A 57,671-nucleotide genomic window follows, 5' to 3' on the forward strand; every position below is an offset into this window, starting at 1 on the left:
CAGTTTTTGTTGACCACTACAAATATCCTGGCGCTAAAAGAAATCTTCGGCCGTACTTCGCTTCGGATGACGATGCGCTTGTACGCTTTGTCGCGATCGTCTGGATGCGGCCGTAGCCTTGAATCCCTATGACAGATTGGAAAGAGTGTGAAATGGAAAAGCAGCAAAACACAGGCTGGAGTGATGAAGAGTTAACGGCGTCGGTTGAAGCCTATGTCGAAATGAAGCAGCTTCACCAGGCCGGGCGGCCGTTTACTAAAAAAGCCTATTATGAGTCGCTGGCCGCTCGTTTTCCTCGTACCGCTAAATCCTTTGAACTTAGAATGCAAAATATCTCTTTTGCGTATTTGGATATGGGGCGTGATTGGTTGACAGGGCTAAAGCCCGCTAAAAATGTCGGGGCGAATATGTTGCCGCGTCTGAAAGCGTTGATTGAGGCAATTGACCCAATCGGCGAGCTGACTGAAAAACAGTTTGAAGCCCAGGTCAGCAGGCTACGCAAAAAAGGCGTGAAAGATAAGCCGAAGGGCAACAGAAAACCGCCTAAGCAGACGACGCAAACGACCTCATTTGTGCGCGATCCGGAAGTGAAAGCCTACGTCCTCGAGGAAGCGAAGGGCGTATGTGAATGCTGCCGCAATCCAGCGCCTTTTATGCAAGCAGACGGGTTTCCCTTTCTTGAGGTGCATCACCTGAAGTATCTGGCAAATGGCGGTTCCGATACATCTGAGAATGCCGCCGCGCTTTGCCCAAACTGCCACCGAGCGATGCATTACGCCGTGAATAAAGATACGTTGCTTGAAAAGCTATATCTCACAATTCCACGGCTCGTGAGGGAATGAAAACCGCCGCGATTGGCGTGAAAGTTGCTTTTGATTTTCATATCACCGTGTTGGGGGGAGATAGGGATCGCTGTCCGTCATGCGGCGTGCGGCCGTTGCAACCCTGGTTCGTCATACCCTGCAGGGCTGGGCGTTCCAGGGCCGCGGAGTAACGTGGCGGCAGTACCTCAATCTCAAGTTTCGTAAGATATTTTGTAGGCCTTACCCGTGCGCTCGATATGCGCAAAACCGGGTTCGCCGAGGTGCATGCCAGCGATAAGAATTTTGTCCGAGCTGACGATATCCAACAGCCTGGAACGCGTGTCGGCGGCAAGCCGCGGGTTCTGGTCAAATGCAATTGATACGTCGGGACGAGCAATCTGGATGTGGGGGAAATGAACGATGTCCCCCCAAATCAATAGGCTGCCGCCGTCAGATTCGATGCGATAGCCGGAATGCCCTGCGGTATGTCCAGGAAGGGGGAGCGCGCTAATGCCAGGCAGCACTTCGTTATCGGTAAACGTGCGTATCTGCTCCCGATACTTATCGAACACCTTCCGGGCAAACAGAAAGTTTCCGCGAGCGCGTTCACTCGCCCGGCTGAGATTGCCGTCGTCCTCCCAGAAAGAAATCTCATGCCGGTGGACGACCAACTCTGCGTTGGGGAGGGCGGCTTCCCCTGACGAATCCATCAGCCCTCCGATATGGTCGGGGTGCGCATGGGTCAGAAGAATCGCGTCGATGTCGGAGGGGGATACGCCGGCAAGTGCAAGATTCGCTTTTAGCCTGCCGCCCCATTGCTTAATCCCCCCGGCGCCCGCGTCGATCAAGATCGTGCGACCGCGGCCGCGAACCAGGTAGCAATTGATGTGAATAGAGGCGGGATCGCTCACGCCCGCGTTTTGCTGCAGCCTGGAGGCATCCTCCGGATCGATATTGGTGAGCAAATCCAGATTTGTGGAAAGGTATCCATCGCTGATGGCCGCGATCGAAAACTCGCCAATCGGCTGGTTTGGAAATTTCATATCATTCATCGCCATATTCCTATCTGATCATCTGTTGCGCGCACGGCCAAAGCAACGAAAGCATGCGCTAGAGGGGTAAGCGGCGCTCAAGGTTTTGAAACGCGGCGGCGCTGTATTCGACTGTATAAACCATGCGATTGCCGGCGGCCGAACTCCTTTGTTGACGTCCCGTCATGGTATGGCCCCGGCATGTGCATAGAAATCGATTTTTCGGTATGCTGCAGTGACAAAAAATCAAGGTAAGTCGGATTAGAGCCGAATCAGGAGCGCTTATGCGCCGGAAGATCCCCAGCAATACATCACTGATGGCATTCGAGGCCGCCGCGCGTCATGGCAGTTTCGCCCGCGCGGCGAACGAACTGTCTCTAACCGAAAGCGCGATCAGCCGTCAGATAGGCCGCCTGGAAGCGCTTCTCGGCGTCATGCTGTTCGAACGGAGCGGAAATCGCGTTCGGCTGCTGCCTAACGGGGAACGCTACGCGGCTCAGGTCCGTGAACTGCTCGATAGGCTGGAGCGGGACAGCCAATACCTGATGGGGCAGGCGAACGACGGCGCGAGTCTGGACATCGCCGCCATTCCGACTTTCGCGACGCGATGGCTTATTCCTCGCTTGGCGCGATTCCGGCAAAAGCATCCGAACATCACCGTACATCTCGCCGAGCGTATGGAGCCCTTCGTCCTGGCCGGAAGCGGATTCGATGCCGCAATCCATTTCGACCATCCGGCCTGGACGGGAATGCGAACGCATCGCCTGTTGCATGAGGTGCTGGTACCGGTCTGTCATCCGGCGCTTATGCCGGAAGGCGCAAAGACAACGGCGCTGGACACGCTGCCGCGTCTGCACCGAAGACAGAATCCCGACGCCTGGCAACGCTACTCCCATGAGACGGGAATCCCATTGACCAATCCGGCGACCGGCGCGCGCTACGACCTGCATGCCATGTTGATCGAAGCGGCATTGACCGGCCTGGGCGTTGCTCTGGTGCCGCGCCTTTACGTTGAGACCGAACTGGCGTCAGGCAGGCTGATCTCTCCGTGGCCCGCGGGGAAAAGCATCTCCAAAACCTTCTGCCTTATCCTTCCTGAGCCGCTCGGATTAAGCGACGAGCCAATAGATGCGTTTGCTCAATGGCTGATGGATGAAGCAAAAAAGGCGGCCACGGCTGCGTCGTAGGGCGGCGTTTTCCCCATTTTATGGGATATTACCGTGAGTTTTCGCCGCCGGTGCAGCCCACGGCATATCAATATTGATAAGCTCCGCGCCATCGCTAATTAGATGCCGGCTCGATAACCTGATATCGTCTCGCAAAAACCGCGAGTCCAGCACGATGCAGTGGATATGCTCATCGCCGAGCAGATTAAACTGGCATGTGCTGGAAAAGCCGTAGACATTAACCTTGCGGTATTCTCTGGTGAGTTTGAAAATCACTTTCTCGGAAATCTCATTAACCTCTTGCCTGTACTCTTTAAGAAATGCGCTGTCGCGCTCTCTGGGATGCGGCAGATAAATACATTGCCCCAGTTTATCCAAGAGATATTTAATGTCGCATTTGAACTTAAACAGCACCATTTCTTTTAACAGCGATAGCTCATCATCGCCTTTGAGGATTTCATTAAATTTCGAACCGACGAAAACATTGCATACATCTTGTTTATTCGGCGTATAAACGGTCGCTTGGCTCCGCCCGAACAGATTAATATAGGTTAAACCGCATTTGACATTAATATTATCGTTATGCTTTAGGATGGTGTAATGCCTGACGGCATGTTCAACAATATATCTCGGTGTATATCTTCTTTTAAACAGCGCTTTTGCAACAGCGATGCCGATGGCGTCATCGTCTTGATACTCTTTGGCATAGAACGAGGGGGAATTAACGTTTATCACGCCGTCGTCAAAGGTTTTGATATTATCGAAGCGGCAGAAAGATAAAACGTAATTGACCTGCGTGGAGTTGGCGTTGGCGAGATAGATATCCCTGTAGCTTTTTCCGCGCAGGCGAATTTTCAATTTTATGACTTCCCGCAGCTCAGACTTCCGGCTGAACAGATGGCTACGCGCGCCGTTCGCCGCCAGTTCGGCAAACGCATGGCTGATTAACGGCGTTCGGTTAGAGGAAAAAAAGAAAAAGTCGATATTCTCTTCGGCAAGGCCTTCCTCTTCAATAATGCGTCCCAGCGTAAACGCCTGCAGCGGCGTAAAACAGAGCATCAGGTCCTTTTTGATTTTTTTATTCATTGAGATACAAACGCCTTTGATTATTTCCCGAAATATTGATTAATCGGCCATCAGGGTTGATAGGCGGCTTTTATCTGTTGATTGCGGGCTGCCGGCGTGATGTCGGGCGATAGGAGACCCTTCCCGTAAAAGAGAATAAAAAAACAGATAAAACATTGGGTTATATTTATTTCGGGAATATCTTATCCGCGTTCGCGATCAAAATATAATCGTTTTCATAGATCGATGAGATCGTATCGATCGGCGATAACGATCGAAAGCGCGGCGGCATTCTGCACCGCCGTCGACGGTGCGCATATCGCGGATCAGAATACGTCGTTCAGCGTAAAACCAACGCCAACGCGCGTTTGTCTGTGGTTGTAGTCAATCAGCGATTCGCCGTAACCGCTGAATACTTTGGTATAGAAACGCACGTGGTCCGTTAATGGATAACTCCAGCTAACCCCGCCGCTGCCATACCCCGTATTCCAGTTATAACCGCCTTCGGCGCTAAATACGCTGTCGCCCCAGATATAGCCGACGCGCAGGCGATAGTAGCCAACATATTTAGTGATATCCGCGTTGTCATTATCTTTGCCGCCTGAAAGCGCCAGCCAGGGCTTGATTTCCACCAGCCAGCCGCCGTTTTGCGCCATCAGCCGGCTATAGATACGGTTCCAGCTGCGCGATGTCGGATTGGAGCGCCCGTTGGACTGGTGGTTATATCCGATCTCCACATCTCTCAGTTTCCAGTCGCCCAAAGAATAGTTTGTCGCCCAGCCGACAAAAAGCTGTGGTTCATAATTGGTTTCACGGAAGGGCGCGGATTCGCTCTGATTCGTCAGTTGCCACCAGGCTTTTTGCGTGTATGACATTGCCAACAGCGAGTTGTCGCCCGCGATGCCGCGCCAAAGCGGAAACGCCAGGCTAATTTGATAATTAACTTCATCCTTGCGGGCGTTTGAACTCCAGTTATAACTGCTTATGGCTTTTTTATTTATATTGCTGGTGTAGGTATACAGCAGATAGTTGCTTTCATAAGGGTAAAGCACAAAGGGGGTATCGTATCTTTGCAACAAACTGGCGATGATGCTGCCGCGTACCGGGGAGTTCAAAGGGATTTTTTCTCCCGTTGTTTCTTCGGCCTGCGCCTGCGTTATTAGCAGCGCCGCTAATATACCTGTCATCTTACGCATGAAATTTCTCCAAACCGATGTGAACTAATTAGCTGATTTTTAATTTTTTATCTTACGAAGACGGCGACGTGCCGAGTGAGCGAACGCTGATTTATCCGTGTATTATTTAGCGGAGTATGTTCCGTATCGTCAGACGATCTTGTGCTCTGATGCCGCGAGTAAGGGCTAACCCGCTTTTCAAAATCGGGAACGGCCGCTGGGCCGCTGATAAGAAATATTTGTAAAAACGACCTGGCGGTCGGTGGCGACCTAAAAACTCCGGCTAGTGGTTGGTGACTGCATATTATGCATACGATTAGGATTCTTTTTGTGCGTTTCTGGCTGTAGGTTGCGGGGCGCGCCGCGGCGCCGGGCATATGTCTGTCTGAGAAGATCCATCGTCGGGCGAAAGCTATCTTTTACGTGAGAAGGCTTTGTCAGACGGTCCGGCGGCCGGTTAGGGGATGAAATGCGGCTATGCTGAGGTAGGGCGTCACTTGCGCGCACAAGTGACAAAGAGAAATAGCCGGTTAATTTCGGGTTATTTGATCTTCCGGCACAAAAATTTGTCTTTTATTACGCCGTCGAAAAAGCGGCCCTTGGATACCACCGTGTCGGAAATAAATTTCCCGTGAATGCGGGCAGGAACCCCAATGTACTGATAGATATCTTTGTTAAGAAACTCTATTTCAAGAATGCGTTTTTCAGGATCGTATCCAATCGAACGAATCCTTGATGATGACACCAATTGCCGCTGCAATGACGGTCCCTCCTCTGTCTGGACGTTAGGTTGAACTATAAAGGATTTTAAGCGCGTCGTGTTGTCGATGATCATGCTTATTTATTGAATAACCATCAAAGTTTCGTTTCTATCGAGCCTGAATAATTCGGGATGCGTTAAAGCCAACGCGCATTCAGCCGGCAGCATGATGGATTGATGGATATTCCCATAAACGACGAGGGATATGCGGGCGAGGCCGCCCGCATTGGTGTCAGTTAAAACGTTTCCCAATTGGTGTTATCGGTACCCGTTTTCTTTGGCGAGCTAGAGGGCAGCGTCGGCACCGGCTTTATCGCTTTTTTCTCCCCCGACTTTTCCGCCGCGTCGGAAAGTTTGAAGATAGAGACGATTTCCGTCAGGCGGCGCGCCTGCTCTTCAAGCGACGCAGAGGCGGCGGTCGACTCTTCGACCAGCGCGGCGTTCTGCTGGGTCACGCTATCCATTTCGACAACCGCCTGGCCAACCTGGCTGATCCCTTTGCTTTGCTCATTTGACGCCGAGGCGATTTCACCCATGATATCGGTTACGTTGGTCACGGCCTTCACAATGTTTTCCATCGCGTCGCCGGCGAGCGTTACCTGGTTTGAACCGGTTTTGACGTTATTCACCGACTCATCGATTAATCCTTCAATCTCTTTGGCCGCTTGCGCGCTACGCTGGGCCAGATTGCGCACTTCACTGGCGACCACGGCAAAGCCGCGCCCCTGTTCTCCGGCGCGCGCCGCTTCCACCGCCGCGTTCAGCGCGAGAATGTTGGTCTGGAAAGCAATGCTATTGATGACATTGATGATATCGGCAATTTTCTGCGAGCTGTTGGTGATTTCTCCCATTGTCTTGATGACATCGTTGACGATATTCCCACCATTGTTTGCCAGCTTAGAGGCGTTCTGCGCCAAGACGCTGGCCTGACTGGCGTTATCCGCATTCTGTTTTACCACCGCGCTTAATTGTTCCATGCTGGCCGCGGTCTGTTCCAATGCCGATGCCTGTTCTTCCGTGCGGGAGGATAAGTCGGTGTTGCCGGAGGCAATTTCGCCCGAACCACGGTAGATTGCGCCGGCGCTGTCGCGGATTTCGGATACCGTCGTCACCCAGTTATTCTGCATTTGCTGAAGAAAAGGAACCAGTTGCCCTATGCAGTTTCTGCCCACATCGACAACGTGCGTGTGCAGATGGCCGACGGAAAGGATCTGGAGATGTTTTTTTATTATCTCAAGGGGTTTGATCACGTAAATGGCCAGATAGCGATCGGTGAGCAGAACGATGGCCAGCCCGAGAACCAGAGCCAGAATCAGGATTTTCTGGCACCAGTTAACCCAGGAGTCGATCCTTTGCTGCGCACTGCCCTTCAACCCATCAATAACCACATTGTATTTATTGATCGCGTTGGTGAAATTTTGGCGCAGGGGACGATAAGTCTGGGTTGCATAGCGCACAAAGTCATCGATGCGATCGGCTTTGACGGCTTCATACAGCGGCAGTACGCCGTTGCTGTATAGCTGATATGAGCTGTTATAAATATCATCGATGGTGGCGGGCGCGATATTGGCGTGGTCGGTGGTTTTGAACTCGGCGAGACCGTTCTTGATTTTTTCTAGCTCACTGCTGACTAACTGAAGTTCCGTATCAGCGTCCGCCGTGTTGCCGTTCTGTTTCGCTCGCACGGCGCGTTCAAGCGCGCTGATGACACGGTAGTACTGGCCGTTAGCTTCATTAATGATATCGCCATTATTTTGCTGTACGTTGGTTAATTTTAATTCAGAGGTTAACTGACTCAGCGAATACAACGCAAACGCTGATACGCCACCCCACAGTAAAGAAAATAGTATAAGAATCAGAATCATCATGGTTCTGATTTTAATATTGCGTACAAACCCCATAGTTTAAATCCTGGTGGTGAATGGTAGATCGGATAATCCTAAGAAGACAGGATCGCTGTTAGCGTTTCCCTTCGGAAGTCGGACTGTCTGTCAATGCCAGCAGGCCGATCAATTGTCCATGGCGGTATATCTCTTGCGTTTTTGTTATCGGCACGTAAACGACTAATTCCACGGTCATTCGCAATTATTTATTCTAATTAATGTTAATGTTTGTTACGGAGAAGGGGCGAGGGCAAGCGTAAGGCGGCGATGCAAAGAAATCTTATAATCTCTTGATTAAGATGAAAAATAATTGCACCGCTGCGGAAGGGATGGTATCGGGTCTGTCGGAGAGGGGGAGGCGCTGCGCGGAAAATTCATGGTAAATCACCCGTGCTGGCATAATTCGATACGGTTTCTGCCATTCGCTTTCGCCCGATAAAGCGCGGTATCGGCCGCGTTGATCAAAAATTCATAATCAGGATGTCCGTTATACTCCGCAATGCCCGCGCTGATGGTTATCGCGATTTTCTCATTGTTTTGCAAACGAATTTTATGGTTCTGAATTTTTTCTCTAAGCCGTTCGATAAAGGTATAAGCCGCGTCTTTCGGCGTTTCGATAAGAACGAACATAAATTCTTCGCCGCCATAGCGGAAGATGTAATCGCTGCTCCTGGTATTTTCATAAAAAATTTCCGCCGTACTTTTCAATACGGTGTCGCCGATGGTGTGGCCGTAGGTATCGTTAATATTTTTAAAATGGTCGATATCGATCATCGCAATGGTCAGCGGAGTCTTTTTACGCATGGCCAACGCAGTTTCATGCCGCAAGATGGTGGGTAAAAAACGGCGGTTCAGTAGCCGCGTTAATGTATCTTTGCCGCTTTCCAATTTTTGCACTTCATCAAATAACGACCCCATAAGCACATGGATTTTATGGATCCTATTCCTCACCGCTTTGAGTAATGGAGCATATGCATCCTGCGTCAGAGAGATAGCGTTATTCACGTGCCCGATATCTTCATCAATGGCGCTTATCGTATCGCTGATGGCCTGCGCTCCCGAGGTATTCCCGAAAGAGGGTTTGCCTTTATGGTTAAACCATAGGCCGAACTCCGAATCCGTCAGGGGTTGCACGGTTATCAGCGGCGCGCCGGTGGCGACATTGAAAATAAATGTATTTTCCCAGTTTAGCAGCGCGGCGTTTTGACGCTCCCGCTCTATGTCGGCGTTATTAAGAAGGGATAACAGGCGATAGGATTCTTCGTTTTTTGCCGCGGTATCGTGAGAGTGGGAGTAGGCGGTGCCCATTATTTCTATCGCGATGTCTATGGATGTTAAGGCAAAACGCAACGTTTCGACGCAGATGGATTTGTCGTTTTCCATCTGTGAAATATATTCATACAGCTTCCATTTTAAGCGCCGGGAGCCGCGTGCGACCAGGTCGATTGGAATACCGATGCGGGCATGAATCTGGCCGATTTTTTTCTGGTGGGCGATTAATTCATCGATATTTGCGCCAGTGTTGGACAAAATAACATCGATCCATTGGCGCATTGAAGCGAAAAGCCGGCTATGGACCTGATGGCTTGAGAGAAAAAGCGTCGCCTCCGGATCCTTTAGCATATGCGAGTAAAACTCACCCGCCAGAGTAGAAGACTTTTTCCTAGCTAAGGTATGCAGCAGACTGAATGCGGCCGGAGAGGTTATCGATATCAAATTTTCCCATTCGGACTGGATGATTTGATTATCGTCTGTTTCTTCATTTGCTATTTGTCGATTAGAATTCAATAGTTCGTCCAACTTTCAATCTCTTCTTTACGGCTATAAGGAAGGAGTGTATCAGGGCAAAGACATTTAGTTTAGCCTGAGCGATAGTCGAATGAAGAGGAATTTTTTGAAAAAGTATGAAAGGTGTTAATTTTAAGTTAATTTAATACTGATTTATCCATTTCTTGATTGCGAGAGGTGGGAAAAATATCGTTTTCACCGGGTGTTTTGAGAAACTGTTATGAAAGTTAATGATTTAGTCACGGTCAAGACCGACGGAAGGGAGCGCAGGGAAGGGGTTATTCTGGCCGTCGAAGTATTTCAGGAAGGAACGATGTATTTAGTCTCGCTGGAGGATTATCCCGCGGGAGTCTGGTTCTTTAATGAGATTGACAGTAAAGACGGGACGTTTGTAGAACTTAAGCGCTCTTCGAAAGAGTAGCCAGCGACAGCGCCCGAAGCCGGGGGGCAGACGCCCCGACGCCCCCGGGTTTGTGGCCGAAAGGATGCCCCGTTGCGCTCCCTCTACGGGCTAACGCAAGGTTATGCCATCTCGCATGGCGAAACGGCGTCGCCGCCGACGCGCAACCTCCGGCGGCCGCCTCCCTTTTCCCTTTTTCGAACCGCCGGCGGCGGAATACTCTTCTCATCTCTGAGACCTCACCCAACCAGGCCGGCGCAAGCGCCGTTCAAAAACGCGTTGGCGGTTTGTCCCGCGGCGGCAATTATTTAGGGCGTAGTTAGTCAATGTCTGTTTTAAATGTTGTCCGCGCCGGTTAGACGTTTCTCTTGATACCTCTTCATATTAATATTCGGCGGAATAACCGCGCCGAAGAGAGCGACCGGGTTAACCGCTGTCGCCGTTTTCGTTTGGGGCTGCCGATAGGGCAGTCAAATCAAGGGGCCGGTTAATAACGTCGTTCTTCCGTTGAGTTCGATCGACTTTCCCGCCAATACGGTGTTTTAAATAGATCTGCTTTTTCAATATTTCCACTAATAATGAAAAATTATCGCTATTATATTTTTTATTAAACGAAACCATTTTCAGTATTACAGTTTTTTGTTTCTGGTTTTTTAATAAAATCTATCGGTAAGCGTCTATAAATATAGCCTATTGCTAGCCGGGCATGTTTATTAACCAATAAATGATATCGCACCATTGAATTGAATGTCGCAGCCCTTCCAGCATGCAGATTTTGCAGCGGATAACGCATCTGCGTTATTGATTCGTTTAGCGACAGTTGGGTTAGCGGATGTGGTTACGCGGAGAGGTTTACATTTATTGACAATAATCTCGCCAATGATAAGGAACTATCTTGTTAGTGTCAATTTTGTGTAAATAATATAAATATTTATTTTACTATAAACTTTCCATAATTTTTTTCTATAATTTTTATCTATTTATCAAATTGATATAAAAAAGCGAACGTTTTCTGAGCGTTTCTTGTGCTGGTTTGTAACATTTAATATGGTTTTTGTGCGTTAAATATGCATGATTAAAAACGATAGCCAGAGGAAAAATTGTTCAAGATGCTTCCAATTTTGTGATCCATGTCACATAATCATCAAAATGAATCGTCGGTCGCGTTGTATGTGCTACGGATTAGGCGGTACAGTTGCTTTGATTTAGGATTAATCCTATGCTGTGGCTTTACAGATGTAACCTTGAACGGTTTTAACGAGCAAGATGACGAATGGAGTCGGTGCATAACGGAAAATTGGCAGATGCGCATACTGTCTGAATAAATATAAGAATAGATAACCAGCATCTGGCTGGTGAGTTTTATGCCATCAATGGAGAGTGATTTTTGCACTGGGCGATATGCTCTATCACCTAACTTATGTTTTAAACGTAGCCTGTTGGGATGGGAAATATGGGTACCTCTGAATTACTCAAACACATTTATGACATTAATCTGTCTTATTTGTTGCTGGCACAGCGTTTAATTAATGACGAAAAAGCCTCGGCTATGTTTCGTTTAGGCATTGACGAAGAGATGGCCGATATGTTGATGAATCTCACTTTGCCGCAAATGGTTAAATTAGCTGAAACCAATCAACTGATATGTCATTTCCGTTTTAATGATCACAATACAATCAAGCTCTTGACTCAGGAATCGCGTGTGGATGAGTTGCAACAGATACATACGGGGATCCTGCTGTCGAGTCATTTATTACAACAGTTAACTTCGAAAGAAGAGAACCCGCCTAAGAAAAGGGCATTGTAATGACGGAAAAAAGTATTGTTCAGGAAGCGAAAGACATCCAGTTGGCGATGGAGCTCATTTCTCTGGGCGCCCGTTTGCAGATGTTGGAAAGTGAAACACAGTTAAGCCGCGGTCGCTTAATCAAGTTATATAAAGAACTTAGGGGAAATCCTCCGCCCAAAGGAATGCTGCCTTTCTCCACGGATTGGTTTATGACCTGGGAACAGAATATTCACTCGTCGATGTTCTACAACGCCTATAGTTTTTTGCTGAGAAACGGGCAGTGTAGCGGCGTCGAAGCAGTCATCAAGGCCTACCGCCTCTATCTGGAACAATGTCCGCCGCAAAACGACACGCCGCTGCTGGCGTTAACGCGCGCCTGGACGCTAGTGCGTTTTGTCGACAGCGGAATGTTGCAACTCTCCGCGTGCAATTGCTGCAACGGTATGTTTATCACTCACGCTCATCAGCCGAAAAACGGTTTTGTCTGCAGCTTGTGCCAGCCCCCTTCCCGCGCGGTAAAAAGACGTAAACTTTCGCAAAATCTTGCCGATATTATACCTCAACTGCTGGATGAACAGGTAAAACACGCAGTCTGAGCCTGGTAGCGATTTGTGAATCTATCACTGTTTGTTATTGAGGGCAGTGATAGATATCTCCTCTAGTATTTCCTGCTACGCGCACTGCGTTTTATCTCTCTTCCCGCCCACCTTCTTATTCTATAAGGATTTCTTGTGCTGGTAATATTGGGTTATATCGTAATAATGGGGTCGGTGCTCGGCGGTTATCTCATGGTCGGTGGGGCCCTGGGCGCGCTTTACCAACCTTCTGAGCTATTGATCATCGGGGGGGCCGCCGTTGGCGCCTTTATCGTTGGTAACAATGGTAAAGCGATAAAGTCCACGTTGCGCGCCTTGCCGCTTTTGATGAAAAAATCCAAATACAACAAAGGGCTGTATATGGATTTGATGGCGGTGCTTTTTCGGCTGATGGCCAAGTCGCGTCAACAGGGCATGCTTTCGTTGGAGTTTGATATCGATAATCCCGCCGAGAGCGAAATTTTTTCCAGCTATCCCAACATTTTGGCTGATAGCAGCCTTATCGAATTCATCACTGATTACCTCCGCCTGATGGTGAGCGGCAATATGAATGCGTTTGAAATTGAAACGCTGATGGATGAGGAGATCGAAACCGTCGAGCACGAAAGCGAGGTGCCGGCGACCAGTCTGACCATGATGGGCGACGGGCTGCCGGCGTTTGGTATCGTGGCGGCGGTTATGGGGGTCGTGCACTCTCTGGCCTACGTTGACCGTCCGGCGGCGGAGCTCGGGATGATGATCGCGCATGCGATGGTCGGGACCTTCCTCGGTATCCTGCTGGCCTACGGCTTCATTTCTCCTCTTGCCGCGCTGTTGCGTCAGAAAAATGCTGAAAAAATCAAAATATTGCAGTGCATCAAAGTCACGCTGCTCTCTAGCCTGAACGGCTATGCTCCGCAGATCGCCGTCGAATTCGGCCGTAAAACCCTGTACTCCACGGAACGTCCTTCGTTTACCGAACTGGAAGAGCATATACGCCGCGTGAAAGCGCCCGCGCCGCAGCAAACGTCGGAAAATGACGCATGAAACACCAGCACCCGATAATTCGTAAAAAGCGAAAATCCGGGCATGCCGGCCACCACGGCGGCTCCTGGAAAATTGCCTATGCCGACTTTATGACGGCGATGATGGCGCTGTTTTTGGTTATGTGGCTGATTGCGATTTCCACGCCCATGCAGCTTGCCCAGATCGCGGAGTATTTCCGTACTCCGCTGAAAATCGCCTTAACGGGCGGCAGCAAGTCCAGCGAAAGCGAAAGTCCGATTCCCGGGGGAGGGGACGACCCGACCCAGCAGCAGGGCGAAGTGAAAAAAAGCATAAAGATGGACTCGCCGGAAAATCGGCTGGATGAAATTCGGCTGAATCGCCTGCGCGAGCGCCTGGATCAGCTTATCGAATCAGACCCGCGCCTGCGCGCCTTACGCCCCCATTTGCTGATTGAAATGGTGGATGAGGGGCTGCGTATACAGATTATTGATAGTCAGAACCGCCCGATGTTTAAAACCGGGAGTTCGCAGGTAGAGCCCTATATGCGGGATATCCTGCGCGCGATCGCCCCCATTTTGAATGACATACCGAACAAGCTGAGTATTTCCGGGCATACCGACGATGTTCCCTATGCCATGGGAGAACGCGGCTACAGTAACTGGGAACTTTCCGCCGATCGCGCCAATGCCTCGCGTCGGGAGTTGCTTTCCGGCGGTCTGTCCGAAGGGAAAGTGCTGCGCGTTGTCGGTATGGCGTCAACGATGAGCCTGAAGCAGGCCGCGGATAGTAAGGACGAGATTAACCGCCGTATCAGTCTGCTGGTGCTGACGAAAGAGGCGCAGAAAAATATCGAACATGAAAATGCCGAAAAATCTGCGCAAGATGTGGGCTCGCCGGAAGATTTACGCAATATGGGGCTGGAAAATCCTAAACCTGCCGGTTCATCTGCCGACAATAGTAGTGATGTGAATAAAACGGACGAAACTACGCCACAGCCCGTAAATGGAGTGCCTGCTCCAGAGCGTCAACAGCCGACCACGGAGTTGCCTGCTGCGCCAGACAGCCAGGCGACGCCTTCTCAATAAGCCGCGATTCACAGTAGAGGTGACCACGTGAGCATGGACATGAGCGCTTTCTATCAAACATTCTTTGATGAAGCAGATGAATTACTGGCGGATATGGAACAGCACCTGCTGTTGCTCGATCCCCAACAGCCCGATACGGAACAGATGAATGCCATTTTTCGGGCCGCTCACTCGATAAAAGGGGGGGCCGGAACATTTGGCTTTACTGTTTTACAGGAAACAACGCATCTTTTAGAAAACCTACTAGATGGTGCAAGACGCGGCGAAATGCGCCTTAGCACTGATATCATCAACCTGTTTTTGGAAACTAAAGACATTATGCAGGATCAGTTGGACGCCTATAAAACCGCGCAGGAGCCCAATGCCGAGAGCTTTGAGTATATCTGTCAGGCTCTGCGCCAACTGGCATTAGAGTCTCAGGCGGAGAACGCCGCGCCTCAGGCGGCGGCAGCGCCGGCCGCTGAACAGAGCTCGGCCGCGACAGCGACGCCTGCGGCAGTCGTCGGGCAAGGCGAGATGCGTATCGCGCTCACCGGCCTTAAGCCGCAGGAAATTCCCCAAATGCTGGAGGAGCTCGGCAACCTGGGCACCGTGAAGGATCCTCATCAAACGGATAACAGCTTGGAAGTGACCTTGGCGACCTCCGCCAGCGAAGATGATATCAGCGCGGTGCTGTGCTTCGTGCTGGAGCCTGAGCAAATTAATTTTCATCCGCAGGCAACGACGGCTTCGCCGGAAAAAACGCCGGCCGACGCCAAGCTGGCCGCGGAGGAGCCTGTCGCGCCGCAGAGCGCGCCCGCCGCGCCGGCTTCTACGGCGGCGCCTGTCGCCAAGCCGCATCCCGCCTCCGGCGCCGCTAAACACAAAACGGGCGACACCAGTATTCGCGTAGCGGTGGAAAAGGTCGATCAGCTGATAAATTTGGTCGGCGAATTGGTGATTACGCAGTCCATGCTGGCCCAGCGTTCAAGCGAACTTGATCCGGTCGCGCACGGCGATTTGCTCAATAGCATGGGGCAATTGGAGCGTAACGCCCGCGATTTGCAAGAGTCCGTGATGTCTATCCGTATGATGCCGATGGAGTATGTTTTCAGCCGTTTCCCGCGGCTGGTTCGCGATCTGGCGGCCAAGCTGGACAAACAGGTGGAGCTGACGCTGCTCGGCAGCTCTACCGAGCTGGATAAGAGTCTGATTGAACGAATTATCGATCCGCTTACCCACCTGGTGCGCAACAGCCTTGACCACGGCATCGAATCGCCGGAGAAACGCGTCGCCGCGGGTAAACCGGAGGTCGGAAACCTGACGCTGTCCGCTGAACATCAGGGCGGGAACATCTGCATCGAAGTCGTTGATGACGGCGCTGGTCTTAATCGCGAAAAGATTTTGGCGAAGGCGCTTTCGCAAGGGCTGGCGGTGAGCGACGGCATGTCTGATGAGGAGGTCGGCATGCTGATTTTCGCGCCGGGCTTCTCTACCGCGGAGAAAGTGACCGACGTTTCCGGCCGCGGCGTCGGTATGGACGTGGTGAAACGTAACATTCAAGAGATGGGCGGCCACGTCGAAATCCATTTCCAGGCGGGAAAAGGCACCACGATCCGCATTCTGCTGCCGTTAACGCTGGCGATCCTCGACGGTATGTCGGTGAAGGTCAATAACGATGTCTTTATCCTGCCGCTTAACGCCGTGATGGAGTCATTGCAGCCGCAGGCCGAGGACCTCTATCCGCTGGCCGGCGGAGAGCGCGTTTTGCAAGTGCGCGGCGAGTATTTACCGCTGGTCGAGCTGTTCCATATTTTTGATGTTGAAGGCGCGAAAACCGATCCGACTCAGGGTATTGTGGTGATATTGCAGAGCGCGGGCCGTCGCTATGCGCTGCTGGTGGATCAACTTATCGGCCAGCATCAGGTCGTGGTTAAAAACTTAGAAAGTAATTATCGCAAGGTGCCAGGCGTTTCCGCCGCGACTATTTTGGGTGACGGCAGTGTTGCGCTGATTGTGGATGTTTCAGCGTTACAGGCGCTTAATCGTGAAAAACGCGTGGTTGAAACCGCTGCTTAACAATAAATAGAAGGTTGATGAAAGGTGGAAAACATGACTGGACTTGCAAACGTCACGAAACTGGCGGGTGAAACGGTAGGACAGGAGTTCCTGATTTTTACCCTGGGTGATGAGGAGTACGGCGTTGATATTTTAAAAGTGCAGGAAATTCGCGGTTATGATCAGGTAACCCGCATTGCCAATACGCCCGCTTTTATCAAAGGCGTCACTAATCTGCGCGGCGTGATTGTGCCTATCGTTGATTTACGTATCAAATTCGCTCAGCAGGAGGTCGATTACGACGACAATACCGTCGTTATCGTGCTGAACCTCGGACAGCGCGTGGTCGGCATTGTCGTCGACGGCGTATCCGATGTGCTTTCTTTAACCGCCGATCAGATTCGTCCGGCGCCGGAGTTCGCGGTTACGCTGTCAACCGAGTACCTGACGGGGTTGGGCTCGTTGGGCGAAAGAATGCTGATTCTGGTCGATATTGAAAAACTGTTGAGCAGCGAAGAGATGGCGCTGGTCGACAGCGTGATGAAAGTCTGAGTTATTTGCCTGTCGGTGGGGCCATCCGCGGCCCCACGCTTTTCTCATCCTTTCCCCCGCATTCGAAAAATCATAAAGATATTCGTTGTCATGCCGATACTACCGATAGTCGATCTACTCAAGGGATATGAATATGTTCAGTCGTATGAAGGTTGTTACAAGCTTGGTACTCATATTGGTGCTATTCGGCGTGCTTCAACTGATTTCGGCCGGTTTGTTTTTTAACTCATTAACAACGGACAAAAATATTTTTAGTTCGACTCAGGTCATTAATCAGAAGCGGGCGGAATTAGACTCGGCATGGTCATATTTGCTGCAGACGCGGAATACGCTAAATCGGGCCGGTATTCGTATCGTATTGGATAGAGAAGGACAGGGAGCCGGCGCCGCGTCTGATGAGCTGCTCAATCTGGCTAAAACCCAGCTGAATACGGCCGGCGCGCATTTTGGCAACTATGAAAAAACGGCGCTGGTTGCGCAACAGGATCCGGCCGTCGCCCGCGTGTTGAAAGAAAACTACGCGACGCTGCATCAGGCGTTATCCGAACTGGTTCAGTTTCTCGCCAATGATGAGTTCGCAAAATTCGTCGAGCAGCCTACCCAGAGCTACCAGGATAACTTTGAAAAGGCCTATTACGCCTATCGGGCGGATAGCGATAAGGTGTATCAGTCAGGAGTCGCGGAAAACGACTCCGCCTATGATTCGGCGCTTTGGGTGCTGGGCGCCGTCATTATTTTGGTTCTTGCCCTGGTGCTGGTCTCCTGGTTCGGCATCCAGAAATTAATCACTCGGCCGCTTCATGCCATCGTCGAGCATATCCGCCATCTCGCCAGGGGAGATCTGACGAAGAGCATCGCTTTTCACAGCAAAAATGAAATGGGGATATTGGCGGACAGCCTGCGGAATATGCAAAGCGAATTTGTCACCACGGTAAGCGCGGTGCGTCAGGGGACGGATGCCATCTATACCGGCGCCGGCGAAATCAGCGCGGGCAATAACAACCTCTCTTCGCGCACCGAGCAGCAAGCGGCCTCATTGGAGGAAACGGCGGCCAGTATGGAGCAGTTGACCTCCACCGTAAAACAGAATGCCGAGAATGCCCGCCAGGCCAGTCAATTAGCGTTAAGCGCGTCGGAAACGGCGCAAAAGGGCGGCAAGGTCGTTGATAACGTGGTGAGAACGATGCACAACATTGCGGGCAGCTCGCAGAAAATCGCCGATATCACCAGCGTGATTGACGGCATCGCTTTCCAAACGAATATTCTGGCGCTGAACGCGGCGGTTGAGGCCGCGCGCGCCGGCGAGCAGGGGCGCGGCTTCGCGGTGGTGGCCGGTGAGGTTCGTAATCTGGCGCAGCGCAGCGCTCAGGCGGCAAAAGAAATTAAAGGTTTGATTGAAGATTCCGTAAATCGTGTCGATGAAGGTTCTGTACTGGTTGAAAGTGCGGGTGAAACGATGCAGGAGATCGTCAGTGCGGTAACCCGGGTGACGGACATCATGGGCGAGATTGCCTCCGCTTCCGATGAACAAAGCAAAGGTATCGATCAGGTCAGTCAGGCCGTTACGGAAATGGACAGCGTGACGCAGCAAAACGCGTCGTTAGTTGAAGAGTCCGCCGCCGCCGCGGTGGCGTTGGAAGAGCAGGTCAGGATCCTCAATGAGGCCGTCGCGGTATTTCGTATCGCCGATGCGGCAGGAAAGGCCTACCAGGCGCCGCCGGTAGAGAATCGTCAAAAACCGGCGTTGCTGGCGGTATCCGCGGATAGCGATAAAAAATCAAAAGGAAGCCCGTCGGCAGAGAACTGGGAAACGTTCTAATACATGCCGTCGCTTGAATCATGTTCGTCAGATACGCGCGTCAGGCGTATCCGGCGGCGTGTCGACGGCGCCGGAGGGGAATATTCGCGGATACTTGAGTAAGTGTGCCAGCTGTTACTGAGATGGATAGCGCCACCCAGCAAAATGCAGCGTTAGTAGAATACGTATCGCGCTCGTCCGCATAGAGAACCGGTCGTGATACCGAACAATACAGGATCGGCGGTTCATCTTGCGTCGTGAGCAAGATAATTCTCTGATAAATGATAACAAAGACAAACCTACTATAGCTGTAAGGGAAGTTCAGATTGGATAAGACCATAGCAAAAATAGATATCCGGGCGGTTTAATATGAAGAGTACGCCATCGCAAAATCGCCCCGAACCTGCATCTATCCTGACGCAGATGGTAGACCGGTTGCCGCTGTCGGATGTCCATTTTCGACGCATCAGCCAGTTAATTTATCAGCGTGCCGGTATTGTGCTGGCCGATCACAAAAGAGAAATGGTTTATAACCGCTTGGTCAGGCGACTGCGTCTGCTTGGGATCAATGACTTTGGCCAATATCTGGCATTATTGGAGTCCGACCCCAACAGCGCCGAATGGCAGGCTTTTATTAACGCGCTCACGACCAATCTGACGGCATTTTTCCGTGAGGCGCACCATTTTCCCATACTGGCCGAACATGCCCGCAAGCGTCCTAATGGTTACAGCGTCTGGAGCACGGCGGCGTCGACCGGGGAAGAACCCTACTCTCTGGCGATGACGCTGGCCGAGGTTTTTGGCCATCGGGCCAATAGCAATTGTCAGATCGTGGCCAGCGATATTGACACGCAGGTATTGGAAAAAGCCACCGCCGGTATCTATCGGCAGGAGGAATTGCGCTCGCTTTCTCCTCAGCAACTACAGCGTTTCTTTTTACGCGGCACCGGCCCGCACAGCGGGCTGGTGAGAGTTAGGCCGGAACTTGCGTCGATGGTGCATTTTCAGCAATTAAATTTGCTGGCGCCGGAGTGGCCGGTGCCCGCGCCGTTTGATGCGATCTTTTGTCGTAACATAATGATTTATTTCGATAAAGAAACGCAGGAACGTATCCTGCGTCGCTTTGTCCCGTTGCTTAAGCCGGGCGGATTGCTGTTTGCCGGACACTCAGAGAATTTCAGCCAGATTAGTCGGGAGTTCTATTTGCGCGGGCAGACTGTCTATGGACTGGCTAAGGAAAGATAATGAATAAAATTAAAGTGTTATGCGTTGATGATTCTGCCCTTATGCGTCAGATCATGACGGAAATCATTAACAGCCATCCCGATATGGAGGTGGTTGCGACCGCGCCCGATCCGTTAGTCGCCCGCGACTTGATTAAAAAATTCAATCCGCAGGTATTAACGCTGGATGTGGAAATGCCGCGTATGGACGGGCTGGATTTTCTCGAAAAGTTAATGCGTTTGCGTCCGATGCCGGTGGTTATGGTGTCGTCTCTAACCGGGAAGGGGTCCGAAATCACCTTGCGCGCCCTGGAATTGGGGGCGATCGATTTTGTCACCAAACCGCAGTTGGGGATTCGCGAAGGCATGCTGGCGTACAGCGAGCTGATCGCTGAAAAAATTCGTATGGCCGCCAAGGCGCGCCTGCCGCAGCGCCGGCAGACCAATGAACCGATGGCGATTATTCAGCATACGCCGCTGCTCAGCAGCGAAAAACTGATTGCGATAGGCGCGTCGACGGGGGGAACCGAGGCGATACGCCATGTGTTGCAGCCCCTGCCGCCGACCAGCCCCGCGCTGCTGATTACGCAGCATATGCCGCCGGGGTTTACCAAGTCTTTTGCCGAACGGCTGAACAAGCTCTGTCAGATCACGGTGAAGGAAGCCGAGGATGGCGAGCGTGTTTTACCCGGTCATGCCTATATCGCTCCGGGGGCGCGGCATCTTGAACTGGCGCGCAGCGGCGCTAATTACCAGGTGCGCTTAAATGACGGTCCGCCGGTTAACCGTCACCGTCCATCGGTTGATGTATTGTTTCGTTCGGTTGCGCAGTATGCCGGACGAAATGCCGTAGGGGTCATCCTTACGGGAATGGGAAACGACGGAGCCGCCGGTTTGTTGGAACTTCATCAGGCCGGTGCCTATACCCTGGCACAAGACGAAGCGAGTTGCGTGGTGTTTGGCATGCCGCGCGAAGCTATCGCTATGGGGGGCGTCGACGAAGTGGTGGATCTGCACCAGGTTAGCCAGCGGATGCTGGCACAAATCTCTGCCGGACAGGCATTACGTATATAGCGGCTCCCGGTGAGCAATAAATATTTTAGGAGTAGGTATGGCCGATAAAGAACTCAGGTTTTTAGTGGTGGATGATTTTTCGACAATGCGCCGAATTGTTCGCAACCTACTAAAGGAGCTGGGCTTTAATAACGTGGAAGAGGCGGAAGACGGCGCCGATGCGCTGAATAAGCTTCGTGCCGGCGCTTTCGATTTCGTTATTTCCGACTGGAATATGCCCAATATGGACGGATTGGAGTTGCTGCAAACGATTCGTGCCGACGCGGCGCTGTCAAAACTTCCGGTGCTGATGGTAACGGCGGAAGCGAAGAAAGAAAACATTATCGCCGCGGCACAGGCTGGCGCCAGCGGTTATGTCGTCAAACCATTTACTGCGGCTACCCTGGAAGAGAAGCTGGGTAAGATTTTTGAAAAACTGGGTATGTAAGGGGATCTTATGAAGCCACATCCAATGCCGCCCGTAAACGATACTGCTTCCGCTACAGAGATTATTTCCCGTATTGGTCAGCTGACCCGCATGCTGCGCGACAGCCTGCGGGAACTGGGGCTGGACAACGCGATAGCCGAAGCGGCGGAGGCGATCCCGGATGCGCGCGATCGTCTTGATTACGTAGTTCAAATGACGGCTCAGGCGGCCGAGCGGGCGTTGAGCAGCGTCGAAGCGGCGCAGCCGCGTCAGAACCAGTTAGAGTCCGAAGCCAAATCCCTGAAGTCGCGTTGGGATGAGTGGTTTGAAAATCCCATCGAGCTGGCCGACGCGCGCGAACTGGTGACCGACACGCGTAAATACCTGGAAGAGGTGCCGGAGCATACGTCATTCACCAACGCGCAGCTGTTGGAAATCATGATGGCGCAGGACTTCCAGGATCTGACCGGTCAGGTCATCAAACGCATGATGGCCGTTATTCAGGAAATTGAGAAACAGTTACTTATGGTTCTGTTGGAAAATATACCTGAAAAATCGGCGGAGCCGAAACGCGCCAACGACGGTTTGCTGAATGGCCCGCAGGTTGATAAAAGCGCGGCCGGCGTCGTTTCTAACCAGGATCAGGTCGATGACCTGCTGGATAGCCTGGGTTTTTAAATCGTTACCGAGCCATGCGCGCTCTTTTCCCTACGGCGGCGGCCAGCGTTCCTGTCCGCCGCATCTTCACGCCGTATTCGCCACTATCCGTGAAACAGTCGTCAGTTTCTCCTCTTGTTCCCGCCATCGGAATCGCCGCGGTTTGTCATGCTAGGCAGAAAATAGCTATCTCAATCCTAAAAATCAGGAAAGTGTTGTGGCCGAAGAGAGCGATCTTGAGAAAACGGAAGCCCCCACAGCCCATCGAGAAGAGAAAGCGCGCGAAGAAGGTCAGATTCCCCGATCCAGAGAGTTGACCTCGGTATTGCTACTGATCGCCGGTTTTTCAATCATGTGGTTCGGCGGCGCAAATATGGCGCGCAAACTGTCCGCGATGATTGCCCAGGGATTACGTTTTGAACATGAGCTGATAAACAATGATAAGCAAATGCTCATGCAACTGGATATTTTGCTCAAGCAGGCTGTTTCGGCGCTATTGCCCTTTATGGGCGGCGCCGTTCTGGTGGCGATAGCGGCGCCGATGCTGCTGGGGGGCGTGCTGTTTTCGACAAAGTCGCTCAAGTTTGACGTAAGCAAAATGAATCCGCTTAGCGGCCTGAAACGTATGTTTTCATCCCAGGCGCTGGCCGAATTATTTAAAGGTATTCTCAAGTCGGTGATAGTAGGGGGCATTGCCGGGGTGTATTTATGGCACCACTGGCGAGAGATATTGCACCTGCTTTCCGAGCCGCCGATCGCCGCATTGGGCGATGCGTTGGAAATGGTTTTCTTTTGCGGATTATTGGTCCTGATAGGGCTGATCCCGATGGTGGCCTTTGACGTATTCTGGCAAATCTGGAGCCACATTAAAAAATTGCGTATGACTAAACAGGAGATACGCGATGAACACAAAGAGCATGAAGGGGATCCGCACGTTAAGGGACGAATCCGCCGGCAGCAGCGGGAAATGGCAAAACGGCGCATGATGGCCGATGTTCCTAAAGCCAATGTCATCGTAACCAACCCGACGCACTATGCGGTCGCGCTGCAATATGACGATAAAAAAATGAGCGCGCCGAAATTGCTGGCGAAAGGAACCGATGAGGTCGCCCTGCGCATCCGCGAGCTGGCGAAAGAACACCGTATTCCGATCCTGGAAGCGCCGCCGCTGGCGCGAGCGCTTTATCGCCATACTGAGATCGGCCACCATATACCGGCGCAGCTTTATGCGGCGGTCGCCGAAGTGCTGGCATGGGTTTATCAACTCAAACGCTGGCGCCGGGAGGGCGGACTGATCCCGAAAAAACCTAAACATTTACCGGTACCGGCTGAGCTGGACATTGCTAGAGAGAATATAACCGATGGCTAATTTGGCCGCACTGCTTCGTTTGCCCACCAATTTTAAAGATACGCAATGGCAGGTTCTGGCGGGGCCGATACTGATCCTGCTGATTTTGTCGATGATGGTATTGCCGTTACCGCCTTTCATTTTGGATCTGCTGTTTACGTTTAATATCGCGCTATCGGTGATGGTGCTGCTGGTGGCGATGTTCACTCAGCGTACGCTGGATTTTTCCGCCTTTCCGACCATCCTCCTGTTTTCCACCTTATTGCGGCTGTCGCTGAATATCGCATCAACCCGCGTGGTGCTGCTGGAAGGGCATACCGGCGGCGCGGCGGCGGGGAAAGTGATCGAGGCATTCGGCCACTTTCTGGTCGGCGGCAACTTCGCCATCGGGATTGTGGTGTTTATCATCCTGGTGTTGATCAACTTTATGGTGATCACCAAAGGCGCCGGACGTATTGCGGAAGTCGGGGCGCGTTTTGTGCTGGACGGGATGCCCGGCAAACAGATGGCGATTGACGCCGATCTGAACGCCGGATTGATTGGCGAAGCCGAAGCGAAAAAGCGCCGTTCGGAGGTGACACAGGAAGCGGATTTTTACGGCTCGATGGACGGCGCCAGTAAATTTGTGCGCGGCGATGCGATTGCCGGGCTGATGATTATGGTGATCAATATTGTCGGCGGGCTGCTGGTCGGTATCCTTCAGCATGATATGACGCTCAGCCACGCCGCGGAAACCTATACGCTGTTGACCATCGGCGATGGATTGGTCGCCCAGATCCCGGCGCTGGTCATCTCCACCGCGGCCGGCGTTATTGTGACCCGGGTCAGTTCCGACCAGGATGTCGGGCAGCAAATGGTCTCGCAGCTTTTTGATAACCCGAAGGTTATGCTGCTGTGCGCCGCCGTTATCGGCTTAATCGGCCTGGTTCCCGGCATGCCGAATCTCGTCTTCCTGCTGTTTGCCGCCGGGCTGCTAGGCGGAGTCTGGCTGCTGAGAGGGCGGACGCTTGGCGTAAATAAGGCCGCCGCGGCGCCGGAGGTCAAAAAAGAGAGTCAGCCGCTGGTTGAGGCGACCTGGTCGGATGTGCAACTGGAAGATGTCTTGGGCATGGAAGTGGGATATCGGCTTATCCCCATGGTAGACGCCCAGCAGAACGGTGAGCTCATCGGGCGTATTCGCAGCATCCGTAAAAAGTTTGCCCAGGAAATGGGCTATCTGCCTCCGGTGGTGCATATTCGCGATAATCTGGAGCTGCAGCCGGCCAGCTATCGCATTCTGATGAAAGGCGTCGAGATCGGTCATGGCGAAGCCTTCCCGGGGAAATGGCTGGCGATTAATCCGGGCAATGCGGTCGGGAAGCTTGACGGCGATGTGACGAAAGATCCCGCTTTCGGATTGCCCGCCTATTGGGTCGATAGCGTGCTTAAAGAGCAGGCGCAAACGCAGGGTTATACGGTCGTTGAATCCAGCACGGTGGTCGCCACCCATTTAAACCACCTGATCACGCTCTATGCCAGCGATCTGTTCGGCCGCCAGGAAGCTCAGCAGCTGTTGGATCGCGTGGCTAAAGATATGCCGAAACTGGTTGAAGATTTCGTTCCCGATGTGGTCACGCTGACCACCTTCCATAAGGTGTTGCAAAATCTACTGGCGGAGCGGGTTTCTATTCGCGATATGCGTACGATTATTGAAACGCTTTCCGAACATGCGCCGGTGCAAAAAGATCCGAATGATCTGACGGTGGTGGTCAGGGTGGCATTGGGCAGGGCCATCACTCAGCAGTGGTTCCCCGGCAGCGGAGAAATTCACGTTATCGGGCTGGGCTCCGGGTTAGAGAAAATGTTGATGCAGGCATTGCAAAACGGCGGCGGTCTGGAGCCCGGTCTGGCCGATCGGCTATTACAGCAGGCTCAGGAGGCGGTGCAGCACCAAAAAGAGATGAATGCGCCGCCGGTGCTGTTGGTGAACCACGCATTGCGACCGCTGCTGTCCCGTTTTCTGCGGCGTAATTTCTCTGATCTGGTGGTGCTCTCCAATCATGAGGTTAGCGACAGCCGTCAAATCCGTATGACCTCCGTCATTGGGGGAAACGCCAAGTGAGCCAGGTAGCGCGGGGCGCGGGCGATGCGTCAATCATAAGCATCGCTATGCGCCGGCGCTTGGCGAACGTGGGACGTTATCGCCGTCTGCCGCGGGAGGCGCTGGCGTTATTTTTCCTTTTTGCCGTCGGCGCTGTTCAGGCCGCGGAGAGAAGCGGCAGCTGGAGCGATGAAGGAAAATCGTGGGTGTTGAATCAGCGCGGCAGACCGGCTATTTCCGCGCTTTTTCGCGCATCGGAACCACTGCCGCAAAGCGCGCGGGTCACATCGGTATATTGGCAGTACACGCTGACGCGCAAGGCATTGCCTTCAGGGGTGGAGATTCGGCTATGCACCAGCGTTCGCTGTATGCAATTACGCGGGGGAAAGGGGATAAGCCAGGCGTTTAACGGCGATTGGGCGGGACATGGCTTTTACTTTTCATTCGTATTGCCCGGGAAAGGACCGATAACACCGCCCGTACGTATACGCAAATCGCAACTGATCGTTAACTATCAATATTAACCGCTAAACTTATTGCCTGAATAGGATGATGAGTATCCATCCGGGCCATACAGGTTGTTGTTGCTTTTGGTTTTCAATAGCGCGAGCGTTTCATTGGTGTATTTCATATGCTGACGCAGCAGCAGAGCGTTACGGTGATTGTTTTGACTCAGCGTCTGCGTCAACGCCTGAATCTCCGACCATAGCGCATTCAATTCGTTCTGTTCGGAATAGGGCGCGCTCAGATGATTCTGCTGTTCCAATGTCTGTCGTTGCGCGTCAAAATGACGCAGCGAAGTCAGCTGTTCGTTTTTATTTTCGGTGACGCGATGCAATAGCGCGCTATTTACCGCTTTGGCGCTGAGTTCGAGCTCTTCCTGCTGCAATGTTTCCTGTAGCTCATGCAACAATTCCAACATCTTTTGCAATACTGCGTTTATCGTCATAGCGTGTATCAGTCTTGGGTTAAATCATCAGATAAAGAGATTAACTTATCGGCAATTTTGCCGACATCAATCTGTAATTCGCCCGCTGCAATGGCCTGCTTAAGGTTTTCAACCTTTTCCGCGTTGATATCCTGTGTGCCAGGCTGCATCAACTGCGCCTGCGCATTGCTCAGGATGACCTGCGTCTCTTTTTCTGTCCCGTCGTTTAGCGATGACGCCGCCTTGTTTTTGGGCGTCAGGAAGGCGTCAGCGTCCTTATTTTGTATCGACTGGGGGGAAGCTACGGGTTTGGCGCCACTAATGCTCATAACATCCTCTCTGTTATTCGGTTGTCTTTATCATGCAATAATTTTCTGGTTAGTACCAGTATCGGCCATTTTGGCGGCATCTTTAATTCTATTTCATTGCACGACGGTAACCGAACCTTCTCCGGTCACCACCCCTTCGATGATTTGCCCTGAATCCATCCTAATGCGCGTCTTATCGCGGATGGCGGCGTTGTTCAAGACCTTCCCTTGATTGGAGATGCTAAAGCCATCGCCGGTAATGGTAACCGACACCATCTGCCCGGCGCTTACCGCCCAGGGATGGCGCAGCATTCGCTCGTTAATCGTCTGCCCCGCGCCAATCGCCCGTTGGCTGATGCTGCCGATAACCTGCTCCGTTTGGGTAATCGGAGAGACGCTCAGCTTATCTATCCGCCCCTCCCGCCATTTAATATCGGCCGCGGCGATTGTATGATTAACAGGAATGCTCTTAGCCGCCACCAGATAGCGGCCGGTAATCTGGATTTCCGTCGCCAGGTAATATCTGGCGCCGCCGCACATCATTTTTATATTGACGTTGCCGCCGGGTTTTTTACGCGGCGGAAGGGAGAACTGCGGATTCGGGCAATCGAGCGTATCGTCTTTGGCGCTTTTCAATTTAACATCGATGTTCGCCGAGGGAATATTGATCTGTTGGCGTACAAAGCGGGTTACCTGCTCGCTTAAATCAATTGCGCCGGCGGCTGCATTAAATGTGGCAAAACACAACATCGCCGTATAAAATCGCGCAACGCAACGCATCCATCATTCTCCGCAGGTTTCCGATGCCGCTTAGTTTACCTGCCCGCGTTTCCCGCCAATGGCAAAAATAGCTCATCATTTCTTCTTTATTCCGACGATAGGCTATCCGCCGCTGCCTCTATGCTATCCATAATGGAAAATTAGCCCGACTTTTATTCTGCTTTTGGGGAAGGGGATAGCATGCTTGATAAATTGGAAGAGAATTTCCGCTTCCAGCAGGAGGCGTTAAATCTTAGAGCCCAGCGACAGGAAATTCTGGCTGGGAACATCGCCAATGCCGACACGCCGGGCTATCAGGCTCGCGATATCAACTTTTCCAGCGAGTTGACCAAAGCCATAGAACAGGGCCGTTCCGGCGGCGGTTCGCTGGCGATGACGGCGACGTCGGAACGGCATATTCAACATCAAACGACATCCTATAGCGATCTGGACCTGTTGTATCGGGTTCCGGATCAGCCTGCGCTGGATGGCAATACGGTGGATATGGATCGGGAAAGGGCGAACTTCGCCGATAACAGCCTGCGTTATCAGGCCGATCTGACGGTGTTGGGCGGTCAGATTAAAGGCATGATGTCCGTGCTAGAGGATAAATAGCTATGTCTTTACTGAATATCTTTGAGATATCGGGATCCGCGTTGACCGCGCAATCTCAGCGTATGAACGTCAGCGCCAGCAACCTGGCGAACGCCGACAGCGTGACGGGGCCGGACGGTCAGCCTTATCGCGCCAAACAGGTGGTTTTTAAGGTGGACGCCGCGTCAGGCCAGGAAGTCGGCGGGGTTAAGGTGGATAGCGTTATCGAAGATACCTCTCCGGATAAACTGGTCTACCAGCCGGGAAATCCGCTGGCGGATGAACGCGGCTACGTCCGGATGCCCAATGTCGACGTCACGGCTGAAATGGTGAACTCCATTGCCGCCTCCCGTAGCTATCAGGCCAATGTCGAAGTGCTCAATACCGCCAAGACTCTGATGCAAAAGACATTAACCTTAGGACAATAACAGGAGCAGGCCTATGTCAGTCGCCGTTTCACTTACCGAATCCACCAATAGCGCCACGACTACCAGCAGCAGTTCCAGCACGGCGACAAGCAGTAGCGATCTGCAGGATCAGTTCCTGACGCTGCTGGTGGCGCAGTTGCAGAACCAGGACCCGACGGATCCGATGGATAACTCCGAACTCGTCACCCAGATGGCGCAAATCAGCACCCTCAGCGGCATTGAAGAACTGAATACCACGCTTGGCTCCATCGGCACGCAACTTGATGAGAGCAATGCGCTGCAGGCCTCGTCCCTGATCGGCAGCGGCGTGCTGATCGACGGCGATAGCATTACGGTAGGGGAAGACGGCTCCACCACCGCGTTCGGCGTCGAGCTTGAAAATGACGCCAGCGACGTCACGGTGACCATTTCCGACTCCAGCGGCAATACGGTTCGCACCGTGGACTTGGGTTCGCAGAGCGCCGGCGTGCTGGCCTATACCTGGGACGGCACCAACGATAGCGGAACCGCCGTGGACGCCGGAACCTATACCTTCTCGGTTGCGGCCACTTCGTCTTCAGGCGGCAGCGTTACGGCAACGGAGCTGACCTATGCGCAGGTTTACGGCGTCAGCACCGACGACTCCACGCTTAATCTCGGCCTGGCGGGAACCGCCACGCTGGATGATGTGAAGCTGATTATCTAACCCATTTGGTTTGAACAGCGCATATCAATAGAAAAATTTTAATCAAGGGGAACCAAACATGGGTTTTTCACAGGCAGTAAGTGGCTTAAACGCGGCATCCAGCAATCTGGACGTGATCGGTAACAACATCGCCAACTCTGAAACCACGGGTTTTAAGGCATCGAGGGTTTCATTCGCGGACGTATACGCCGCGTCTGACGTCGGCCTTGGGGTCACGGTTGCCGCCGTGACGCAGGATTTCTCCGACGGCACGGTGGAAAGTACCGATGTGGGCACCGATGTAGCGATTTCCGGCAACGGCTTCTTCCGCCTGACCGACGACAGCGGCAACGTCTATTATACCCGCAATGGCGAACTGACGACCGATAATGACGGCAACCTGATCAATAGCACCAACGGTTATTATCTGACTGGTTACTCCGCCACCAACGGCGTAGTCAACGTCGGGGCGACGCCGACGGCGTTGAGCATTCCCACCGCGGGGATGACGGCCAAGGCCACCACCAGTGGGGATGTGGAAGTCAATCTGAACTCCAGCCTCAGTACGCTGGACGCCGCTGATTTAGATACCACCGACTCAAGTACCTACAGCTATACCCAGTCGTTGACCACCTATGACAGTTTGGGCAATACCCATAATATCGCGCTCTACTTCGTCAAAACCGCGGACAATACTTTCGAGGTTTATGCGCAGGATACCAGCGATACCACGGTTACCAGCCCGACAAGTCTGGGAACGCTTAACTTCGATTCCAGCGGCACGCTGACCGGCACCACTGAATTTTCGGTTGCAACCAACTCGCTTAACGGCTCCGCCGCCAACACCTTCACCATCGATTTCAGCGGCAGCACCCAGCAGAACAGCTCCAACGCCACCAATACCAGAACGCAGGACGGCTATGCCGCCGGTACGCTGACGGAATACACCATCAACGATGACGGCACCATCAGCGGCACCTACTCCAACGGCGAAACCCAACTGCTGGGGCAGATTGTCTTGGCGTCATTCGCCAGCACCTCCGGTCTGCAATCCAAAGGGGATAACGTATGGGCCGCTACCGCCGCATCCGGGGAAGCCATTCTCGGCGCTGCCGGCACCGGGACATTCGGTAGCCTGACCGGCGGCGCGCTGGAGAGTTCCAACGTCGATCTCAGCGCGGAGCTGGTGAACCTGATCGTCGCGCAGCGCAACTACCAGTCCAACGCCCAAACCATCAAAACACAGGATGCGATCCTGAATACGTTGGTCAACCTGCGTTAATTGAGTAAGTAAAGAGGCTATATGGATCACGCGATATATACGGCAATGGGCGCAGCCAGCCAGACGCTGGAGCAACAGGCTATTACCGCCAATAACCTGGCCAACTCATCCACGCCGGGGTTTCGCGCTCAGATCGCCGCAATGAGAGCCGTACCCGTGGAGGGGCCCTCGCTAGCAACCCGCACCTTGGTGGTGGCGTCCACTCCCGGGGCGGATACCACGCAGGGGCCGCTCAACTATACATCGCGTTCCCTGGACGTCGCCGTACAGGGCGAAGGATGGCTGGCGGTGCAGCTGCCGGACGGCGGCGAGGCGTACACCCGCAACGGCGCCATTCAGGTCAACGCCGACGGACAGATGCAGATACAGGGCTATCCGGTGGTTGGCGACGGCGGTCCGCTGGAAGTGCCGGTGAACGCCAGTATCAGCATTGCCGCGGACGGCACGGTGTCTTCGTTGGGCAACGGCGATGACCCTAACACCATCGGGCCGGTGGGGAGATTGAAACTGATCAGCGCCACTGACCAGCAGCTGGTACGCGGCGATGACGGGTTATTTCACGCGGCGGCTACCGCCGATCAGGCGGCGGGCGCCGTTCTACCTCAGGATGATGCGGTACAGGTGATGTCCGGCGTTCTTGAGGGAAGCAACGTCAACACCGCGCAAACGTTGGTCGATATGATTAACAACTCCCGGCGTTTCGAAATGCAGATGAAGGTGATCTCGAATGCGGATGATAATGCTCAAAGCGCTAATCAACTGTTATCCATTAGCTAACTGATTTGAGGAATAGAATATGATCCGCTCTCTTTGGATTGCTAAAACCGGGCTCGATGCCCAGCAAACGAATATGGATGTTATTTCCAACAACCTGGCTAACGTCAGCACCAACGGCTTCAAGCGTCAGCGCGCCGTATTCGAGGATCTGCTGTATCAGACCCTGCGTCAGCCGGGCGCCCAGTCGACGGAGCAGACCACGTTGCCGTCAGGGTTACAGTTGGGCACCGGGGTACGTACCGTGGCGACGGAGCGTCTGCATAGCCAGGGCAGCCTGGAGCAGACTGAAAACAGCAAGGACGTGGCCATCAACGGCCAGGGCTTTTTCCAAATCCAGATGACCGACGGCACCACCGCCTATACCCGCGACGGTTCATTCCAGCTCGATTCCAACGGACAGCTGGTTACCTCCAGCGGTTATCCGGTTCAGCCCGCCATCACCATTCCCGATACCGCGCTGACCATGACGGTATCCAGCGACGGGGTGGTCAGCGTCACCACGCAGGGGCAAACCGCGACGACGCAGGTCGGGCAGTTGACGCTGGCGACATTCATTAACCCGACCGGGTTACAGAGCATGGGCGAAAACCTCTACCAGGAAACGGAAAGTTCCGGCGCGCCGACGGAGTCGACGCCGGGGCAGAACGGCGCAGGCACGCTTTATCAGGGCTATGTGGAAACGTCGAACGTGAATGTGGCGGAAGAGCTGGTTGATATGATTCAGGTGCAGCGTGCCTATGAAATTAACAGCAAGGCGGTCACGGCATCAGACGCCATGTTGGAACGGTTGTCCCAGCTATAAGGGACAATCAGGCAATCCAGCCTGATGAATAAATAAAAGGGTGAGGCATGTTGTGTTATCGCGGTCATAACTGCGGCTTTCCGCGTCGCCAGAGGTGGGGAGCGTTACTGTTAACGGTTATGACATTTATGGTTGGCGGCTGCGCATATATGCCGCGAACGCCGTTAGTCGAGGGCGAAACCAGCGCGCATCCCGCGCCGGCATCGCTGGTGGCGACGAACGGTTCGTTATTTCAGTCAACTCAACTGATGAACTATGGCTATCAGCCGCTGTTTGAGGATAGTCGCCCGCGAAATATCGGCGATATTCTGACGATTACCCTGCAAGAAGATGTCAGCGCGAGTAAAAGCTCGTCGGCCAATGCCGGCAGGACGAGCTCCGCTTCATCGGGACTCACGGCCTTACCTACGGCGCTTCGAGGGCTGCTGGGGAACGGCAAGGTGGATCTGGAGGCCTCCGGCAGCAATGACTTTGACGGTTCCGGCGGCGCCAGCGCTCAGAATACCTTTGAAGGAACGATCACCGTAACGGTGAGCGACGTTCTGGCCAACGGTAACCTGAAAGTGGTCGGAGAAAAGCAGATCGCCATTAATCAGGGTACGGAATACATCCGTTTTTCCGGCGTGGTGAACCCGCGTTCGATTACCGGCAGCAACTCGGTGGTTTCCACCCAGGTGGCGGACGCCAGGATTGAATATATTGGCAATGGTTATATCAATGAAGCCCAGAATATGGGGTGGCTGCAACGCTTCTTCCTCAATGTTTCGCCATTTTAAGGAGAATTGTATGAGAATCGTCAGCCTGATGGTGATGCTTTGGGCCGTATTGCAACTGGTCGCATTCCCCGCGTCCGCCGAGCGGCTGCGCGATCTTGTCGATATTCAGGGCGTGCGCGATAACCCGCTGATTGGCTACGGGCTGGTCGTCGGACTGGACGGCACCGGCGATCAGACCACGCAGACCCCGTTCACCACCCAGGGGTTGAACAATATGCTGTCGCAGCTGGGGATCACGATCCCCAGCGGCACCAACATGCAGCTGAAGAATGTGGCTGCGGTGATGGTCACGGCCAATTACCCGCCTTTCGCCCGCGCGGGGCAACGGATTGACGTCGTCGTCTCTTCTCTGGGGTCGGCGAAAAGCCTGCGCGGCGGAACCTTGCTGATGACCCCGTTGAAAGGCGTGGATAATCAGGTTTACGCCCTGGCCCAGGGGAACCTTCTGGTCGGCGGCGCAGGCGCGTCGTCCGGCGGCAGTCAGGTAAAAATCAACCAGCTGGCGGGCGGCAGAATCAACGCCGGCGGGATAATCGAGCGCGAGCTGCCCACCGCTTTTGGCGAACATAACCGGCTACTGCTCAATCTTAAGCAGGAAGACTTCAGCGTCGCCCAGCGCATCAGCGACGCCATCAACCGCCAGAATAGCGCCGGCGTGGCGCGCGCGCTGGATTCGCGCACGGTCGAAGTGTCTATCCCTGCCAATAATAATCAGCAGGTGCGTTTTTTAGCCCAGATTCAGGACATTAATGTGGATGTCGGTGAGCTGGACGCCAAAGTGATTATCAACTCCCGCACCGGGTCGGTGGTCATGAACCGAAATGTCATGCTGGACTCCTGCGCCGTGGCCCAGGGAAATCTGTCGGTGGTGGTCGATCAGCAGCAGCAGGTCAACCAGCCGAATACGCCGTTCGCCGGAGGACAGACCGCGGTCACGCAGCAAACCGAGATATCGGTGCGTCAGTCCGGCGGCGCGCTGCAGCGCGTCAATTCCAGCGCCAACTTGAATGCGGTGGTGCGGGCGATGAACGCCCTGGGCGCGACGCCGATGGATCTGATGTCTATTCTTCAGTCAATGCATAGCGCCGGCTGCCTTAAAGCGGAAATAGAGATCATCTGATGAAGACCTGGACCCCTCCGGCCGCCGAACCGACTTCCGCGGTATACGACGTCAATGCGGTGAACAGCCTGCGCCGGCAGGTCAATCAAAAAGATCCGGCGGCGTTGGAGAAGGTGGCTCGCCAGTTTGAGGGGCTGTTCGTCAACATGATGTTGAAAAGCATGCGTTCCGCGCTGCCTCAGGACGGCATGTTGAACAACGATCAGACCCGGCTTTATACCAGCATGTACGATCAGCAGATGGCGCAGGATTTGTCGGCTAAAGGATTGGGGCTGGCCGATATGCTGGTGAAGCAATTGGGACGGCAGCATAGCGATATTCCGGCTGACGGCGTGGGTAAAACGCCAATGCCGCTCGACCAGCAGCGCCTGGCGACCAGCGCATTATCGCCCGCGCTGATCGGCGAGTTTTTACGCCGCGAGCAACAGCAAGATAATGCCGATGAGCGCCAGGCGGCGCAGGCGCCGCGGCAAACGTCATCGCAGTTTACCGATAGGCTTTCCATTCCCTCCATGATCGCCAGTTTGCAAAGCGGCATTCCCCATCATCTGATTATGGCGCAGGCGGCGTTGGAGTCGGGGTGGGGACGGCGTGAAATCACCACCGCCGACGGCGAACCCAGCTATAACATTTTTGGCGTGAAAGCCAGCGCCGGCTGGACGGGCAAAGTCACGGAAGTAATGACGACGGAGTTCGAAAACGGCCGCGCCTATAAAACGAAGGAGAAATTCCGCGTGTACGACTCCTATGTCGATGCGCTGAACGACTATATCTCGTTGCTGACCAACAACGCGCGCTACAAGCCGGTTCTGGACGCCAAAAACGCGGAAGACGCCGCCTATGCGTTGCAGCGCGCCGGCTATGCGACCGATCCAAACTATGGCGATAAGCTGGTGCAGATTATCGGCCAGATAAAACAGACGACGCAAAAAGCCATCAGCGCCTATACCCACGATTTGAGCAAGCTGTTTTAAAAATAATTCATCACCGTACTCTCAAGTTTTTACTCAGACAGACGATAAAAAATTATAAATATTTATTCAGGCTGGCTTAGCCGACATAGAAGAGTGAATAAGGATACTTCATGGCGAGTTCTTTGGTTAATATTGCATCCTCCGGTCTAAAGGCTGCGCAGACGTTACTCAACACCACCGGTAACAACATTACCAATGCTCAGACCGCCGGCTATTCCCGGCAGACGGTTTCTCTTTCCTCTACTGTCGGACAGTCCACCAGCTATGGCGAAGTGGGGACCGGCGTGGCGGTCAGCTCCGTCAATCGCGAGTATAATGCGCTTACCGTCGCGCAGCTGCGCGACGCGTCGGCCAGTTATGCTGAAACCAGCGCTTATTACAATCAGCTTTCCCAGATTGACAGCCTGCTGGCGGGCAGCATCACCAGCGGTACGTCTACGACCACCACCAGCGCCAGCATTGACAGCACGCTGTCGGACTTCTTCTCCAGCCTGAGTACGCTGAGCTCAGACGCCAGCAGCACCTCGTCTCGTCAGGCGGTGCTCAATAGCGCACAGGCGCTGGTTACCCAACTGCAAACGGCGGACAATTATCTGGCGTCGATGGATACGGCGATCAATCAGGAAGTGAGCACTACGGTCGACACCATCAATAGCTATGCCGAACAGATCGCCGAACTGAACGCTCAGATATCCAGTATGGGCAGCGTCGGCGCGTCGGCCAACTCATTGTTGGATCAGCGCGATCAGCTGATTAATAACCTGAATGATCTGGTCGGCGTAACGGTCTCCACTCAGGGCGATTCGATGGTGACGGTATCGCTTTCCAACGGTCTGGCGCTGGTACAGGGCGGAACCGCCTATGGGCTGGCGGCGGTGGCCGATAGCGCCGATCCCTCGAGCGTGACCGTCGCCTACGACAACGGCAGCGGCACCTTAACCAGCATCAATGAAGACAATATTGACGGCGGCAGCCTGGCCGGCCTGTTCGCCGCACGGGATGATATCGATAATACGCGCAATTCGCTGGGGCTGATCGCCCTGGAGCTGGCCGGCAATATGAACGAATTGCAAAGCGAAGGCGTGGATATGAACGGCGACGCCGGCACGGATTTCTTCAGCTATAGCGATCCGTCGGTGGTGAGTAATAGCAAAAACAGCGGCAGCGCCACGCTGTCCGCCGCCTATAGCGATATCAGCAGCGTTGCGGCCAGCGACTATACGCTGAGTTACAAAGATGGTAGCTGGAGCGTGAAGCAGGTTTCTGACGGTTCAACGGTCAGCTATACCGCTTCCACCGACAGCGACGGTAATGCCACCCTCAGCTTCGACGGCCTGACGATCACCGTTTCCGGCGATGTCGCCGAAGGGGATTCGTTTACCGCGAAAACGGTGAGCGGGGTGATTTCCAATCTGTCGGTGGCGCTGAGCGACGGCACGCAGATTGCCGCCGGCCTGGATGACGACGAAACCGGTGATAGCGATAACCGTAATCTGGAGTCGATGATCGACCTGCAAACGGCGAAGCTTATCGACGGCAACTCCACGCTGACGCAGTCTTACGCCAGCCTTATTAGTGATATCGGGATAAAAACCTCGTCGGCAAATAGCCTCAGCACCTCTCAGTCAACCATTGTGACGTCGCTGACCGAGAAACAGCAGTCGGTTTCCGGGGTAAGCCTGGACGAAGAGTACATTAACCTGTATAGCGCTCAGCAGTATTACACCGCCTGTTCGCAGGTGCTATCCACGGCGAACACCATTTTCGATTCTCTGTTATCGGCAATAAACAGCTAACTAATTGATGATAAATAGTAAGGGCAAACACCATGCGTCTTAGCACCAGTGTGATATATCAGAGACAGGTCGCCAGCTCCCAGGAGATTCAATCCGCTGTGTCAACGGCCTCGGCGCAGGTGTCTTCCGGCATTCGCGTTACCAAACCTTCCGACGATCCGATTGCCGCTTCGCAGTCGGTGTTGGTGTCCCAGGCTCAGTCCGACAGTAAAAAATATACCACGGCGCGCCAGACGGCGGAGGCCAGTCTAAATTTAGAAGACACGACGCTCGATGAGGTCGTCAGCGTGGTTCAGAGCATTCAGACGAAGCTGATTCAGGCGTCCAATACCACCTATAGCGATGCCGACCGGGCCTCGCTAGCGACGGAGCTGCAAAGCTATAAAGATCAGCTGGTGGCGCTGGCGAATACCACCGATAGCAGCGGGAACTATATCTTCAGCGGCTACGCCTCCGGCTCCGCGGCGTTCAGCGTGGCGGACGACGGCACCGTGACCTACAGCGGCAGCAGCAACGCCGTCTCGATCAAAATTTCCGATGGCCTGTCGGTGACGACCGGCGATACCGGTAATAGCGTGTTTGGCGAGGACGGCAATAGCATCTTCGATACTATCGATCAGGCGCTGAGCGCGCTATCGATGAAGTTGGATGAGGGTGATTCGACGCAAGAATATACTGACGCGATGGGCGGCGCGCTCAACGCTTTGTCGGACCAGCTGGATGATGTGTACACGGCGCAGACCAAACTGGGCGGCAAACAGTCGACGATTACTTCCCTGGAGACCTTGCAAGACAGTATTGACGTGGTTTATGCCGATCGTCAGACCAATTTGGTGGAAGCCGATATTGTTGCGGCGACGGCGACCTATCAATCCCTGCAACTGATGCTTGAGGCGAATGCCGCGGTAACCAGCAGCATGTTCTCCATGTCTCTGTTCCAACTCAACGGCTAACGAACGGCTGGAACAACGGTTTTAACGTGCTAAACCGGGCACGTTCTTTCGGTGTGTCACTGATTAATTTAATCATTGATACACCTTTTTTTATGACGGGCTTCCTGCCCGTCCCCCTTCGGGCCGTCGCAAGCGACGTTGAAAAACGCTCCCGGCGTTTTTTTATGACGGGCTTCCTGGCGCTACCCTTCGGATCGTCGCCGGCGGCGTTTTTTATGGGGAAAGCCTATCCCACCGTCGCTACCTGACAATAAATTCCCTGATAACCATCGCAATCGCGTCAAAGAACTCGCTGAACACATGTTCTGCAAACGGGGCAAACAGCGGCATCAACAAGCTAATGGTCAAGATGCCGACGGTAAGCGTGACCGGGAAACCAATTACAAAGACGGAGAGCTGGGGCGCCATTCGGTTTAGCACGCCCAACGAGATGTTAATAATCAGCAGAAATGTCATTAAGGGGAGGGCGAGCATCAGGCCGTTAATAAAAATCAGACTGCCCGTTTGGACGATGGAGAGAAAGATATTGCTATTAACTAACTCCTGATTGATGGGGATCAGATGAAAACTATCGGCCAATAATGAAATTAGCCACAGGTGCCCGTCGAATACCAGAAACAGCAGCATGGCGAACACATTGAAAAAACGGGAGAGCACCGAGGTATTGGCGCCGCTTGATGGGTCGAAGAACGTGGCGAAGGATAATCCCATCTGCAGGCCGATAACTTCTCCCGCCAGCCGAAAGACGGCAAAAGCCAACTGCATGGTGAAGCCTAATGCGATGCCGATCAATACCTGCTTGATAAGCAGCCAAACGCCCGGGACAGAAAAGATAGGGGTGCTTTCCACCGCCAGATGGGGAGCCACCAGGACGGTACACAGGAGGGCGAGGCCGATCTTGACTTTACTGTCGATACCTTTTTCGGTAAATAGCGGCGCTGTGGCAATCAGCGCCAGGAGCCGCACAAAGGCCCAGAAATATTGTCCCAACCAGTAGGTGAGCTCGGCGCTGGTGACTTCTATCATTATTATCCAATAATCGTCGGTAAATTACTGAAAAGCGTCCGCATATAGTCTAATAATAGGTTCAGCATCCAGGGGCCGGCAATAATGATGGCGGTAAAAACGGCCAGAATTTTGGGGATGAATGACAGCGTCATTTCGTTGACCTGGGTGGCGGCCTGCAGCAGGCTGACTATCAGGCCGGTCAGTAACGCCGCCAGCAATAACGGGGCGGCGAGAGCCAGCGCGACTTTCATCGCCTCATATCCCAGCGCCATAACCGATTCAGGTGTCATGATAATAATCCCGCTTAGCGTTTCCTGATTACGGAAACTTAGCTGTAGAAACTCTGCGCCAGGGAGCCAATGAGCAGCTGCCAACCATCAACCAGCACAAACAGCATCAATTTAAACGGCAGCGACATGGTGGCCGGCGGCACCATCATCATACCCAGCGCCATCAGCACGCTGGCCACCACCAGGTCAATAATCAAAAAAGGAATAAAAATAGTGAAGCCGATTTGAAAGGCGGTCTTCAGCTCGCTGGTGACGAACGCCGGGATTAATATCCGCATGGGAACGGACTCCGGCCCTTCCAGCGCGGGAATTTCCGCCAGCCGGGTAAACAGCGCCAGATCGGCTTCACGCGTTTGCCGCAGCATAAATTCACGCAGGGGCTGAGCGCCGGCTTCGATCGCCGATTCCATGGTTATCTGATTTTGACTGAAAGGCAGATAGGCGTCCTGATAGATTTTATTCAGCACCGGCGACATAACAAAGAACGTCAGAAATAGGCTTAAACCCAAAATCACCTGATTGGGGGGGGTCGTCGCGGTTCCGATCGCGGTACGCAATAGACTCAAAACGATGACAATGCGCGTAAAGCAGGTCATCATCAGCAACACCGCCGGCAGAAATGTCAGCGACGTCATGAAAACCAGCGTTTGCACCGGCAGCGACCAGCTTTGTCCCCCGTTGGGCAGCGGCTGGCTGATAATGCCGGGCAGTTGCGCCCAGGCGGCCGGGGCGCTCAGGAGAAACGCGCCGATCAGGATCTGGAATAACAACTTTAGGGGAGGACGTTTTGCAATCACATTCATGCCGATGTTTCCGGACGTTTTAATACTTTTGACAGTAACTGACGAAAGTCCGCCGCTTTATCCTTATGCGTATCGTTGGATGCGTCCGAGGGTTGGGCGGGCAAGGTTAATAATGGCGAAATATTTTGCGACGTTACGCCCAGCACCAGCCAGCTGTCGTCCACTTCAACGATGACGATCCGCTCCCGCGCGCCGACCTGACAGGTAGAAATCACTTTCAGCAGACGATTGTTGCGCGAATGCGCCGTTAAGCCCAGCTTGCGGATAGCCCAGCCCAACAGCAAAATAAGCAGCAAAATGCCAACCAGTACGCCGCCGACCTGGGACAGCAGCATACTATTGGATAACGGCGGCGCCGCGGCGATAGTGGATACGCTCTCTACGGCCGCTGACGGAATGGTCGACTGACCCATTAGCGGCTCAGCCGACGCATACGTTCGGAAGGGGTAATGATATCGGTGATACGCACGCCGTATTTATCCGCAACCACGACGACTTCGCCCTGGGCGATCAGGTAACCGTTAATCAGAATATCCAGCGGCTCGCCGGCCAGCCCTTCAAGGGGAACCACCGAACCTTGAGACAGGTGCAGCAGTTCCTTGATGGTCATTTTGGTCCTTCCGAGCTCAACCGTCAGTTTTACCGGGATATCCATAATCATATCGATATCCTGCAACGCGTTTACGCCTTGCTGGGCCGAGAGATTATCAAATACGTTGTCGGTCGACGTGGTGTTTTTTTCCGCAGTCTGTTGCTCATTAAATGCATCAGCCCACAAATCGTCCACGGACTCCTTTTCTTCGGACGGTTTCTTGCTGTCACTCATTGGGCTGTTCCTCATCGTTCAAAGAATTCAATATAGGATTAATTAGATGTTCGACTTTTAAAGCATATTGCCCGTCGGCGGTACCGTACTGGCAGGTCAGGACCGGTACGCCGTCGACATGGGCGATTAACCGTTCCGGCTTGTCTATCGGCAAAATGTCGCCGGGTTTTAACTGAAGAATTTTGGAGATGCGTAAAGGAATGTCGACAAAACCCGCCACCAGTTCCAGTTCCGAATGCTGCACCTGTTTCGCCAGCGCTTCCCGCCAGTTTTGATCTTCCTGGCGCGAGTTTTCCAACGGCGGATTGACCAGAAGCTCGCGCAGCGGTTCTATCATGGAGAAGGGAATACAGATGCTGAACTCCCCGGACAACGATCCGATTTCCACATGGAAAGGGGTGGTAACCACAATATCGTTGGGCGAATTGGTGATGTTGGTGAATTTTACCTGCATCTCCGAGCGGACATATTCTATATCCAGCTTATAAATCGCCTGCCAGGCATCGCTGTAGGCTTCCAGCGCAAGGCGCAGCATGCGCTTAACGATGCGCTGTTCGGTATGGGTAAACTCCCGGCCTTCCACTTTCGTAGGAAAACGACCGTCGCCGCCAAACAGGTTATCGACCGCAATAAAAACCAGGCTGGGCGAAAAGACCAGCAGCGCCGTTCCGCGCAAGGGTTTCATATGGATCAGGTTGATATTCGTCGGCACCGGTAGATTTCGCGCGAACTCGTGATAGGGCAGGATTTTAATTGCGCCGACCGTAATATCCGGGCTGCGGCGCAGAAGATTAAATAGCCCCATTCTGAACTGGCGGGCAAAGCGCTCGTTAATGATTTCCAGCGCCTGTAGGCGTTCACGAACAACGCGACGCTGCGTATTGGGATCATAAGGTTTTACGTCGCCCGCTACGGTGGCTACCGGGGTATCGTCCCCATCGTCGCTGCTGCCGTTCAGCAGTGCGTCGATTTCAGCCTGAGAAAGAATACTGTCACCCATAAATAATTACCGTAGTATGAACGCTGTGAACAGGACATCATTAATTGTTTGTTCCGCCTGTCCTGGGACCAAAGGGGGAGCAAGTGCTTGTTTGATCTCTTCCACCAATTTCTGTTTACCTTGTTCCGTACTCAGGGCCGCTGAGTTTTGGCGGGATAATAGTAAGAGCAAACGGCTACGCACTTCCGGCAAATAATTACTGAGCTGTTGGTGTGTCGCTTCATCCGGCAATCTCAGGGTAAAGCCAACGTATAAAACCCGATCTAAATCATTGTCGGGGTTCTGCAGGTTAACGGTAAAGGTGTCAAGCGGCATAAAAACCGGCGCCGGCGGCGGCACGATTTTGGGCGTTTGCGTCGTATCGGTCGGTTTATAAAGAAACCACCAGGCTGCGCCCCCCGCTATGGCGGTCAGCAATGCGATCACGATAAGCACAACGAGCCAGGTTGAACGCTTTCGTCCCGAGGTGAGAGCTTGTTCAGACATAAATAAAGATAATTCCCGTTACGTATTTGAAAGATGGCATGAAAAAGACATCACCGACCTCATTTAACCCAAGATCGATTATCCCGTCTATTTCCTCCATCAATAGGAAGAATAGACAAGGAAAATGAGGCTAGCTTGCGTATTTATCGGCATCCTAAGCGAAGATATTAATCCCGGTAATGTCGGAAGCCATTTGCTGCAGGGATGTCGGCACGTTTAACGTCGTCGTCAAGCCGTCTGCCGACATGCCCTCGGAGGCCTGAGCAATGCCTGAATCTGACGTTTGCCGCTCCTCTGTCCAGCTCTGCGACGACTCGCCGCCCACGCTGGCCTGCCCTAAATCAATACCGTTTTCCGCCAGCGACGTGCGCAGATGAGGGAGGGCGGCTTCCAATGCCGCTCTAACCTGACTGTGCGCCGACACAAAATGGATCTGAGCTTCGTTATCGTTGTTCAGCGTTAGGTTTATCTGTAAAGAGCCTAGCTCCTCCGGATGAAGACGAAGTTTGGCGTTCTGCTGACCGTCGCGGGCGAACATGACAATTTGCTGGCCGAGCGACTGTTGCCAGCCTTCACTTCCCACTTGCGCGTTCAGCATGGCGCTGGAAGTCGTCACGGCGCCGGCCGCCTGCTGTGTAGCCGTTTGGGCTGCCGCGGATAATGCATGGGAAGGGGCGGCGATCGACGGCGATGCGTTGTTGGCGCTGTTCGCGGCGGCAGACTCGATATTCCTGGCTGCGGCGGTCGCGATGGCGCTATTGCCGGCGGCGCTGTCGCCATCGGCGCCGTCGTCAACGACGAACTCGATTTTCTTGCCGGTCGAGGCGTCCGCACGATTGAGCTGACGGCCGTCGTCATCCGCGGCGATCGCGGTTAAAGGGCTATCCGATTGCGCAGCCGCGTCCGTTGCCGCCGGCTCGGCGGCGAGCGTTAAGGCGGCCGCAGCGGATGGCGTCGGCGTCAATGCGTTATCCGGAGCGCGGGATACGGCGTCAGACGCCGCGTCGGCTTTTATTGTCTGCGCCTGGTTCAACATCGCCAGCAGTGACTGGGTGGCGGCATCCGGCGCATAGTCGGAGATATCGCTCTCGTCCTGATGGTCGGTGGTCTCCTGAGCGCTTGGCAGTACGGCGCTGTCGACCGGCCCGGCGAGATCCTCCGGCGCCGCCTGGATATCCTCTTTTGGGGCGATGTTTTTTTCTTTATCCGCCGCCGGCGTATTCTTTAATCCGGCGTATTCGGCCGTCGGATCGGTTGCGGCGGCGTCTATTTCCGCCGTGCTATCGGCCGTATCCGCATTATCCGGCACGGCCGCCGTTTTATCCGCCGGCGGTTCTTTGGGAGATGGCTGTGCGGAGGCGTTCTTTGCGGTCTCTTGAGCCGCCGCGTCGCCGTCTGCGGAGGCGGACTCGGCAGATTCTTGATTATCGGCAGGACGTGTCGCGCCATCGCCCGCGGATGCGGTTTCTGTGGATGGCGCCGCATCTTGGCGCGCTGACAGCATCTGTTCAAAGGCGCCGCCGGATTCAGACTGGCGCGCGGACGACGACGCTGTCGACGTATTGTTATTGATGACAACGTTACTGACGCTGGAAAGATTCATGGATGCTTCCTCAGTGAGGCTCGTTGTGCAAACTCGTCCATCAGTTTCTGATCCTGGCGGTTGGCATAGAGCAGAGCTTTTTGCGCCGAACGATCCTGCAGGGTGGTAAACGCATTCAGCCTTTGGTATTTGGTCCGCCAGGTTTGGGTAGCCTGTTGTAATTGCCGGTTCCAGTGCGCCAGCTGCTTCCGATGCTGCTCTATCGCTTTTTCCAGCGTGAGCAAAAACTGTTGATAGTTATACCAGTTAGCGGAATTAATACCGCTGCTCATGGTGGACTGTAACTGCTGACGGTAATCTGTTTCGTAGTCGAGCAACATCTCCAGCTGTTTTTGCACGTTCAGATGCGACTGGCGCACTTTTCCCAGCAGTACCGCCGCGTCATCAGCTTCCTGTTTGGCTAAATCGCGTAATGTATCCAACGGTGATTGCGTTTTCATCCGACCCCACAGTGAAATATTCAGACTAATCCAATTAATTAACGTCAAAAAAATCCATCAGCTTATATCGCCGGAAGAAAACAGAGCAAAAAGCTGATTCTGCGCATCCTCATAGTTGCAACGTTCGAAAATTCCCTGTTTTAAAAACTTTTCCATGTTGGGATAGAGGCGAATGGCGCGATCGAGCAGCGGATCGCTGCCGGCGGCATAAGCGCCCACGCTGATTAAATCGCGGTTGCGCTGATAGCTGGAAAGCAGCTGCTTAAACTGTTGCACGGTGGCGTAGTGCTTTTCCTCTACCAGTGACGTCATTGCCCGGCTAATCGAGGCTTCGATATCGATGGCGGGATAGTGGCCCGCCTCGGCCAGATGCCGGGACAGCACGATGTGGCCGTCGAGAATAGCCCGGGCGGCGTCGGCGATCGGGTCTTGCTGGTCGTCGCCTTCCGTCAGCACGGTATAGAAGGCGGTGATGGAGCCGCCGCCATTGATGCCGTTACCGGCCCTTTCCACCAATGAGGGTAATTTGGCGAAAACGGAGGGCGGATAGCCTTTGGTGGCCGGAGGTTCGCCTATCGCCAGTGCGATTTCACGCTGGGCCATCGCGTAGCGGGTAAGTGAATCCATAATCAGCAATACGTGGTGGCCGCGATCGCGGAAGTCTTCTGCAATTCGCGTGGCGTAAGCCGCCCCCTGCATCCGCAATAATGGCGATACGTCCGCCGGCGCGGCGATCACCACCGCGCGGGAACGACCCTCCTCGCCGAGGATGTTCTCGATAAAGTCTTTAACTTCCCGGCCGCGTTCCCCGATGAGGCCGACGACGATCACATCCGCTTTGGTATAACGGGCCATCATGCCGAGCAGTACGCTTTTCCCCACGCCGGAGCCGGCGAACAGCCCCATTCGCTGGCCTCGGCCCACGGTCAATAGCGCGTTGATCGCCCGAACGCCGACATCAAGCACGTTGCTTATCGGGGTTCTCTGCAAAGGATTGTACGGCGCGGAGGTTAATGTCGCCCGATAGCCGGTCTCCGGAGCGGGCAACCCGTCAAGCGGTTTGGCGGTACCGTCCAGCACCCGTCCCAGCAGGCCAGGCCCTAACGGCAGCTGTTTTCCCTGCGTACTGCCGTCCGCCGACTGGCGCGCATAAACGCGGGCGCCGGGGGTGATCCCCTCCATTTCTTCCAACGGCATCAGGAAAAGTTTCTGTCCGTTGAAGCCGACGACTTCGCTTTCCAACTCTTTAGTTTCGCTGCCGTTCTGACGCTCTATCAGGCAGGTCGCGCCCAGCGGAAGATGTAGCCCTGTGGCTTCCAGCACCAGACCGGTGGCGCGCACCAGCTTGCCGTAATGTCGAACCGAAGGCGTGCCGGCAATGCGCTTTTCATAGGCATCAATCGTCGTCAGCCAGCGGGATAGGCGGGATGTCATCGTCACTCTCCCGGCGCCGCCAGGCGGCACAATTCACGCCAGCGGGTTGCCAGGCTGGCATCGAGGTCGCCCTCTTCGGCGCTGACTTTGCATCCGCCCGGATGTAGCTGATTGTCAGCTAATAAATTCCACCCGTGCGCGCTGAGCGTGGCGCCGAGATGTTTCTCCACCAGCGCCAGATCGGCGGGATGCACCCGCAGCTGGGGTTTACCGCTGAACATCGGCTCCTGCTGAATAAATTGTTGAATCTGGCTGATCAGCGCCGTACCGTCACAGGCGGGGGCCTGGCCGATAATCTGTTTGGCCGCGGTTAGCGCCAGCTGCATCAGGCGTGCGGGAATCACCGTGTCCAAGGCGTCCAGCGTCTGCTGAAATTCAGTCACCATTTGCTGTAATTGGGCAACTATCGGCGTTTGCTGCTGCTGAATTTCTTCCCGCCCTTGCTTCCGTCCTTCTTCCAGTCCTTGCTGGTGGCCGGCGTTATAACCTTCCTGCTGCCCTTGGGTGAATCCGGTTTGCCGCGCTTTTTTCTCTACCCGATCGCGCAGCTCGGCCAAATCCTCTTCGGTAACGGATGGCGCGTCGCCGGCGGGCGGCGGGGCATTATCCGCCGCCGATGCTGGATGCGCATACGCCTCCTCGTGCGAGGAGAGATCTTGTAATGACCACGGGCGCCAGTTCATCGCTTTCAATGCATCAGACATAGGCATCCTCGCCGCCGCCAATCACGATCTCCCCGCTGTCGGCCAAACGGCGGACAATAAGCAGAATGGCTTTCTGCTCGCTTTCCACCTGAGACATGCGCACCGGACCGCGAGTCGCCAAATCGTCGCGCAGAATTTCGGCGGCGCGTTGCGACATATTCTTGAGGAATTTCTCGCGCAGCGGCTCTTCGGCGCCCTTCAGGGCAATGAGCAAGGATTCGGATTCCACTTCCTGCAACAGACGCTGAATACTGCGGTCGTCCACATCCACCAGATTTTCGAACAGGAACATTTCATCAATGATTTTCTGCGCCAGTTCGCCGTCGAACTCGCGCACGGCGTCAATAACGGCTTCTTCCTGCTGGGTTTTCATCAGGTTGATAATCTCGGCCGCGGTACGGATGCCGCCCATCTTGCTGCGTTTGAGATTCTGGCCGTCCAGCAGCCCATTCAGCACTTCGGTCAGTTCCGCCAGCGCGGCGGGCTGCACGCCGCCAAAGGTGGCGATGCGCAGCATGACGTCGTTACGCAGACGCTCGTCGAAGAGCGCCAAAATATCGGCCGCCTGCGCGCGCTTCAGATGCACCAGAATGGTGGCGATAATCTGCGGATGCTCTTCCTGGATAAGGTCGGCGGCGCTCTGGGGCTCCATAAAGTTGAGCGTTTCCATGCCGCTGGTGGTTTCGCGGCTTTCCAGAATGTCCTCCAGCAGGCTGGAGGCGCGCTCTTCGCCCAATGCTTTGATCAACACCGAACGCAGGTAATCACCGGCATTGATGCTCAGCGCCGCATACTGTTCGGCATCAATTTCAAACTCTTTTAATACTTCGGTCAACTGCTGATTCGATACCTGCCTCATGCTGGCCATCGCCGCGCTTAAGTGCTGGACCTCTCTGGTTGAGAGGTGGGTAAACACATCGGCGGCCCTATCTTCGCCAATGGTCATCAGCAGAATCGCGCTCTTTTCCGTTCCGGTCAGACTCATACTTCACTCCCCATCCATTCACGGATTACCAGCGCAACAACCCGAGGGTCATTTTCCGCCAGGTCGCGTATTTTCTGACTCTGGAGCTCGGCGCTGACTCTCTGTTGAGAACGTTTCTGCTGTTCTTGTTCATCTTTACTCAATTTCACAATGACATCGGCATCGCCGTTTGGCTCCGCCGCCGCGACCGCCGCATTCTCGGCGTTCGGCTGGTTTTTATTCATCAGCGGTTTCAGCAGCTTCCGCCACAGGATAAAGGCGGCGAGGGCGACAAGCAGCCAGCGTCCCGCGTTCATCAAGCGGTCAAAGAAGCTTTGCTGTTGCCAGAAGGGGAGTTCGCCCGCGCTGCTATCCGTTTGGGTGAACGGCGTATTGGCGATATTCAGCGTATCCCCGCGCTCGGCGGAATAGCCCATCGCCTCGCGGGTAAGCGATTCGATCTGCTTAACCTGTTCATCCGTCAATGCGACGGGTTTACCGTCTTCCGACTGGCGATAGTTGACCACCACGGCCACAGATAGACGCTGAAGTGAACCGGCGCTCTGTTTGGTATGGCGAATGGTGCGGTCGACTTCATAATTGATGGTGGAGTCGTTCCGCGAGCTGGAGGGCGCGGCCGTCGCGTTGGTATTGGCGGTATTGGCGTTATTCTGCGCATTGCCGGCATTCGCGTTGTTGGCGTTATTGGCATTGGCGTTATTGGCCGGCGCCGTTATCGGCGCGGTCGGCGCAGGAGCCGGTTGGTTCGACAACGCGCCCGGCACGCCGCCGACCATGCCGTTGCCCCGCTGCTCGCTGTTGCTGTTTTGTTGCGATCGCACCGCGGCCTGATTCGGAGCCTGGTTAGGCTGGTATTGCTCGTCGGTCTGTTCCCGGCTGGAGAAATCAAGCTGGGCGGTTACCTGCGCATGAACATTGCCGAGGCCGACCACCGGCGTCAGGATCGATTCAATCCGACGTTGATAAAGATTTTCAATCTCGGCGGTAAATTTCAGCTGCGCGGTATTTAGGTCGCGGCCGCTGCTGTCGGACTGGGTCAACAGGCGCCCGTTTTGGTCGACGATGGTGACGTTGTCAGGGGGTAAACCGGAGACGCTGCTGGAGACCATATAGACGATGGCGTTGATCTGCCCGTCGTCCATCGCCCGGCCCGGTTGCAAATTGAGCGTTACCGACGCGGACGGGGATTTCTGTTCACGAACAAACAACGACGGCTTGGGGATGGCCAGATGAACGCGCGCGTTCACCACCGGTCCCAGGGTCTCGATGGTGCGCGACAGCTCTCCCTCCAGCGCGCGCTGGTAGTTGACCTGTTCGCTGAATTGGCTAATGCCGAATTTTTCCTGGTCGAGTAGCTCAAAACCGACGGCGCCGCCTTTAGGCAGCCCTTGCTGCGCCAGGCGCAGGCGGGTTTCATGTACTTTATCGGCAGGGATCAGCAGCGCGCCGCCGTTGTCGGCGAAGCGGTAAGGAATGTTCATTTGTCCAAGCTGGGCGACGATACTTCCGCCGTCACGATCGTTCAGGTTACTATATAGCACCCGGTAATCGGGGGTCTGTGCCCATAAGATCAATGCGGAAACAATGGCGAGCGCTGCAGCGGCAGCAACCAACAATGGAATTTTGGGATTAGCGCGCAAAGAGGAAAACATGGCAGTAAATCCGTTTTTGTTAGCCGCGTTCAAACTGCTTTTCACGGTGCTCATTCGTATTCCCTGCTAGAAATTGACAAATTGATAATGATTGTTGATAACAAAACAAACTCCAAGATGAGCAATGCCCGATACGCATTAAAATGAATGTCACCCAAACGGCGTGGTTTTACATTATTTCCTCGGGGCGGAAAATTTGATTGCCGAATTAGCCGGGTGTTTCATAGCTATTTAACGGCTTAGAACCTCTTTGATTCTGATATGTTATTCGCTGGTAATTTATCTATTCGGAGAGTGAAAAATGGCGGTGGAAGGCATAGCTTCTGCGGTGGCGCAATTACAGGCCACGGCGCTTCAGGCTGCGGGCGGCGAAACCAAAACCCCGGCTCCAATGGGCGCAGGGTTCGCGGCGGAGATGAAATCGGCGTTGGATAAGATCAGCGGTCAGCAACAGGCGGCTCGTACGCAGGCGCAAGATTTTGCGCTGGGCAAGTCCGGCGTGGCGCTAAATGACGTGATGGTCGATCTGCAAAAGGCCTCGGTTTCGATGCAAATGGGCATCCAGGTGCGCAATAAGCTGGTGACCGCCTATCAGGACATCATGAGTATGAACGTGTAGGTTGATACTTTTTTCCGCTCCACAACAAGAGGAACGATGGATGATAGGAAAAAAAACCGTAGCGGTATGTCTAGCCCTTACTTTCTCTTCCGGCTGCATGGCCGCCGGCAATCAGTCATCCAAATCCGAGATAGTAAACCTGGCTGCGGCGTATTGCGAGAAGAAAGGCGGAAAGGTCGTAACCATCAAATCGACAAACGCTAGCGGCAAAAGCACCAAGTGCCTGTTGCCGAGCGGCGAGTTTATCGAGCAATGGAAATTATATAAGCGCGACCATAGGTAATTTCCGCGGCTGCGAGCCGATATTCATTGTTTTTCAGCGCCGTTATTCATCGATTATTTTTCCGGTCAATATCGATTTTCGATCGGAAAATTTGTTATAGGCGGAGTTAACCGAATGCTGTTGGGATGAAATGTTCATCAGTCCCTTTAAGTCACGCATTCTTGCCTGCAACAATATTTTGACCTCTTGCTCGTTACGCAAAGTGCGTTGCAGAACGATTCTGACCGTTTGCTGTTCTTCCTCGGTTAATTCGACGGCGTTATTTTCGTTGATATGGGAAAGCTTCTCTACCGTGGTGACGTAGCGGTGTGAAAACTCAATTAATTTATCCCATTCGGCCTGTTTCGCCAGCAATAAGCACTCATTACTTAAGGCAAGCAACTGCTGGTACAGGGATAGTATCGGTTCGCTGGCATTCATCAATGTGATCTCAAGATAAAATTTTAGGACAAACAATCATTCGTCCAATGGTATTCGGTCTATCATCAGCTAACGCTAAACTGCATTATTATGGTTAAAGCTGGCCATAAACTGCCAGCGTCATTATACGGGTTGAGCAGTATTGGCGGCATCCGGCGATATCTGTTTCCATGAATCGGCGATACCGCGCAATAAACCCAGCACTTCGTCTATTGCCCGCTCGTCGTTATGCAGGTTGGCATGCAGCAACCGACGTATCATATAGTCATACAGCGCGGCCAGATTATCGCCTAGATCGCCGCCTTTTTCCCGGTCCAGGCTGGCCAGCAGCCCGTTGCTGATAATATTAACCGCTTTGGTAATGGCTTTGCCTTTAGCCACCGTTTCTTTTTGCTGTATATGTATTCCCGCCCGCACCAGGGCGCTGATCGCGCCTTCAAACAGCATGGTAATCAGTTGGTGGGGGCTGGCGCTCATCACGCTGCTTTGCAGGCCTACCTGAGCATAGGCCTGGGTTCCGTAGATCATCGTCGTCATAATCAGTCGCTGCTGCTCATTTGTTCAAAAACGTTGGTCAGATAGGTACTGGTGGAATCCAGCTCGGAAACCAGCACGTCCAAAGCGGTAAATTGCTTGGTATAACGCGCCATTATGGCTTCAATACGCGCTTCAGTCGCGGTTTTCTTTTCCGTCAGCTTTTCCTGGATTTCGGTAATGCCATCCAATTTGTTATCGATAAGGCCATCGTCATCGGTGTAGGTGCCAATGGTGGAGACCATCTGCGTGGCCAGCCCGGTGCTGGTGCCGTCGCCGATGAAAAACGCTTTAACGTCGTCCGCATTTTCACTCAGCGCGGTGCTTAATTCGCTTGAGTCGATGGAAAGCGTACCATCGATGACGTTTACGGATATTCCCAACTGGCTCAGCACCTGAAAGGTATCATTGTCTTGCCCGGAGCTGAGCAGGGACTTCAGCTTGTTCTTCACCCCGCGCAGCAGCGAATCGCCTACCAGCGCGCCATTATTGGTGCTGTCGTCGTCGTCGGTGGCGTACTCTTCATTATACGCCGTCAGCGTGGTAAAGGTGCTTAACAGGCTGTTATACGCATCCACCCAGGTTTGAATCGCTGTAGTCAGATCATCGTTGCTGGCGCTGACGGTCAGCGTTTCCGCGGCGGTGGAGACGGCGGTCAGCGTCAGGGTCACCCCTTCGGAAGGCACGTCGGTAACGGTATTACTGCTGCGGGTTACGGTCACGCCGTTAACGGTGAGAATGGCGTCCTGCGCGGCGACGGCCTGGGTCATGGCGCCGGAGCTTGAGCTGCTGTCGTAGCCGATAATATCATTCAGCGTGCTGTCAGTGCTGCTGATGGTCATGGTGGAGGCTTCGCCGGTGTCGTCGGATGTAAGCACCAGCTGATAGCTGCTGTCGCCGGACTGGATCACGCTGGCGGTCACGCCGGCGCCGGCGCCATTGATGGCGCTCACCAGCCCGTTAAGGCTGGTTTGATCGGCGGTCAGGCTGATTTCTTTGGTGGTATCGCCTACGGTAATGGTTAGCGTACTGTCCGAACTGCTGAGCGCGCTGCTTTTATCGCTTTGCGTACCGCTAACCAGCGACTGGGCGGTGGCCAACTGGGATACATACACGCTGTAGCTGCCGGCCGTCGCATCCGAGGTAGCGGTAGTAGAAAACGCCGTATTGGTGGAGGTGATTTTACTGTTGTAAAGAGACGTGTCGGTCAGCGCTTCTGCCGCGGTGGATAGAGTTCCCAGCGCGCTGCTTAGCGTATTATAGGCCGTGGTCTTATTGGTATAGGCCGTTTGCTTATTTTCGATCACCGTTACTTTCTGATCTTCAACAGCCTGAAGTTTTTCAAGGATGGAGGTCAGGTCCAACCCGGAACCCACGCCCAGTGAAGCGGTAACTGATGCCATAATCTATGTCCTTTCATTAATCGATCTTAAGGAGTGCGTTTTTCCGTTATCGGCCTGGCGCGGTAAAAGTTTACGGCTTTCTGCTTATCTCCGTTTCAGTAGCGGGTCGGCGGCGTAGCGATAAATAAAACAGCCTATATTATAGATAAATAGGCGGGTCTTATTACCGCCCGGCGGCGGAAAAATTTTTAAACGAAATAGCTAAAGGTTGAATCAGGGGTGCCGATACATGTCAGTGACGGTGGTTGACACCGTAGGCAATTCGGCCTGAACCTTTAATTTTGAGCATCCGGTTTTCGCTGGGTGGATAAAAGGAACCTACTTATGGCAATTTCAGTATTAACTAATAGCATTTCTCTGAATGCTCAGAACAACCTGAACTCTTCCCAGTCCAAACTGGGTCAGGCTATCGAACGTCTGTCTTCCGGCCTGCAGATCAACAGCGCCAAAGATAACGCCGCCGGTCAGGCGATCGCCAACCGTCTGCAGTCCAACATTAACGGTCTGAATCAGGCTGCCACCAACGCCAACGACGGTATCTCTCTGGCGCAGACCGCCGAAGGCGCGCTGGACGAAGTCAACGAAAACCTGCAGTCCATCCGTACGCTGGTGGTTCAGGCGGGTAACAGCACCAACTCTACTTCTGACCTCTCTTCCATTCAAGACGAAATCACTGCTCGTCTGACAGAAATTGCTCGTATCGCCAATGACACCCAATACAATGATACCAGTTTGCTGGCCGCTGATAACACGGTCACGCTGCAAATCGGTAGCAAGGATGGTCAGACGATTACGTTTGGTCTGGAAGCTGTAACGGCAGGGACGTTGTCCATCGATGTAACTTCGTTAACCGGCGGTACAGGTGATCTTTTGGCAACTATTGATACCGCCATTGCTACTACCGACGAACAGCGTTCCGGGCTGGGTGCTATCCAGAACCGTCTGGAATCCACTATCAATAACCTGAACAGCACCGTGACCAACCTGAGCGACGCGCAGTCCCGTATTCAGGACGCCGACTACGCGACCGAAGTGTCGAACATGAGTAAGGCGCAGATTCTGCAACAGGCCGGTGCTTCCGTACTGTCGCAGGCCAACGCCGTACCGCAGATCGCTCTGACGCTGCTGCAAGGCTAATTGCCGGCTCATCGTTCTGTTTCAAGCCCTGCTTCGGCAGGGCTTTTTGCATCTGGAGCCCGAGTGGCCAGCAGGTGGCTGCTTTTGGGCTTGATGGCGCTTTATATCGCGTGTTAACCCCTGATTTAAGCCAGTAATAAACCACTAATCAGTGGATTATCGTTGCCCTCTCTTTGTTATGTTAAACAAAATCTGTTTATCCAACTTATGCTAAGGATATTCGCTTTTGTCTACCACCTTACCGTCCTCCTCAGATGCTAACAGCGTTGCGGCATCCTCTATCGTGTCCGAATCGATATATCAATCGCTGGATTATCTTTCCCCCCAAGGTTTGCAGGCGGCCGCCTGGCTATATGGCGTACAGACGCCTTCGCCCGCCAAGGCGCGGATATTGGAGCTGGGATGCGGTAATGGCGCCAATCTGCGGCCTTTTGCGCTGGCATATCCTAATTCCCAGGCGGTGGGCATCGATCTGAACGGTGGCGATATCGCGGACGGCGAGCGCTGGCTGGCGCGACAGCCGCTACCTAACCTGACGCTGGCGGAGATGGATCTTCCCACCCTGTTGGCAAGCGAGCTCGGCGCCTTCGACTATATTGTGGTGCGCGGAGTATTCAGCCTGGTCAGCGGCGAAAGCCGAACCGCGCTGCTGGCGTTTTGTCAGCGTCATCTGTCGCCGCAGGGGGTGGCATGTTTCGGCTATAACACCTATCCCGGCTGGAAAAGCGCCGAAGTATTGCAGGATGCGCTGCAGGTGCATCTTTCTCTGGCGAAAACGCCGGAGGCGCAAAACGCCAGCGCGCGCGCCATGCTGATCTATATGTCGCTGGGGCTGGATAACGATAATCCGCTGCAAGCAGCGCTGCGGGAGTTTATCGATCAGGCAAAAGCGCTTTCCGATGTCGATTTGGCGCTGAACTACTATCAGGGGCTGAACCAACCCTGTTATCTGATGGATTTTCTCACGTTAGCCAATGAGTCGGGGCTGGCCTGGGTGGGGGATGCGCAACCCTATACCGAACTTGCCGAATACTATAGCGATAACGTAGCGCAGCTCCATCAAACCATTTGTCCTTATGAGCATAAGTTGCTAAAGCAGCAGTATCTGGACTTCGCCGTCGGACGTAAACATCGTTACAGCCTGCTGGTGGCGCGGACGCGCGCGGCGGAGATTCTGCCCGTGCCGGATCTGGCGCGGCTGGCTGATTTTCATTGGGCGGGAAATTTTCGCCGTTATATAACTGAAAAAGATATAAGTGCAGGGCATTTTTTGACCGATGAGCGGTCAACTTTCACCTCTCAGGATGCATTAGCAAATAATTTGCTGGATATCATGGGCGATGCCTGGCCCAACAGCGTGTCGCTGGATCAATTGGTCTATAACTCGCGTCCGCCGGAGGAAGAATCTCCTGATCATCAGGCGGCCGTGCTTAAATCGCTCGGTTTTCTATTTGGCAAAGGCGTTCTGGGGCTTCATGTTTGTCTCAATACCAGTATCTACAATCGTCAGCCTGCTTCATCATTGGCTTTGTTGCCGGGAGTAATAACAGATCACCGTTTATACAGTGAGGCTGATGCCGTTTGCCGCTATGTTAATTTCTGGTATGAACACCGCGCCTTCACGCTAGATGAAGGGGAATCAGCCAGTTTGCCTTTTATTGGACAAAAAGGCGGCGCTCCTTCTCATACCGATTACCCGCTGATGACGCGGCTGCGTGACTATGGACTATTGTGGGGCTGTGCGACGGCCTGGCGTAGTTATTTACAACAGAGCATTGCTGTGCTAGCTCGGGATCGCGCGCTTGAATATATTCCTGCATTGTTGTTTTATTCGACCAAATATGAAGATGGTGGCGCTTTGTTGGCAACGGATATTGCTAGTGCCTCAGGCAAGGTAGTGAAGAACGGCGATTTTGTATCATTGCCTAAAAACCAGTATGCCCAATTGCAGGATCTGATTGCTCAAGGTGCTTTCGTGCAGGCGCGTAAGATTGCACAGCAGCTGGTGGATAGTCAGCCTCATAATGCCAATGCCTGGAATGCAATGGTGAATGTTTGTGTGGAGACCCGTGATCAGGATGGTGCGCTGCATGCCTTGTTACAGGCGTTGTCTCTTAATCCGCTCTACTGGGATGTCTACGAAGTTCTTTCCACCGTTCAATATCATCTTAACCATATGGTTTATGCTGATAACTTAATTCGTAAGATGTTACGCGTTAGTCCTCGTCGTCGAGCTTCGTGGCAACTACTTGCTTCTATTTATGGCAATAAGCGTAATTTCAGCAAAGCGGAGAAATGTTCTCGAAAAGCGCTGATGATTGAGCCAGAACATCAAGGTGTATTGAATAATTTGGGTCACTATCTGGACGGGCAGGGTAGGCAGGCCGAGGCGCTGGAATATTTTCAGAAAGTAGTGGGTATCAATCCTGAAGCGACGCATTTATACAGCAATATGTTATTTACCATGCTACATGTCGCTTCTCTCTCCCCAGAAGAGATATTGCTCGCCCACCGCCGTTATGGCGAGGTGGTGGAGCGAATGGTCGGCAGAACGTCTATCTCTTTGCCATTGAACAATAGCAAAGATCCGTCCCGGCCATTGCGCATCGGTTTTGTTTCGGCGGATCTCCGCGACCATCCGGTGACCAATTTTCTTGAGCCTATCTGGCGTCATATCGATCGCGACGCTTTTAGCCTGTATGCCTATGCCAATAGTGAAATCTATGACGGCAAATCACAGGAACTGCATGCGCTGAGCGCTAGCTGGGCCAAGGTGTGCAACCTGAGCGATATTGAGCTGGCGCAGCAGATTCATCGGGATGGCATCGATATCCTGTTCGATCTTTCCGGTCATACCAAGGGCAATCGTCTGCCCGTTTTCGCCTATAAACCGGCGCCGATACAAATCGGCTGGATCGGTTATCCGGGGACCACGGGGTTAACGGCGATGGATTATTGGTTCTGCAATAATAATTTCGCCGATCCGGGAATATTGGACGATCAGTTTACCGAAAAGCTGATTTATCTGCCGTCTACCCAAATATTCGAGCCGGTAAAAGAGAGTCCGGAGATTAATCCGCTACCGGCATTGTCAAATGGCTATCTTACTTTTGGTAATTTCAATCGTCTGAATAAGATAAACGATGACGTATACGCGCTGTGGGCGAAGATATTGGTTGCGCTACCTTCAGCCCGCATGTTGATCGGCGCCGTTGATGATTTGGATATGGAGACGGAAATCCGGGAGAAAATGGCGGATTACGGCGTTAAGCCGGAACAACTGCTCTTTCAGAAAAGAACCTCAATGGGCGAATACCTAAAATTACACCATAACGTCGATATTTTGCTGGATACCTTTCCTTATTCCGGGGGAACCACCACCAACCACGCCGCCTGGATGGGCGTGCCGACGCTGACGCTGGCGGGAAAAACCGCGGCCTCCCGCCAGGGGGTTTCCGGGGGGAAAACCTGGGGCCTGGATGAATTTATCGCCTATTCGCCGGATGAATATGTGAGAAAAGCGCTTGGCTGGGCGAATGATCTGACTCGGCTTTCCCAGATCCGCGCGGGTATGAGAAAGCGCGCTTCCGGCAATAAACAGAGTAGAGCCATAACGCCGGCGACCTATTTTGAAGAAGCGCTAAGAACCGCATGGAAAATATATTGTAACGGGGAAGAACCAAAGAGTTTCTCTATTAAAGAGTAAACGCGTCCTCTTATCAGAAGAAATTATTGCAGGAGTCGGGTCGTTCAGCGGCGGTGAGCCATGGGCGGTAGCGCGCATAAATCCTTTAAAAGGTATAACAATAATTATGTCGAGCGATGTGAAAAAAAATATTTATGTCACCAGCCCGCTTCTTCCGCCGCTGGCAGAGTTTATGCCTTATCTGGAGCAGATATGGAGTAATAAACAGCTGACCAATGGCGGTACTTTCCATCAGCGGTTGGAACAGTCGCTAGCCGAATATCTGGGGGTAAAGCATCTCTGCTTGTTCGCCAACGGCACGCTGGCGCTGCTGACCGCGCTACAGGCATTGCGTATTACCGGCGAGGTGATCACCACGCCCTATTCGTTTGTCGCTACTTCCCATACGTTGCTGTGGAATGGTCTGAAACCGGTATTTGTCGATATCGATCCGGTAACCTGCAATCTCGATCCGGAAAAAATAGAGCGGGCGAT

At 53.5% G+C, this 57,671-nt stretch carries 58 protein-coding genes (1 of these 58 running past the window's edge); 33 read left to right on the top strand and 25 right to left on the bottom strand.

What is annotated here, in order from left to right; genetic code table 11:
• Positions 1-152: 152 nt before the first annotated feature.
• Positions 153-842 (top strand): HNH endonuclease, encoded by a 690-nt coding sequence (locus VSX58_RS19660; protein WP_327619578.1) that lies wholly within the window; start codon positions 153-155, stop codon positions 840-842.
• A gap of 173 nt (positions 843-1,015) precedes the next feature.
• Here VSX58_RS19660 and VSX58_RS19665 read toward each other — a convergent pair whose 3' ends face one another.
• Positions 1,016-1,855, bottom strand: coding sequence for an MBL fold metallo-hydrolase (locus VSX58_RS19665; RefSeq protein ID WP_327619579.1), 840 nt, complete (start codon positions 1,853-1,855; stop codon positions 1,016-1,018).
• Positions 1,856-2,118: 263 nt separating this feature from the next.
• Here VSX58_RS19665 and VSX58_RS19670 point away from each other — a divergent pair, with 263 nt between their 5' ends.
• The gene (locus tag VSX58_RS19670) at positions 2,119-3,021 is read left to right on the top strand and encodes a LysR substrate-binding domain-containing protein (RefSeq protein WP_327619580.1); all 903 of its coding nucleotides are present in this window, start codon (positions 2,119-2,121) and stop codon (positions 3,019-3,021) included.
• An 18-nt stretch (positions 3,022-3,039) separates the two neighbouring features.
• On the opposite strand, the gene VSX58_RS19675 is transcribed toward VSX58_RS19670, so the two are convergent.
• The 5 genes from VSX58_RS19675 to VSX58_RS19695 form a co-directional block, all read right to left on the bottom strand.
• Entirely contained in the window at positions 3,040-4,086 is a 1,047-nt protein-coding gene (locus tag VSX58_RS19675) for a glycosyltransferase family 52 (protein WP_327619581.1), read from the bottom strand.
• Positions 4,087-4,391: 305 nt separating this feature from the next.
• Positions 4,392-5,261 carry a phospholipase A gene (pldA, locus tag VSX58_RS19680; protein ID WP_327619582.1) on the bottom strand — a complete coding sequence of 290 codons (870 nt, stop codon included), beginning with the start codon at positions 5,259-5,261 and terminating at the stop codon, positions 4,392-4,394.
• A gap of 520 nt (positions 5,262-5,781) precedes the next feature.
• On the bottom strand, positions 5,782-6,000 hold the full coding sequence (locus tag VSX58_RS19685) for a KTSC domain-containing protein (protein ID WP_327613157.1): 219 nt from the start codon (positions 5,998-6,000) through the stop codon (positions 5,782-5,784).
• A gap of 236 nt (positions 6,001-6,236) precedes the next feature.
• A complete protein-coding gene (locus VSX58_RS19690) occupies positions 6,237-7,901 on the bottom strand; it encodes a methyl-accepting chemotaxis protein (RefSeq protein ID WP_327619583.1) in 1,665 nt (554 codons plus the stop codon).
• 366 nt (positions 7,902-8,267) lie between these two features.
• On the bottom strand, positions 8,268-9,683 hold the full coding sequence (locus tag VSX58_RS19695) for a diguanylate cyclase (protein WP_327619584.1): 1,416 nt from the start codon (positions 9,681-9,683) through the stop codon (positions 8,268-8,270).
• Between the two features lie 208 nt (positions 9,684-9,891).
• Here VSX58_RS19695 and dsrB point away from each other — a divergent pair, with 208 nt between their 5' ends.
• From dsrB to VSX58_RS19770, 15 genes are all read left to right on the top strand, one after another.
• Positions 9,892-10,092 carry a protein DsrB gene (gene dsrB, locus VSX58_RS19700; protein WP_327619585.1) on the top strand — a complete coding sequence of 67 codons (201 nt, stop codon included), beginning with the start codon at positions 9,892-9,894 and terminating at the stop codon, positions 10,090-10,092.
• A 1,432-nt stretch (positions 10,093-11,524) separates the two neighbouring features.
• Positions 11,525-11,878, top strand: a complete 354-nt coding sequence (gene flhD / locus VSX58_RS19705; RefSeq protein WP_327613161.1) for a flagellar transcriptional regulator FlhD — start codon at positions 11,525-11,527, stop codon at positions 11,876-11,878.
• On the top strand, positions 11,878-12,456 hold the full coding sequence (flhC, locus tag VSX58_RS19710; RefSeq protein WP_327613162.1) for a flagellar transcriptional regulator FlhC: 579 nt from the start codon (positions 11,878-11,880) through the stop codon (positions 12,454-12,456). The genes flhD and flhC overlap by 1 nt, the downstream gene beginning before the upstream one ends.
• Positions 12,457-12,591: 135 nt before the next feature.
• Positions 12,592-13,482, top strand: coding sequence for a flagellar motor stator protein MotA (motA, locus tag VSX58_RS19715; RefSeq protein WP_327619586.1), 891 nt, complete (start codon positions 12,592-12,594; stop codon positions 13,480-13,482).
• On the top strand, positions 13,479-14,528 hold the full coding sequence (gene motB, locus VSX58_RS19720) for a flagellar motor protein MotB (protein WP_327613164.1): 1,050 nt from the start codon (positions 13,479-13,481) through the stop codon (positions 14,526-14,528). The genes motA and motB overlap by 4 nt, the downstream gene beginning before the upstream one ends.
• Before the next feature lie 33 nt (positions 14,529-14,561).
• On the top strand, positions 14,562-16,586 hold the full coding sequence (gene cheA, locus VSX58_RS19725) for a chemotaxis protein CheA (RefSeq protein WP_407654902.1): 2,025 nt from the start codon (positions 14,562-14,564) through the stop codon (positions 16,584-16,586).
• A gap of 33 nt (positions 16,587-16,619) precedes the next feature.
• Positions 16,620-17,117: a chemotaxis protein CheW gene (cheW, locus tag VSX58_RS19730; protein WP_327613165.1), complete on the top strand. Its 498-nt coding sequence runs from the start codon at positions 16,620-16,622 to the stop codon at positions 17,115-17,117.
• Between the two features lie 133 nt (positions 17,118-17,250).
• The gene (locus VSX58_RS19735) at positions 17,251-18,936 is read left to right on the top strand and encodes a methyl-accepting chemotaxis protein (protein WP_327619587.1); all 1,686 of its coding nucleotides are present in this window, start codon (positions 17,251-17,253) and stop codon (positions 18,934-18,936) included.
• A 348-nt stretch (positions 18,937-19,284) separates the two neighbouring features.
• The gene (gene cheR, locus VSX58_RS19740) at positions 19,285-20,160 is read left to right on the top strand and encodes a protein-glutamate O-methyltransferase CheR (RefSeq protein WP_327619588.1); all 876 of its coding nucleotides are present in this window, start codon (positions 19,285-19,287) and stop codon (positions 20,158-20,160) included.
• The gene (locus VSX58_RS19745) at positions 20,160-21,212 is read left to right on the top strand and encodes a protein-glutamate methylesterase/protein-glutamine glutaminase (RefSeq protein WP_327613168.1); all 1,053 of its coding nucleotides are present in this window, start codon (positions 20,160-20,162) and stop codon (positions 21,210-21,212) included. Before cheR ends, VSX58_RS19745 begins: the two co-directional genes overlap by 1 nt.
• 37 nt (positions 21,213-21,249) lie before the next feature.
• Positions 21,250-21,639 (top strand): chemotaxis response regulator CheY, encoded by a 390-nt coding sequence (gene cheY / locus VSX58_RS19750; RefSeq protein ID WP_319602893.1) that lies wholly within the window; start codon positions 21,250-21,252, stop codon positions 21,637-21,639.
• Between the two features lie 9 nt (positions 21,640-21,648).
• A complete protein-coding gene (cheZ, locus tag VSX58_RS19755) occupies positions 21,649-22,296 on the top strand; it encodes a protein phosphatase CheZ (RefSeq protein WP_327613169.1) in 648 nt (215 codons plus the stop codon).
• Positions 22,297-22,492: 196 nt separating this feature from the next.
• The gene (flhB, locus tag VSX58_RS19760) at positions 22,493-23,644 is read left to right on the top strand and encodes a flagellar biosynthesis protein FlhB (RefSeq protein ID WP_327619589.1); all 1,152 of its coding nucleotides are present in this window, start codon (positions 22,493-22,495) and stop codon (positions 23,642-23,644) included.
• Positions 23,637-25,724, top strand: coding sequence for a flagellar biosynthesis protein FlhA (flhA, locus tag VSX58_RS19765; RefSeq protein ID WP_327619590.1), 2,088 nt, complete (start codon positions 23,637-23,639; stop codon positions 25,722-25,724). The genes flhB and flhA overlap by 8 nt, the downstream gene beginning before the upstream one ends.
• A complete protein-coding gene (locus VSX58_RS19770) occupies positions 25,721-26,227 on the top strand; it encodes a flagellar protein FlhE (RefSeq protein WP_327619591.1) in 507 nt (168 codons plus the stop codon). The genes flhA and VSX58_RS19770 overlap by 4 nt, the downstream gene beginning before the upstream one ends.
• On the opposite strand, the gene VSX58_RS19775 is transcribed toward VSX58_RS19770, so the two are convergent.
• The 3 genes from VSX58_RS19775 to flgA form a co-directional block, all read right to left on the bottom strand.
• Complete coding sequence (locus tag VSX58_RS19775) at positions 26,224-26,652, bottom strand: flagella synthesis protein FlgN (RefSeq protein ID WP_327619592.1); 429 nt, start codon at positions 26,650-26,652, stop codon at positions 26,224-26,226. The genes VSX58_RS19770 and VSX58_RS19775 overlap by 4 nt on opposite strands.
• A gap of 8 nt (positions 26,653-26,660) precedes the next feature.
• Positions 26,661-26,960 carry a flagellar biosynthesis anti-sigma factor FlgM gene (flgM, locus tag VSX58_RS19780; protein ID WP_327619593.1) on the bottom strand — a complete coding sequence of 100 codons (300 nt, stop codon included), beginning with the start codon at positions 26,958-26,960 and terminating at the stop codon, positions 26,661-26,663.
• 93 nt (positions 26,961-27,053) lie between these two features.
• The gene (gene flgA / locus VSX58_RS19785) at positions 27,054-27,719 is read right to left on the bottom strand and encodes a flagellar basal body P-ring formation chaperone FlgA (protein WP_327619594.1); all 666 of its coding nucleotides are present in this window, start codon (positions 27,717-27,719) and stop codon (positions 27,054-27,056) included.
• A 180-nt stretch (positions 27,720-27,899) separates the two neighbouring features.
• Here flgA and flgB point away from each other — a divergent pair, with 180 nt between their 5' ends.
• From flgB to flgL, 11 genes are all read left to right on the top strand, one after another.
• Entirely contained in the window at positions 27,900-28,313 is a 414-nt protein-coding gene (flgB, locus tag VSX58_RS19790) for a flagellar basal body rod protein FlgB (RefSeq protein ID WP_327619595.1), read from the top strand.
• Between the two features lie 2 nt (positions 28,314-28,315).
• Positions 28,316-28,720 (top strand): flagellar basal body rod protein FlgC, encoded by a 405-nt coding sequence (gene flgC, locus VSX58_RS19795; RefSeq protein WP_327619596.1) that lies wholly within the window; start codon positions 28,316-28,318, stop codon positions 28,718-28,720.
• Between the two features lie 13 nt (positions 28,721-28,733).
• On the top strand, positions 28,734-29,405 hold the full coding sequence (gene flgD / locus VSX58_RS19800; protein WP_327619597.1) for a flagellar hook assembly protein FlgD: 672 nt from the start codon (positions 28,734-28,736) through the stop codon (positions 29,403-29,405).
• A 58-nt stretch (positions 29,406-29,463) separates the two neighbouring features.
• A complete protein-coding gene (gene flgE / locus VSX58_RS19805) occupies positions 29,464-30,666 on the top strand; it encodes a flagellar hook protein FlgE (RefSeq protein WP_327619598.1) in 1,203 nt (400 codons plus the stop codon).
• A 21-nt stretch (positions 30,667-30,687) separates the two neighbouring features.
• Positions 30,688-31,443 carry a flagellar basal body rod protein FlgF gene (locus VSX58_RS19810; protein WP_327619599.1) on the top strand — a complete coding sequence of 252 codons (756 nt, stop codon included), beginning with the start codon at positions 30,688-30,690 and terminating at the stop codon, positions 31,441-31,443.
• A 19-nt stretch (positions 31,444-31,462) separates the two neighbouring features.
• A complete protein-coding gene (gene flgG / locus VSX58_RS19815) occupies positions 31,463-32,245 on the top strand; it encodes a flagellar basal-body rod protein FlgG (protein ID WP_327619600.1) in 783 nt (260 codons plus the stop codon).
• A gap of 119 nt (positions 32,246-32,364) precedes the next feature.
• Positions 32,365-33,021, top strand: coding sequence for a flagellar basal body L-ring protein FlgH (locus tag VSX58_RS19820; RefSeq protein WP_327619601.1), 657 nt, complete (start codon positions 32,365-32,367; stop codon positions 33,019-33,021).
• Between the two features lie 10 nt (positions 33,022-33,031).
• Positions 33,032-34,141, top strand: a complete 1,110-nt coding sequence (locus tag VSX58_RS19825) for a flagellar basal body P-ring protein FlgI (RefSeq protein ID WP_327619602.1) — start codon at positions 33,032-33,034, stop codon at positions 34,139-34,141.
• Positions 34,141-35,115, top strand: a complete 975-nt coding sequence (flgJ, locus tag VSX58_RS19830; RefSeq protein ID WP_327619603.1) for a flagellar assembly peptidoglycan hydrolase FlgJ — start codon at positions 34,141-34,143, stop codon at positions 35,113-35,115. The genes VSX58_RS19825 and flgJ overlap by 1 nt, the downstream gene beginning before the upstream one ends.
• 110 nt (positions 35,116-35,225) lie before the next feature.
• A complete protein-coding gene (flgK, locus tag VSX58_RS19835) occupies positions 35,226-36,911 on the top strand; it encodes a flagellar hook-associated protein FlgK (protein ID WP_327619604.1) in 1,686 nt (561 codons plus the stop codon).
• A 32-nt stretch (positions 36,912-36,943) separates the two neighbouring features.
• Positions 36,944-37,864: a flagellar hook-associated protein FlgL gene (flgL, locus tag VSX58_RS19840; RefSeq protein WP_327619605.1), complete on the top strand. Its 921-nt coding sequence runs from the start codon at positions 36,944-36,946 to the stop codon at positions 37,862-37,864.
• Positions 37,865-38,104: 240 nt separating this feature from the next.
• On the opposite strand, the gene fliR is transcribed toward flgL, so the two are convergent.
• The 13 genes from fliR to fliF form a co-directional block, all read right to left on the bottom strand.
• On the bottom strand, positions 38,105-38,890 hold the full coding sequence (gene fliR, locus VSX58_RS19845) for a flagellar biosynthetic protein FliR (protein WP_327619606.1): 786 nt from the start codon (positions 38,888-38,890) through the stop codon (positions 38,105-38,107).
• A 2-nt stretch (positions 38,891-38,892) separates the two neighbouring features.
• Positions 38,893-39,162 carry a flagellar biosynthesis protein FliQ gene (gene fliQ / locus VSX58_RS19850; protein WP_239783632.1) on the bottom strand — a complete coding sequence of 90 codons (270 nt, stop codon included), beginning with the start codon at positions 39,160-39,162 and terminating at the stop codon, positions 38,893-38,895.
• Between the two features lie 38 nt (positions 39,163-39,200).
• A complete protein-coding gene (gene fliP, locus VSX58_RS19855) occupies positions 39,201-39,965 on the bottom strand; it encodes a flagellar type III secretion system pore protein FliP (protein ID WP_327619607.1) in 765 nt (254 codons plus the stop codon).
• A complete protein-coding gene (fliO, locus tag VSX58_RS19860) occupies positions 39,962-40,378 on the bottom strand; it encodes a flagellar biosynthetic protein FliO (protein ID WP_327619608.1) in 417 nt (138 codons plus the stop codon). The genes fliP and fliO overlap by 4 nt, the downstream gene beginning before the upstream one ends.
• Positions 40,378-40,791, bottom strand: coding sequence for a flagellar motor switch protein FliN (fliN, locus tag VSX58_RS19865; RefSeq protein ID WP_327619609.1), 414 nt, complete (start codon positions 40,789-40,791; stop codon positions 40,378-40,380). The genes fliO and fliN overlap by 1 nt, the downstream gene beginning before the upstream one ends.
• The gene (gene fliM, locus VSX58_RS19870) at positions 40,784-41,791 is read right to left on the bottom strand and encodes a flagellar motor switch protein FliM (RefSeq protein WP_327619610.1); all 1,008 of its coding nucleotides are present in this window, start codon (positions 41,789-41,791) and stop codon (positions 40,784-40,786) included. The genes fliN and fliM overlap by 8 nt, the downstream gene beginning before the upstream one ends.
• Positions 41,792-41,797: 6 nt before the next feature.
• Positions 41,798-42,277 (bottom strand): flagellar basal body-associated protein FliL, encoded by a 480-nt coding sequence (fliL, locus tag VSX58_RS19875; protein WP_327619611.1) that lies wholly within the window; start codon positions 42,275-42,277, stop codon positions 41,798-41,800.
• A gap of 154 nt (positions 42,278-42,431) precedes the next feature.
• The gene (locus VSX58_RS19880) at positions 42,432-43,880 is read right to left on the bottom strand and encodes a flagellar hook-length control protein FliK (protein WP_327619612.1); all 1,449 of its coding nucleotides are present in this window, start codon (positions 43,878-43,880) and stop codon (positions 42,432-42,434) included.
• Positions 43,877-44,320, bottom strand: coding sequence for a flagellar export protein FliJ (fliJ, locus tag VSX58_RS19885; RefSeq protein WP_327619613.1), 444 nt, complete (start codon positions 44,318-44,320; stop codon positions 43,877-43,879). Before fliJ ends, VSX58_RS19880 begins: the two co-directional genes overlap by 4 nt.
• Before the next feature lie 57 nt (positions 44,321-44,377).
• The gene (gene fliI, locus VSX58_RS19890) at positions 44,378-45,754 is read right to left on the bottom strand and encodes a flagellar protein export ATPase FliI (RefSeq protein ID WP_327619614.1); all 1,377 of its coding nucleotides are present in this window, start codon (positions 45,752-45,754) and stop codon (positions 44,378-44,380) included.
• A 2-nt stretch (positions 45,755-45,756) separates the two neighbouring features.
• On the bottom strand, positions 45,757-46,458 hold the full coding sequence (fliH, locus tag VSX58_RS19895) for a flagellar assembly protein FliH (RefSeq protein WP_327619615.1): 702 nt from the start codon (positions 46,456-46,458) through the stop codon (positions 45,757-45,759).
• The gene (gene fliG, locus VSX58_RS19900; protein ID WP_327619616.1) at positions 46,451-47,443 is read right to left on the bottom strand and encodes a flagellar motor switch protein FliG; all 993 of its coding nucleotides are present in this window, start codon (positions 47,441-47,443) and stop codon (positions 46,451-46,453) included. The genes fliH and fliG overlap by 8 nt, the downstream gene beginning before the upstream one ends.
• A complete protein-coding gene (gene fliF, locus VSX58_RS19905) occupies positions 47,440-49,149 on the bottom strand; it encodes a flagellar basal-body MS-ring/collar protein FliF (protein WP_407654901.1) in 1,710 nt (569 codons plus the stop codon). The genes fliG and fliF overlap by 4 nt, the downstream gene beginning before the upstream one ends.
• A 247-nt stretch (positions 49,150-49,396) precedes the next feature.
• Between fliF and fliE the strand changes: the two genes are divergently transcribed.
• A complete protein-coding gene (fliE, locus tag VSX58_RS19910; protein ID WP_327619617.1) occupies positions 49,397-49,714 on the top strand; it encodes a flagellar hook-basal body complex protein FliE in 318 nt (105 codons plus the stop codon).
• Positions 49,715-49,811: 97 nt separating this feature from the next.
• Positions 49,812-49,997: a DUF333 domain-containing protein gene (locus VSX58_RS22535; RefSeq protein WP_349825811.1), complete on the top strand. Its 186-nt coding sequence runs from the start codon at positions 49,812-49,814 to the stop codon at positions 49,995-49,997.
• Between the two features lie 42 nt (positions 49,998-50,039).
• Here VSX58_RS22535 and fliT read toward each other — a convergent pair whose 3' ends face one another.
• From fliT to fliD, 3 genes are all read right to left on the bottom strand, one after another.
• The gene (gene fliT, locus VSX58_RS19915) at positions 50,040-50,417 is read right to left on the bottom strand and encodes a flagellar protein FliT (protein ID WP_327619618.1); all 378 of its coding nucleotides are present in this window, start codon (positions 50,415-50,417) and stop codon (positions 50,040-50,042) included.
• Between the two features lie 123 nt (positions 50,418-50,540).
• Positions 50,541-50,945 (bottom strand): flagellar export chaperone FliS, encoded by a 405-nt coding sequence (gene fliS, locus VSX58_RS19920; RefSeq protein ID WP_407654903.1) that lies wholly within the window; start codon positions 50,943-50,945, stop codon positions 50,541-50,543.
• 11 nt (positions 50,946-50,956) lie between these two features.
• Positions 50,957-52,354, bottom strand: coding sequence for a flagellar filament capping protein FliD (gene fliD / locus VSX58_RS19925; RefSeq protein WP_327619620.1), 1,398 nt, complete (start codon positions 52,352-52,354; stop codon positions 50,957-50,959).
• Between the two features lie 324 nt (positions 52,355-52,678).
• Here fliD and VSX58_RS19930 point away from each other — a divergent pair, with 324 nt between their 5' ends.
• The 3 genes from VSX58_RS19930 to VSX58_RS19940 form a co-directional block, all read left to right on the top strand.
• Entirely contained in the window at positions 52,679-53,491 is an 813-nt protein-coding gene (locus VSX58_RS19930; RefSeq protein ID WP_327619621.1) for a flagellin N-terminal helical domain-containing protein, read from the top strand.
• A 283-nt stretch (positions 53,492-53,774) separates the two neighbouring features.
• The gene (locus VSX58_RS19935; protein WP_327619622.1) at positions 53,775-57,197 is read left to right on the top strand and encodes an O-linked N-acetylglucosamine transferase family protein; all 3,423 of its coding nucleotides are present in this window, start codon (positions 53,775-53,777) and stop codon (positions 57,195-57,197) included.
• A 106-nt stretch (positions 57,198-57,303) separates the two neighbouring features.
• A protein-coding gene (locus tag VSX58_RS19940; RefSeq protein ID WP_327619623.1) for a DegT/DnrJ/EryC1/StrS family aminotransferase crosses the window boundary here: on the top strand, positions 57,304-57,671 show its beginning. It continues 802 nt past the right edge of the window; 368 of the gene's 1,170 nt are visible here — the first part of the coding sequence; it begins with the start codon at positions 57,304-57,306; its stop codon lies beyond the right edge, outside the window.

This window comes from Brenneria populi (assembly GCF_036016195.1).
GTDB classification, from domain to species: Bacteria; Pseudomonadota; Gammaproteobacteria; order Enterobacterales; family Enterobacteriaceae; genus Brenneria; species Brenneria populi.

Coding starts and splice junctions, on each gene's coding strand:
- VSX58_RS19660 (WP_327619578.1), top strand. CDS start 153: ATGGAAAAGCAGCAAAACACAGGCTGGAGTGATGAAGAGTTAACGGCG.
- VSX58_RS19665 (WP_327619579.1), bottom strand. CDS start 1,855: ATGAATGATATGAAATTTCCAAACCAGCCGATTGGCGAGTTTTCGATC.
- VSX58_RS19670 (WP_327619580.1), top strand. CDS start 2,119: ATGCGCCGGAAGATCCCCAGCAATACATCACTGATGGCATTCGAGGCC.
- VSX58_RS19675 (WP_327619581.1), bottom strand. CDS start 4,086: ATGAATAAAAAAATCAAAAAGGACCTGATGCTCTGTTTTACGCCGCTG.
- pldA (WP_327619582.1), bottom strand. CDS start 5,261: ATGCGTAAGATGACAGGTATATTAGCGGCGCTGCTAATAACGCAGGCG.
- VSX58_RS19690 (WP_327619583.1), bottom strand. CDS start 7,901: ATGGGGTTTGTACGCAATATTAAAATCAGAACCATGATGATTCTGATT.
- dsrB (WP_327619585.1), top strand. CDS start 9,892: ATGAAAGTTAATGATTTAGTCACGGTCAAGACCGACGGAAGGGAGCGC.
- flhD (WP_327613161.1), top strand. CDS start 11,525: ATGGGTACCTCTGAATTACTCAAACACATTTATGACATTAATCTGTCT.
- flhC (WP_327613162.1), top strand. CDS start 11,878: ATGACGGAAAAAAGTATTGTTCAGGAAGCGAAAGACATCCAGTTGGCG.
- motB (WP_327613164.1), top strand. CDS start 13,479: ATGAAACACCAGCACCCGATAATTCGTAAAAAGCGAAAATCCGGGCAT.
- cheA (WP_407654902.1), top strand. CDS start 14,562: ATGGACATGAGCGCTTTCTATCAAACATTCTTTGATGAAGCAGATGAA.
- cheW (WP_327613165.1), top strand. CDS start 16,620: ATGACTGGACTTGCAAACGTCACGAAACTGGCGGGTGAAACGGTAGGA.
- VSX58_RS19735 (WP_327619587.1), top strand. CDS start 17,251: ATGTTCAGTCGTATGAAGGTTGTTACAAGCTTGGTACTCATATTGGTG.
- cheR (WP_327619588.1), top strand. CDS start 19,285: ATGAAGAGTACGCCATCGCAAAATCGCCCCGAACCTGCATCTATCCTG.
- VSX58_RS19745 (WP_327613168.1), top strand. CDS start 20,160: ATGAATAAAATTAAAGTGTTATGCGTTGATGATTCTGCCCTTATGCGT.
- cheY (WP_319602893.1), top strand. CDS start 21,250: ATGGCCGATAAAGAACTCAGGTTTTTAGTGGTGGATGATTTTTCGACA.
- cheZ (WP_327613169.1), top strand. CDS start 21,649: ATGAAGCCACATCCAATGCCGCCCGTAAACGATACTGCTTCCGCTACA.
- flhA (WP_327619590.1), top strand. CDS start 23,637: ATGGCTAATTTGGCCGCACTGCTTCGTTTGCCCACCAATTTTAAAGAT.
- VSX58_RS19775 (WP_327619592.1), bottom strand. CDS start 26,652: ATGACGATAAACGCAGTATTGCAAAAGATGTTGGAATTGTTGCATGAG.
- flgM (WP_327619593.1), bottom strand. CDS start 26,960: ATGAGCATTAGTGGCGCCAAACCCGTAGCTTCCCCCCAGTCGATACAA.
- flgA (WP_327619594.1), bottom strand. CDS start 27,719: ATGCGTTGCGTTGCGCGATTTTATACGGCGATGTTGTGTTTTGCCACA.
- flgB (WP_327619595.1), top strand. CDS start 27,900: ATGCTTGATAAATTGGAAGAGAATTTCCGCTTCCAGCAGGAGGCGTTA.
- flgC (WP_327619596.1), top strand. CDS start 28,316: ATGTCTTTACTGAATATCTTTGAGATATCGGGATCCGCGTTGACCGCG.
- flgD (WP_327619597.1), top strand. CDS start 28,734: ATGTCAGTCGCCGTTTCACTTACCGAATCCACCAATAGCGCCACGACT.
- flgE (WP_327619598.1), top strand. CDS start 29,464: ATGGGTTTTTCACAGGCAGTAAGTGGCTTAAACGCGGCATCCAGCAAT.
- VSX58_RS19810 (WP_327619599.1), top strand. CDS start 30,688: ATGGATCACGCGATATATACGGCAATGGGCGCAGCCAGCCAGACGCTG.
- flgG (WP_327619600.1), top strand. CDS start 31,463: ATGATCCGCTCTCTTTGGATTGCTAAAACCGGGCTCGATGCCCAGCAA.
- VSX58_RS19820 (WP_327619601.1), top strand. CDS start 32,365: ATGACATTTATGGTTGGCGGCTGCGCATATATGCCGCGAACGCCGTTA.
- VSX58_RS19825 (WP_327619602.1), top strand. CDS start 33,032: ATGAGAATCGTCAGCCTGATGGTGATGCTTTGGGCCGTATTGCAACTG.
- flgJ (WP_327619603.1), top strand. CDS start 34,141: ATGAAGACCTGGACCCCTCCGGCCGCCGAACCGACTTCCGCGGTATAC.
- flgK (WP_327619604.1), top strand. CDS start 35,226: ATGGCGAGTTCTTTGGTTAATATTGCATCCTCCGGTCTAAAGGCTGCG.
- flgL (WP_327619605.1), top strand. CDS start 36,944: ATGCGTCTTAGCACCAGTGTGATATATCAGAGACAGGTCGCCAGCTCC.
- fliR (WP_327619606.1), bottom strand. CDS start 38,890: ATGATAGAAGTCACCAGCGCCGAGCTCACCTACTGGTTGGGACAATAT.
- fliQ (WP_239783632.1), bottom strand. CDS start 39,162: ATGACACCTGAATCGGTTATGGCGCTGGGATATGAGGCGATGAAAGTC.
- fliP (WP_327619607.1), bottom strand. CDS start 39,965: ATGAATGTGATTGCAAAACGTCCTCCCCTAAAGTTGTTATTCCAGATC.
- fliO (WP_327619608.1), bottom strand. CDS start 40,378: ATGGGTCAGTCGACCATTCCGTCAGCGGCCGTAGAGAGCGTATCCACT.
- fliN (WP_327619609.1), bottom strand. CDS start 40,791: ATGAGTGACAGCAAGAAACCGTCCGAAGAAAAGGAGTCCGTGGACGAT.
- fliM (WP_327619610.1), bottom strand. CDS start 41,791: ATGGGTGACAGTATTCTTTCTCAGGCTGAAATCGACGCACTGCTGAAC.
- fliL (WP_327619611.1), bottom strand. CDS start 42,277: ATGTCTGAACAAGCTCTCACCTCGGGACGAAAGCGTTCAACCTGGCTC.
- VSX58_RS19880 (WP_327619612.1), bottom strand. CDS start 43,880: ATGAATCTTTCCAGCGTCAGTAACGTTGTCATCAATAACAATACGTCG.
- fliJ (WP_327619613.1), bottom strand. CDS start 44,320: ATGAAAACGCAATCACCGTTGGATACATTACGCGATTTAGCCAAACAG.
- fliI (WP_327619614.1), bottom strand. CDS start 45,754: ATGACATCCCGCCTATCCCGCTGGCTGACGACGATTGATGCCTATGAA.
- fliH (WP_327619615.1), bottom strand. CDS start 46,458: ATGTCTGATGCATTGAAAGCGATGAACTGGCGCCCGTGGTCATTACAA.
- fliG (WP_327619616.1), bottom strand. CDS start 47,443: ATGAGTCTGACCGGAACGGAAAAGAGCGCGATTCTGCTGATGACCATT.
- fliF (WP_407654901.1), bottom strand. CDS start 49,149: ATGAGCACCGTGAAAAGCAGTTTGAACGCGGCTAACAAAAACGGATTT.
- fliE (WP_327619617.1), top strand. CDS start 49,397: ATGGCGGTGGAAGGCATAGCTTCTGCGGTGGCGCAATTACAGGCCACG.
- VSX58_RS22535 (WP_349825811.1), top strand. CDS start 49,812: ATGGCCGCCGGCAATCAGTCATCCAAATCCGAGATAGTAAACCTGGCT.
- fliT (WP_327619618.1), bottom strand. CDS start 50,417: ATGAATGCCAGCGAACCGATACTATCCCTGTACCAGCAGTTGCTTGCC.
- fliS (WP_407654903.1), bottom strand. CDS start 50,945: ATGATCTACGGAACCCAGGCCTATGCTCAGGTAGGCCTGCAAAGCAGC.
- fliD (WP_327619620.1), bottom strand. CDS start 52,354: ATGGCATCAGTTACCGCTTCACTGGGCGTGGGTTCCGGGTTGGACCTG.
- VSX58_RS19930 (WP_327619621.1), top strand. CDS start 52,679: ATGGCAATTTCAGTATTAACTAATAGCATTTCTCTGAATGCTCAGAAC.